The following is a 48,420-nucleotide window of genomic DNA, read 5'->3' as shown; positions in this document are numbered from 1 at the left end:
GTAGCCCAGGACCGTCTCCCCAGCCCCGCAGGGGCTGAAGGCCGTAGCCCAGGACCGTCTCCCCAGCCCCGCAGGGGCTGAAGGCCGTAGCCCAGGGCCAGCCACGCGGTACGCGTGGCGCAGCCCTGGGATCAAGAACGCCCACATTCCAGCCCCGCAAGGGGCGGCAGAGACTGTTTTTCAGCGCAGCCTAAGACGTCATGAGTAAGGTGCTCATGAGACCATCAGGATTGAAGGGAGCTCGCCTGCATTCTCTAGATGGGAGACCTTGCGGCCGCAACAGTGGCGTGGTCAGGAGAGCACACGACAGCGGCAGCCCTCTGCCTGGGGCCTGGTGTATTCCGACCCTCACCGCGTCAGGAACACGGAGCCGATTTGAGTCCAGCCCATATATACTCCCACGTAGATGCTCAGGGCGATGGCGAACAGGTCACCCGCGACAACGGCGCGGCCTTTCCACGATTGGAGCGACCAGCGGAAATAGCCCATGTCGCGGCGGGTGACGCGCCAGAGCATCACGAGGCCGATCACGGGAAAGACCAGCGACAGGAACGCGGTGAAGATCAGCATCTGGTAAAAGGGGTTGATGCGCAGAAGCAGAAGGAGCGTCGAGGGGATAAAGAACAGCACGAGGCCGACCCGCATCGGTTTCGAATCGAGCTTGATCGGCAGATTGAAGATGTCGAGGAGCGCGTAGCATCCGCACACCCACCACCCGATGCCGGAGGTCCATGCGGCGATAAACAGCCCGGCGAGGAAGAACGTTGTGCTGAAGCGCCCGGCGAACGGTTCAAGGAGGATCGACATGTCCATGTCGTTGCGGGGCACGATCCCGAAGGGATGCAGCACGGCCGCGGCGGTAGCCATGAGCGGCAGTGCGACCACGCCCGCCGCCAGGATGCCCCACCCGTAGTCGAGCCGCGCGCGGTGGAGAATGTTGACCTTTCCCTGAAGCCGGTCCGAAAACCATCCGCGCTCGATCATAGTGTAAGGGTAGATAATGATGAGCCAGGCGTTGATGATGCTGCCCGCATTGGACGACATGAGGTTTTCCCAGCCCTTGCCGGGGGCGTTGGGCACGAGACCGGCCGCGGCGTCTTTCCAGTTGATGCCCGCCATGAACGCCGAGCCGAAAAAACACACGATCAGGACGATAAGGCCGGCGGTGAACACGTACTCGACCCGTTTGTATGCCCCCGTGAGCAGAAAGACCAGGCCGGCGCCCGCCGCCAATGCGCCGGCTACCTCGATGGGCACGCCCGGCGCGAAGCCCGTGATCACCAGGGCGCATGCGCTCCACTGGTTGTACGAGCCGAACGTCGCGCACACCACCACGGCGAGAAACATGTAAATGGTAAATGCCGGATGCACGTCTTTGAACATGCACATGGGCGTGCGCCCGAATTGCAGGAAATAACGCGCGGACATGTCGATCAGCGCCCACGCGGCGATGCCGAGCACGAAATAGGTCCACCACAACTTGTATTCAAACAACGCGCCCATATTGGTGGCGACGGTGATGTCGCCCGTGCCGATGTAGAACGATGCAATGACCGAGCCCGTGCCCAGAAGCAGAATGGACCGCCAGCCCAGGGGCGCCGCTTTCAGGCTCCAGGGGGCTGCCGTCTCATGCGTGGTTTTCCGCTGCTCGGCCATCAGGGCTCCTGCTCCACCCAGGCGGGCCTGTCGTTTGTCGGGGTTACAGGTTCGTTGGGACGTCTCCACGCGCCCGGCGCCGCAAACCGGCGAATCACCAGTACGAACACGAGGCAAAACGCCAGCGCGACGCCCACCGGGAGATACAACGCCCACTTACCAGGATTGACCGCTGCCCCTCGCACGGTCTGCATTGAATACGCAATTTCCTGTTCACCGGCTCCGCCTTCTTGTGCGATGCGCAGCGACAAGGGATATAGTTGGAGGGGAAATCCGTCCAGGGCGGTGATCTTGGTGATCGCCGTGCGGGCGGTTTCGTTGGCAGGCACGGTGACAGTGCGCGTCAGCGCGCCCGACGGAATCGACGCCGCACCCGCATAGCCGAAGTGAGCCTTGAACGCCACCGGCACCACAAGTTCGACGGTGTGCGCGACCGGGTGCGGCGCCGGGTTCTCGAATACGATAAGGATATTGATGTCGCACTTCTGCCACGTCCAGTCGGGCGCATAAACCGTAAAGCCGGTTTCGTTGACCTTCCCGGATTGCACCAGGGCCGCCGCAGGGCATGTCATCCACAGCAGGAAGGCTATCGTTGCGATGGTCCCGCGCATTACCGCAGGCGCTCCTCTTCGTGTTCGGGTTCCAAGACGTGCCTCGTTCCCCCGAGTGATTAAAGCAGAGCATGGCAGGCGTTTCAATCGCCGCGACGCACATTGACAACCTTCCGCCAGTCTCCTGCTCTGAATCGTCACTTGCTTCCCACCCGCTGTTGTGCCATTGTTCGTACGGTGTTTCATGGCGGAGAATTTCGATTATAGGGAAGTTTCCGATGAAGACCGTGGTAACTTTCGGGGAAATCATGATGCGCCTGGCGACGCCTGCCCACGAGCGCTTCATACAGAACCGGCAGTTTGAGGTGACGTTCGCGGGCGGCGAGGCCAACGTGGCGGCGTCTCTGGCCCAGTTTGGCGTCCCCACGCAGTTCGTGACGCGCCTGCCCGCCAACGAGCTCGGCGACGCCTGCCTCAATTTCCTGCGGCAATACGGCATAGGCGTGGACCACGTTGTTCGCGGCGGCGAACGCCTGGGCCTGTATTTCCTCGAGACGGGCGCCGTCCAGCGGGCGAGCAAGGTCATCTACGACCGCGCGAAATCCGCCATTGCGACAATCCCCGCCGGCGCCATTGATTGGAAGAGGGTGTTTGCCGGCGCACAATGGTTCCACTGGACCGGCATCACCCCCGCCATCTCGGAAGAGGCCGCGCGCGAGTGTCTCAATGCCGCAAAGACCGCTCGCGAGATGGGCCTCACCGTTTCCTGCGACCTCAATTACCGGGCCAAACTCTGGAAATGGGGCAAACAGGCGGGTGAGGTCATGCCCGGCCTCGTCTCGCTTTGCGACGCGGCGGTCGGCAACGAGGAAGACGCCGAGAAGGTCTTCGGCATCCAGGCCACGGGCGCTGACGTAACTGCCGGAAAAGTGGATGCGGCCTCGTACCGCCAAGTATGCGAGAAGCTCGCCGGGCGGTTCCCCAATCTCAAGATGGTGGCCATCACGCTGCGGGGCTCATTGTCAGCGAGCCACAACACGTGGAGCGGCGTGCTCTATCACGAAGGCGCGTTCTACGAGGGCCCGGCGTTCGATATTGTGCCCATTGTAGACCGCGTCGGGGGGGGCGACAGCTTCTGCGGCGGGCTCATCTACGGCCTGCTCACCTATGGCGAACCCCAGAAAGCGATTGATTTCGCCGTGGCGGCCTCGTGCCTGAAACACTCGATCCACGGCGACTTCAACCTGGTGCGCGTCGCGGAGGTCGAGAAGCTCATGGGGGGCGATGCCTCGGGCCGCGTATCCCGCTGACCTATCCAAACACGGAGAATGGGGAACTGCGCGTCTAAGGGCGGACGTGTCTCCCTCCCTGCCCCGCCGTCGTCGTGTAACGCCCCCTTTGATAGGAGGCTCCGGCGTTCACGCCGCGGCGGGGTTGACAAGCCTCCCCAGAAACAGCAGGGCGCCTGTCTCATTATCGCGTATCAGGAACAAGAACGGGTGATCGGCTCGAAAAACGCGGGGCCGCCCCGCCTGTTTGGTTACCATCTCAACGGCCGTGGCGGCCGCGGCCTCCGTGCCTTCCTCATTCACCTCGACAAACGCCTTGTGCTTGACCTGGGAAATCCAAAGCTCGCCCTTCCGCCATCCCATGCCGGTAAAATCCGCTTTGCCGCTCGAGTCGAACGCATCCAGCATACCCAGAGCCTTGAAATGGCTCACGAGGTCGTACTCGGTTTCAAGCTTGTATTTGGGGAGAAAGAAACTGATCTCCTCACTGAACGCCTTGTCAAGCTCGCCGAGCCATTGCGCGAGACTCTGTGCGCTCAGCTGTTTCTCGAGCGCGGGCAGCCCGTCCACGTCGTCCGGCAACAGGATGATCATGGACATCTTCCCGCCTTTGTACGGGATGGAAGCGGCCTGAAACTTCTCCTTGTGCAGAATCCGGAGGCTGCATTTCTGATACATGAGCGGAACACTCACCTCTTTGCCGGGCGACACCATGAAGGGGGCGTTACGGGTATTGCTTTTCTCGAACTGACTCTCCCAGAGACTCTTGAAATAGATCGCGTTGAGCAGCACGCATACCGAGTTGGGGGATAGCTGCTCGAGGATCTTGTCGATCTTCCCCTCCGTCTTGTCGTTCACCCAGGCGTTGATCTTGTCTACCGAGCCGGCGAACAGTTCCGCATCGTAGCTGTTCTCGAGCAAGCTCTTGTATTCGGGGCTTACGCCGCCGCCGGTCAGACAAAGGCCGTTGGCGATGTCGAGCTTCTGCCCGGTTGCGCTGGCAGTCTCCAACAGTCTTCGGGTGAGGTCCTTCAAGGCGGGGTGCAGCGCCTCTTGGCTCTCGGGAAAATGCAGCGCCGCGGCCATCTCGAGGGCGGTATTGCCCCGCGCCCCGCCATAGGTCATCCCCAGCGCCAGCGAGATGCTATAGGGCGAAACGAACAAATTGCCCGGTTCTTCGCTGAGACGCCGGTAGAGGTCCACGGCGAACGCCGTGTTTCCCTGCACGACGGATTGGAGACCGGCCCCTTCCGACGGTTCGGCGGCCGCCGGTTCGCCATAAACCGCCGCGCTGATTGCACCAACCAGGATCGCTGACAACGTCCATTGCCTGTTTCTCATGATGCGCATCCTTCAGTTCATGCTGGTTCTTCCAATTCCTCTCGCCCGGACGGCGCCCATGACCCCTCGTGCATCGAACCGCCCTACTCAGACACCCGCACGTGCAGCACCCAGTCTTGTGCGTCCGGCTTCGCAAACACCGTGCGGACCGGTGATACTGCTACGGCTACCGGATGAACCGCTCCGTCTCTCGGGCTGTAGAAGCGCGCCGCCAGCTTCTTTCCTGCCGCTCCTGAAAGATCGAGGCTGAAACTCTCTCCCCGCCACGAGAACACCGCATACTCGCGTCCGGGATCCGCAAGACAATATACCGGGTCCGGCGCCTGCACCAGTTCATTGTGGGGAGCCATCGCATCCAAATTCAAAAGCTCCTCATTGAAGAACCGGCTGGCATACCCAAGCCAGTCCAGACGCTCGATCACCTTCTCTCGAACGCCGCCGCGCACGTTGGGGTCGTAGACCATGATGCCGGTCTGGGGCGTTTCCTGCTCCGCGTCGTTGTGAAACAGGATATGATGACCGGCGATAGCGCGCGACCAGATACTCAGGCGGGCGGCATCGCCCCGGTAGGGGGGCGCCTCAAGCGTGACGTTCGGCCGAACCGGCTCGCTCTGGAACGCCCGCACGGCCTCGCGGTTGGCGTCGCCCGAGGCGGCCCTGGCGTCGTCGTGCACGAGATTTACCCGGTCGCGCCGGTCCCCCCAATCCGCGTAAAGCCCCCCCCGCTTCTTAAAAAACTCCAGGAAATGATCGCCGCAATTGCCCTCCGAATACGAATGCTCGTCCATGAACACAAAGAAAACATTCCCGAACGGCTGCGTTTCGCGAATCAGCTTACCGGCGTATTGTTCCCAGACCCACTGGGTCTTCTTTCCCGGCAGCCAAGTGTCGTCCCAGGGTTCATCAAGCACTTCTTGGCCCGGCGAGTGGATGGTCTGCGCAACCGTGGTCATCGGCTTCGATTCGGTCAGGAAACCGCCGTTTTGGACGTTGAACGGATGGAAATGCCAGTCAGGCTGGGACGGCGTGTTGTGCTTGGGCCATCCGAAAAAGACCGTGACGCCCACCACAAGGCCGCGGTCGCGTGCACGGCGGCACAAGTCGCGCAGCCGCGGCCAGTAGTGCTTGTCCGGGTCGTCGCCTTCGTCAAAGCGCATGAGCTCCCAATGCGGTTTGCCGTCGGCGGCAAGCGCGCCATCCGCGTGCCGCGCCCACGGCGTCACGCCGGGATAGACGTACCCGTACCGCTCCTCCACGAGCGCGCCATCCTGCGTTTGCCGGGGAGGAACCAGCGCCCAGACGTGAACCGCCGTCAGCCCGCGCTCCGCACAGTCGTCCAGCCATCGCCGGTAGTCCAGGTTGAGGTCTTGCAGGACGCATTGCGTGCCGCTGTCGCCGATAAGCATCCGTGTCTTGCCGCCGTAGCGCACAAAGTGCCCGCCGGGACTCACCTCGAGCACGCCGGCCCCCGCCCCGTCCCCCGCATGGGCAGGAAACGGCAAGAGCGTCGAAAGACCTGTTACCACGACAAAGCATGCCGCGACAGCCCTGGAAACCAGGGCACGCCTGCGTCGAAAATACTCTCTGTGTTTTAGTAACGCTGTCACTGCAGAAGTCCCTTCTTGTCATGATGGGCTATCCGGCCAAGTGGTGCAAGGTCTGAAGCGGCATTGCACACGAACCGGCAGGGACGTTGCAGGCCTGCCGTGCCGAACATTGTCTGCGCCGCCGCCCATCCCATCAGCGCCAACAGAACCGTGCTGCACAAGAGACGTTGGATGGGTTTCCTCTCGAACCGTGCCCAGGCCGCTCCGGGTTTCATTCCAGATCTTTCTTCAAATACGGTTCCATGAACTTGCGCACGATGCGTATGGCGGACTTTCGCGGCAGCAAGCGTGCCAGGATAGCGGGCCCCGCATACGCCCACGGGCCAACGCGAGGTCTGCGTCCAAGATACCGCAGGGCCAGCGCGGCGACATCTTCGGGCCGGTCCGCCCGTGCCATGATCGTATTGGCACGGGCTTCCGACATGCCGTCCGCCACGAAGAACTCCGTGCGCGTAGTCGAGGGGCAGAGTGCGATAACGTCTATGCCCGCTTTTTCATATTCGCCGAAGAGGCCTTCCGCGAAAGCGATATCGAAGGCCTTGGTCGCCCCGTATACGGACTGGTAAGGCGCGGGTATAACGCCCAGGACCGAGCCGACCATGATGACCGCGCCTTTGCCGCGCTCCAGCATCTTCGGCACCAGAAGGCGGGTGAGAAGAGCCGGGCTGAGGCAGTTCAGGGTGACCATGTCCGTGATGCGGTTTGGGTCGCTGGATTCGAAACGCGTGGCGTAGCCAAATCCGGCATTATTGACCAGCAGGCCGACTTCGAGGTCCGCCACGGTCTCCGCCAGGCACTGTGCCGCCCCGGGAACCGCCAGGTCTTCCTTTACACAACGGCATGCGATGTGGTGTCTGGTTTCAAGGCCTTGAGCCAGCTCCTCGAGCAATCCCAGGCGGCGTGCAGTGAGAACGCAGTTCATGCCCTGCGCCGCGATGGTTTCGGCGAACGCTTTGCCGATGCCCGCGGATGCTCCCGTGATCAGCGCCCATCCGCCGTACCGTTTCAAATCGTTCATGCGAAAAACCTCTCCCTTGCTCGCTGCGAGAGCGCCCATCGGCTGCCGAAATCGCACGTAACAGCCGGGCGAAAACGACCGTATGATAGACAAAGGGCCGTGTTTTCGCCAAAGAGACGCCGGGGCCAGGATCCGGCCGGACATGGCGATCGTCGCCCCACCCTTCGGTCTTATCCGCCGTGTCGCTCGAAAGGGCGGGATCGAGGTAAAATATAGATTGTAGGACATGTGTCCGGCCGCAGTGCGAGGCCAGGAGGCGCATCATGCAAAGATCTGTGCGTGGGGGCATTGTGACGGCCCTGGTTCTATCTCTGTTGGCTCTGGGAGGAGCCGGATGCTACTACAACGCGAACGATGAAGACGGGACGCGGTTCTCCATCCACATCAACCTCTTGCCGGACGATGGAGAGCCCGGCGGCATGACAATCCATTTCGAAACCGATCTATGATCCGAGACCCGTGCGGCGAACCCGCCGTGCGCACCCGCTCCGTTCCGCCGGATTCAAAGACGAGACCGTGAGCCGCCGTACAGAACGCTGTCCGCAGTGATTGGCGCGCGATTTTCCCGTAGGGTATACTGCCGCAGCTTCGCGGAGGAGACATGAGACTCACGGACCAGCAAGAACGCCTTATCGCCCGCTATCTGCGCGAAATGGGCCAACACATGGCCGATGTTCCCGAACGTCCCCGCGAGCGGGCATTGGAAAAGGCCCGCGAGGAGATCCTGGGGGCTATTCCTTCATACGATGGGGCCGTTCCAGACGACGCCCAGATCGAGAGCGCCCTGCAGACCGTAGGCCCGGCTTCCCGCCACGCCCACCGGCTCGTAGAAGGCGCGGCACAGGACACCGCCAAACCCGCCGAAGAACGGCGTTGGCTGGGCGTGTGCGCCGCGATTTCCGAACAGACGGGAATCCCCCCGGTCCTTATCCGGTCGGGTGCGGTGCTGACTGGCCTGTTCACGGGACCCTTCGCGCTCATCGTATACATCGGCGCCTACGTGCTCTTGCGCCATTCCAACCGGACAGACAGACTTCCTATCGAGAAATGGGTCCTGGCCAAGTATGTTATAGGGGTCATCGTGGGCGCCCTGCTGCTGCGCTATCTGGCGTGGGGGCTCGTCAAACTTATCGGGTATGTTTACGGTATGGTGCTTCGGGAAGCTCTGAACCTGACCGGCCTGTGGAGCTGGCTCGACCGCAAGGATGGCGCTTTGCTTTTCTGGGCGCTGTTCTGTCTTGTGCCGTTAGCGGTCCTCGCCGGGCTGCCGGTGCCGCCTGCCTGGCGCAACACGCTGCGAAAACTGTGCGAGGCCGGTCTGGCTATCTACGCCGTAGCCTTGTGTTTTGGCGCCGGATGCGCCTTGGCGGGAGCGATTATCAATGCCTCCAGGCATATGCAAGACCCCACGATGATCGATTTTGGGACGCTCTTCTCGGCCATGTAGCCGCCTCGGGGCGTCTCGCGGCTGTCCAGTATGATGGCGGACAAATCATGGCGAAAAGGAATTCCACAGAGGACAAATTGACGGCGCTCCGGGCGCTGGAATCGGCGCCGCTGTCCGGTGAGGGCGAGAAGCTCCTGCGGGAAGCGCTCGCGAGCCGTAACCGGGAACTGGTTGCCAGAGGTGCAAGTGTCGCGCGCGAGCTTGAACTGAATCGGTTCTGCGGCGAAATGGCCGAGGCTTTCGCATACCTCATCGAGAATCCGGCCAAGGACAAAGGTTGTCTGGCCAAATGCGCGCTGGTCGAGACCCTGGACGCCCTCGAGTACGATGACGATGGCCTCTATGCCAGCGGTCTGCGGCACGTCCAGATGGAACCGGTGTGGGGCGGCCGGGAAGACACCGCCGCCGCGTTGCGCGTCAAATGCGCCATCGCGCTCGTGCGGCGAAACGTCCCGGGCATCCTGTTTCACGTGGCGGACCTATTGAACGACCCGCAACCTGAAGCGCGAAGAGGGGCCATTCGCGCCATCGCCTACGCCGGTGGGCAGGAAGCGGAGCTGATGCTTCGCGTATTCGCAGGGCGCATGACGGATGCCGCGGACCTCTCCGAGTGCCTCGCGGGCCTGATGGGGTGCCATGCGGAAAGGTCCCTGCCGTTTGTCGCGCGGTTTCTCGAACACGAAAACCCCGCCGTCGCGGAGAACGCTGCCATCGCCATGGGCTCTTCGCGCCAACACGAAGCGTTCGAAATACTGAAACGGCATTGGGAGCAGACGGTTATGCCCGAACGGCGCGATATGCTGCTGCTCCCGATCGCCCTCGTTCGAAGCGAGGATGCGCTGCGTTTTCTCCTCCGTATCGTGCGCGAAGCCAACGCGGCCGCCGCTGAACGCGCCCTCGAGGCGCTGGCAATTCTCCGGGACGACGAAGCCGCGCGAAACGCCGTTCAAGCAGCGGTACGGGAACGGGATGAATCCCGGGTCCGCAAGGCCTACGCGCGCCTGTTCGAGGACAATTAGCCGGAAAGGACGGCCATCGACCGGGCGGCAACGCGCAACTTACCCGATCCCTCGACCCGCGGGGCTTCTTCGGCTGAGTACAGGTCGCCAGGCGGCGCCGCGGCAGTGTTTACGCGCATCCACCAATCGCCGTTGGGAAGATCGAACACCACGTCCTCGGGCGAGGGATTGAACATGAGATAGAGCGGTGTGCCCTCATTCTCCGTAGCATTGATCCACCACCCCAATGCCGGCTCGGACGGATTCCAATCCTGGGCCTTGCCGTCCGGACGAAACCACCGTACGTCGGGGCCGGCGCCCTTCTTGGAGGGCTTTCCGGAATAGAACTCGGCGCGTTCGAACGCCACGTTCTCCTTCCGGAACTGGATGATGCCCTTGAAGAACCGGAAAAGGCCCGCGTTCTTCTCGAGCAGACGCCAGTCGTACCACGAGACCTCGTTGTCCTGGCAGTAGGCGTTGTTGTTGCCCTTCTGAGTGCGGCCGAACTCGTCGCCGCCGAGTATCATGGGCACGCCCAGCGAAGTGAACAGCGTAGCGATAAGATTCCGCTGCATTTGCAGGCGCAACGCCAGAATGTCGGCCTCATCCGTTTCACCTTCGACGCCGCAATTCCAGCTGAAATTGTGGTCCGTGCCGTCCCGGTTCTTTTCCCCATTCAGCTCATTGTGTTTCTTGTTGTAGGAAAAGAGGTCGCAGAGGGTGAATCCATCGTGGGATGTCACGAAATTGACGCTGTGAATGGGCAGGCGGCCGTCGTCCTGGTAAAGGTCGGGACTGCCCGTGATGCGCAACGCGAACGCGCCCTTCGAATCCGGCTCGTTGATCCAGTACCGGCGCACATCGTCCCGGAACTTCCCGTTAAGTTCCGACCACCGCTCGTCATTCCCGAAAGATCCGACCTGGTACGCGCCTCCGACGTCCCACGCTTCCGCGGTGAGTTTCACGTCGCGCAGCACGGGATCCTCGGCGATACGCTCGATGATCGGGGCATTTTCAATGATGTTTCCGCTCTGGTCGCGTCCCAGCACCGAGGCCAGATCGAACCGGAATCCGTCCACGCGCACCACGGTCGTCCAGTAGCGCAGGCAATCCCGAATCAGGTCGCGCACGAACGGATGGTTGCAGTTCATCGTGTTGCCGCAGCCTGTAAAATTCAAGCACCTGCCTTCCTCGTCCAACAAGTAGTAGATGGAGTGGTCGATTCCGCGGAAGCATAGGGTCGGTCCGTCCTCGTCGCCTTCCGCGGTATGATTGAAGACCACATCCAGGATAACCTCGAGCCCTGCTTCATGAAGGGCGGAAACCAACTCCCGGAATTCGCGCAGCTGTTCGCCTGTGCCGCCTTCGCTGCCAAAACGCCCGGCGGGCGCAAAAAACGCGATGGGCGCGTAGCCCCAGTAGTTCTTGAGCCGTTCGCTCGTTTTCGGATTCCTGCGTTTCAGATACTCTTCGCCGACTTCCTGCACGGGCATGAACTCGACCGCGGTGATGCCCAGCTCTTTCAAGTAGGGAATCTTCTCGATGAACCCGAGATACGTTCCCGGATTCTTCACGCCCGCGGACTCGTGAACCGTAAACCCCCTGATATGCGTCTCGTAAATCACCGTATGGGTTTTGCGCGTGCGAGGCCGAAGATACGGTTCCCAGTCGCGTTCGACATCCACGACCACGCATTTGGCCTCGGAATTCTGGACGCTCCCCACCACCATCCGCGCATAGGGATCCAGGACATACCGCCCGGGGTCGAACCGGTGTCCTTCCTTGGGCGCGTACGGCCCGTCGAGCCGGAACAGGTAATACGCCCCCGCATGCAGATTCTCGATGAAGATGCTCCATACGTCGCCGATACGGTTGCGCTCGGCGTCCAGTTCAAATTCGATCGCGGGGCGCGCATCGTCTTTATCTCCGAAAATCGCCAGCCATACACGCGTGGCGTGGCGGCTGACGATCGCGAAGTGCACTCCCAACTCCCCCACGGACGCTCCCAAGGGAATAGCGCGCCCCGGACGCGCCTTCAGCGCTCCAACATCCAATACGTTTGCCATAGAACCTTCCTAATGAGTAACGCCGCTAAACGGCGGAAACGCGTCCCCCAAAACCAGATTCCGCGGCGCCATGGCGCCGCGCTTGCGGCCACAAGGCCTTGCGGCCCAAACTGGTCCATCCCCTGCTGCGAAATCCGCCCAAGGCTTTCCGAGGCGCTCGACGCCTTTTCCTGCAAACCCGCGCGACGTGCCGGTGAACGCAACGGCCTCAGCGCCCTGGGCTGCCCGCCATTTGGTGTGATGTTTACCGAACCCCCGTGCACCGACAACCGTAACGCGACAACCCTGCAGCGAGGTCATCCGTCTTCCCCCTCATCCCGTTCCCAGGGATATTCGCTGTCGCGCTCGAGCTCCCAGACCGTCATGAAGGGCTCTTCCGCTTCCTCCTCATCCTCCCATCTCCGCAACACCCTGCGGTTGCGCCGGCGTTTGCGGATATATGCCACAACCACCAGCAGCGCCATGAATTGGAATACGCTGAATCCTGACACAACGGCCGAGATCACGGCAACTTTCCACAGGGACCCGCACCACTCGTCCCACAGCTCGTCGGGGGTCACGCCCGCCACCTCTGCGAGCGCCGCAGGGAAATCCTTCTCGCGCAGGGCATAGACCAGTTTCCAGAACGCATCCTCCCCCATCTTGTCGTACAAGTACGCGGTCATCGAAAGACTCTGGGCGTACAGATCGCCGAAAGGCCGCTCCCCCTCCAGTGAACCGAAACCCAGCATCAGGTCGTCGTAGGAATAGAGCCTGTCCGCCATGTACATCCGGGCAACATGGAGACTGCTGTTCCACCGGAATTCGCCCGAGATGTGCATGGCTATGCCCTCGTTCAACCAGCGGGGCAGATGCCTGAGCTCGGTGTTGCGCGCCAGCAATACATGGATCAGTTCGTGGCGCACCATTCCCGCGTAATAGCCCGGGTCCGACAATTGGGCCGGCGAGCGCAGAACGATGAGACCATCTTCGGAATGGGCCACCCCTCCAACCTCGGGAGGGGGCGAGAAACCCGCGAGGGCCGCGAATTCGTCCCCCGAAGCGCAAATGCGGACCACGACGGGCGCTTCTCCGGGCGCCAGGCGCCCACCCCACACAGCGACAACGTCCTCGAGGTTCTCCATGGTAGCCCAAGCGGCTCGTTCTTCGCCTTTGGGATACTCGACGCGAAACGGGCCCTCTTGCAGAACAGCCGAGTAACACGGGCGCGCCGGCGCGGCCATGATCGCGGCCATCAGCATAAGAACGGCCCATTTCACTGTGAATAGACTTCCATTTCGTTGGAAAGGGTCTCGCTGCGAACCGTTTCTATCGTCTTTGCCGCGTGTTCGAGCACCATCGCCACCCGCTCCCGGGATATGTCTGCTGAAGCCAATTCCCCGGTATCGACATAGAAAAGCCAGGCCCGCCGGGGAGCCGCACCCCTCAGACGGGACAACGCCTCGGCGTACAGACACAATTGCGCCTCGTACATGTGGCGCCGGCTCTCTCTCTGGAGACCCGTCTTATAGTCCAGAATCGTGTCTCCGTCGAGGATGGCGTCGATCACCCCCTCGACCAAGGCATCCCCCACGCGCAGAATGAATGGCGTCTCGCGCTGTATGTCAACCGCTTCCGTCACAAGTTTCCACGCATCGGATGCCATGAATCGGGCGGTGGCGCTCTCCAACGCCTCACACAACCGGTCCTCGAGACGGGCCGCCGGCATCTCACGCCTCAGAAACGATGCGACGTCCGGAGGTCCGGTCCGAAAATCCCATTTCTCGAAATACCGGTGCACCAGCGTTCCCCGAAGAAGCGGGTCCAATGCCCCGGGCTTCGGGACGCCCCCCGTTCCTGGTTCTTCATCGGAGGGATACATGCGATGCGCCAGCGTGGTGACGGCAAACGTGCGTTGAGTCGCGGGAATCACCGGCGCTTCATCCAGCCGCCGGGCCAGCACACTCCAATCCGGCGTCTCACGGGTACCTTCGTCCGCCGGGGCGACCGCCGCCGTTGCCGTCGTACGGCGAACTTCAGCGCTCCAGCCCGTGCCCGAGAGCTGCGTTCCGTCGCTCATACCTACAATACCCAATTCGCTCGCAAACGGTTCCATCAGGCTGTCGGCGGGCACCTTGCCGCGGCCGGCCGAGGTGACCGAACCGCCCAGCACGAGCCAATCGCGCGCCCGAGTCATCGCCACATAGAGAAGCCGCGCCCGCTCAGCCGCTTCCTTCGCTTTCTCGTCGCGCTTCATCACTTCGTAGATCTGAGGCTCGGCGGCGTTGCTCTTACTCGGCTCGTACGGCCGCGCAACCACGCCGTATTCACGGTTAAAGACGACTTTCGAAGCAGGCCCCGCGTTGACACCCCTCGACAGGTCCGGAAGTATCACTACCGGAAACTCCAGTCCCTTGGACTTGTGAATGCTCATGATAGTGACTTCGTCCGAACCTTCGGCCTGCAGCGCGGCCTCCCCCTCCTCGATCTCGGACGCCGCCACATCGTCAAGATACCGCACAAACGCGCTCAGCCGCGGACGCCGCGTCTTCGCGAACACTTCCGCAAGCTGCATCACTTTCCGGACATTGGACACCCGCTGGCCGCCCAGAAACAACCCCGCCAGCATGGCTTCGTACCCCGTGCGCTCCAACACATAGCGAACAAAATCCGGCAGCGGCCGCCCGCGTTCCGCCCGCAAGTCTTTGTAGAGGCGCCGGGCATGCTCGAGTTCTTCCGGTTGCGCAAAATCGGCAGGCGTTGCGCCCTCGACAAGCGCCGCCGTGACTCCGGAATCGCGGCAAATCACAAAAAGGGAGTCGTCGGTGAGGCCTACCATCGGACTGCGCAGAAACCCCGATACCGCAGGTTCGTGCCACGGGTCCACTATGGCTTCGAGAAGGTTGCGAACATCCAACACCTCCTGCCGCTCATAAAAGCCTCTACCCGCAATCACGTGAAAGGGTATATTGCGCTCGCTGAGCGCGCGCTCGTAGATGTGTACGTCGCTCAGAGCACGGAGAAGCATCGCGATGTCGCCAAACGTCACGCGCCGTGTCGAGTCGCTGCCCTTAGGCTGTACCCGCGCGTCCGTCTTTCCCGAACAGGCAGCCGCAATCCAATCGCCAATCATCGCAGCTTCACGCGCGCGCCTTTCCGAGGAGGTCTCCTTGTCCTCCGCGCGTTCAGGAATCACAAAGTGCACGCGGCATTCATTCACGGGCGCCCGATGTGCCTCGGCGGGTACGTACTGGGACTCGACCGCCTCCAGGAGTCCGGTACGCGTAAACAAGTCATTTACAAATTCGACAATCTCCGGCACCGTGCGGAAATTCCGGTGCAGGCCAATAGTTTTCCGGCGCTCCTTGGCGGTCTCGAAGACTTCCACCTCAGCGCCCCGGAACCGGTAAATGGATTGTTTCGCGTCGCCAACGATGAACAACTCGGGAGGGCTTGCCGTGCCGCACAGCAGCCGGGCGATGTCGTACTGCTCCCGGTCGGTGTCCTGAAACTCGTCGATAAGCAAATGGTCGATGCCGCGGGCGATACGCTCGCAGACGCCGGGCTGGCTGCGCAGCATATCGAGTGCCATGAGGATCATATCGGTGAAATCTAACGCGTTCCTGGAAGCCTTGGCCGCCCGGTACCGGTCGTGAACCGCCCGGAAACAGACCACGGCGTCTCGCGTCAGCTCCGCGCTTCGTTGCTCGACCTCCGGGTCGCGAGGAGGTGTCAGGCAGTCCAGCAACAGCTTCTTGAATTCATCCTGCGCTTCCTTCAATTCGTCAAAGGCCGCGTCCGTGGGCCAATTCGCCTTTCGGGCACCGGGGACTTTCCATTCGAGGTACGCCCTGATTGCCTGCTCGATCCTGGCCGGTTCGCGCAGCGCGGCTATCTGCGCGATAAGACGGAGCGACTGTTCGCGAAGCTGTTCGCGCCCATCGCCCGGCTTGGTGCATAGCCCTCCGAATCCCTCGAATGTGCGCTGAAACCTCCGAACCGCGGCCGAGCGGCCCACCCCCAGCAGGCAATCCCGGCAGGCCTGTTCGACGTGTTTGCGCCAGTAGGCCAGGATCCGTTCCGGCGACGCGAAATCCTTCTCCGACAGGAGACGGCCTGCCGTTACAGGGTTACGCAGGAATGCCGCGAGCATCGCTTTGAGCTGGTAGATCCCATAGTGGGCGGCCAGGCGCAGGGTTTCCTCGTGAGGTTGTTCAAGGAGATCCTCGACGGCCGCCTCGATGACCTCCTCCCGCAGCAAATGACTCTCAGCCCCGTCGAGGACGGTGAAGTCCGGGTCCAGCGGCGGGTCCATGCGGTACTCGAGAGCATGTTGGCGGAGCAATCCGGCACAAAAGGCGTGGATGGTGCTCATGCGCGCTGTTTCAACCGAGCGCGCCAGTTCGCGCCAGCGCTTCATCTCTTCTCGCGGCCCGCTGTTCTCCCGTTCACGGCATTCGCTGCGCAGACGATCTTTCATCTCCGCCGCCGCCTTTTCCGTGAAGGTAATCGCCACGATTCGTTCAAGAGGCACGTTGCGTTCACGCACGAGGTGCAACACGCGTTCAACCAACACGGCGGTCTTGCCCGACCCGGCCGAGGCCGTGACGCACAGGTCTTCGCCCGTCGTCTGAATGGCTTCCCGCTGGGCGTCCGTCCAGTTCATCCGGCATTCTCCAGCTTGCGCTCGATCCGCGAAGAATCAATGCGGCACATCCGCCGTGCGTCGCAATACGCGCATACGTCGGGTTGCGGCGTCGGCGGAAACCACCCGCCGCGAATCCCCCTGAGGGCAGCGGTCACCCCGCTGAGAAACCCCTCTTTCGCGTGCTCCCAGGTTGTCCGGCCATCTTCGCGAATACGCTGCTTATCCCGAGTGCCTACTTTGAGCAACAGGCCTTCTACGCACGTGGCGCCGGGCGCGATGACCTTTTCCAGGGCAAGCGCATAAACCACGAGCTGCAACGAGACGCCCTGTTTCACAAACTCCGCTTTCGGCAATGAACCCGTCTTGTAGTCGATCACGCGGAACCCTCCGTCCCCTGCGTCGATGCGGTCAATGCGTCCGCACATCCGCAAAAGACCGGCCTCCGTTTGAATGGGCAAAGGCTGATACGGGCAGTTCTCTTGACCAAAAACCGCTTCGAACTGCGACGGGCGCCACGCGGATTCTTCCTCGCGCTCGATTTCGAGATACTGCTGCAGGCGCTCGTGCAGGGACAGCCGCTCCGCTGCAGCAATGCCCTCGGGGACTGTGATCATGCGCCCTTTCCGCTCATCGAAAACCGACTCGACCAGCGCGCGCATCGTTTCCGCCGCCTCGCGCGGCGGAATCCCCCCCAGCGGCACGCCCTCGTAGCGTCTGTGAAACTCTTCCAGCACCCGGTGAACCACGATTCCCAGCTCGATCCGGTCGAAAGACGTGTCCGGCCGTTCGACCTGCATGAGACGCAACATCCGCAAAGCAAAAAACTTGAACGGGCACGTGCGGTAGATCTCCAGTTCCGTTGCGCTGAAAACATGGTCCTCGCCGTACGTCGCGGCAGCGATTTCCTTATTCCGGACTTCGGCAAGCACACCGTCAGAAGCATCGAACGGCGCGGAACTGTACCGGCGTTTCTCGATGTCCGCGCCGCGCGTCACGCAAACAAACCGGGCCGCAAGGAGCTCGGGCAGCTTCGATTTCGTCGCGAACACGTTGTTCAGCGCGTCGCGCGTGGAGGCGGCATCGGATAGGGGCGGATAATACTGGCCCGCGCGCAGGGGCGCCCGTTCGATGTTCTCCCCCGGGAACAGGCGCAGCACGTCATTGAGAAAAGGGCTCCGTAACAGGGGCTTGCCTTCCGGAGTCGCCGTCCGCCAGAGCAGCCATATTTTTTCGCGTGGCGCCTCTAATACGTGGTGGAACCAGGTGAGGTCCCGCTCAACGCGGAATTCCTGAAGTTCGAGGGGAATGTCCAGCGCCCGCAGTTCCTTGACATCGTCCTCAGAATACACCGCGTTCACACCCGGCGCGGTCGGCGTCACGCCTTCGTTTACCCCGCCGAAAAACACGTACTGGAACCGCAACCCTCGAAGGCTCTGCATGTCGAGGCACCGTACCCCTTGCCTCTCCCGTGGCGTTGGGGTGACATGGAAGCCGTGCGAAGCGCAGGCCTGCCGCAGAAATCGTGCAAAGTCCGCGCGCGACAACTCTTCCTCGCCGCCAAACATGCTGCCGCTGAGGCGTCCCAGCATCTCTTCGAACGATTCGAGCGCGGCGGTTTCCCGCGCCCGCACCGATTCTGAAGCACACGCCCGCACCGCCGCACCGAGCTGCATCGCCCCGGCGAATTCGGCAGCCGCCCGGCTGAACTCCCGAATAGTGGACGTTACCGGAACCCCGGAGAGCGCGCCCGCGAAACGTCGAACGCGTGCAATGGCCGCGTCAACGGCCTCGACAGCGCGAGGGTTGCGCCGCTTGTATTGCGCGGTCTCGCGGTCGCGCTCACCCGAATCCCGCACGAGATCCTCGCGCAGCCGCTGCAACCGTTGTTGCCAGTGCGCACTTCCGGCCACAATCCCCGCGAGCCGGCAAACCACCGGAATGGCCCCCGCAAGCGTCTGCTCAGCCCCGTCCGTGTCCATCCAGGGGGAGATGAGCAGTTCGACAATCTCGCCATGCCGCCAAGCGGCCGAGGCATCCAAAGCGTCCAGCACAAACGCGCATACCGAACTTGCCGCGAGCCGTTCTCCCCCGTAGAGGCGGAGCGGTATCTGAAACTCGCGCGCCATCGACCGCAGCGTATCCCAGACCTCGCCCATCTCCCGGTATACAATGGCTATCTCCGCTGGGGGCGTCCCATCGAGGATCAACGTCTTGATAGCCCGACCGACCGTTTCGACTTCTTCGGTCACGCCCGAGCAAGGCACAACCTCGAGGTTACGGGTCAAGCCATTTACCGGAGGCGTTTCGCCGCGCCACAGAAGATATGAGGACGCGTGTTCGCTGTATGTAACGGGGGGACGCGACGCCAGGCACTCTGGCCGCGTGCCCAAGAGCTTCTCAATCCGCGCCACCGTCCGCCGTTGAAGCTCGTACAGGTCGGCGGCCCCGGGAGACATGTCCGCGCGCATCGCAAACACCATACGGCCTACCCGCTTTCCGAGCGCCGTGATGAGCCGGAACTCGGATTCGGTGAAATCGTCGAACCCATCGAACGCTACGAGGTCCACGCCGTTCAGCAGCGGCACGGCCCGGCCCGCCTCGAGAACAAGATGGGCCTGCCAATAGACGCCGATGAGGTCGTAGGCACAGTGTTCGATGAGGGCGGCTTGATAGGCCTGGTACGCCAGAGCGACAACCGAATCCAGGGGGCTCGGGTGCGGCCTGCGTTGAATGCGCTCAATGAATTCCTCCGGCTCGATGGCGGCCTGTTTCAGATTCTCGATTACCCGCAGGAGATGATGAAGAAAACCCTCGGTCTGGCTGCCGGGGCCGGCCGCCTCGAGTTTCCCCGCTCTGCGAAGACTGCTCAAAGCCCCCTGCAACATCAGCCGCCGCTCGAGTTCGCTCAACCCCACCGATTGGGGCTCGGCGTCCTGCACGATAGTTTCGGCAAACGACTGGAGCGTGAGAACGGGTCTCCCCCACGCTCCAGGCACGTCCGCCGCGAGCAACAATTCTTCTTGACGCTTCCGGGCGGATTGGTGGGTGGGCGTCAGCAGGAGCGCGTGTCCAAGGTGCTGGCGAAGTATGCGATCCAGTTTCTCTGTGCGCGCTGAAGACTGTGTTCCTGCGAGCACTTCGACGATCGCCATGTTTACAGCTCCTCGTAGTCTTTGATCTCGTAATGGTAGCCCTGTTCCGTGAGAAACAGCTGGCGTTTCACGCTGAAATCCTGGTCGCAGGTATCCCGGGAAACCAGCGAATAGAAATGCGCGATCGAACCATCTTCTTTGGGCCGCAGGATCCGGCCCAGGCGCTGTGCTTCCTCCTGCCGCGAGCCGAACGTCCCCGACACCTGAACCGCCACGTTGGCGTCGGGCAGGTCAATGGCGAAGTTGGCCACTTTCGACACGACCAGGAGCTTCTGCTCGCCCTTCCTGAAGGCTTCATACAACGCTTCGCGCTTCTTGTTCGCCGTTTGCCCGGTGATGAGGGGCGCCTTCATGGTCTTCGCGAGCGCCCGCAACTGGTCCAAATACTGCCCGATAATAAGGATGTTGTCTCCCCGGTGCCGCTCCACGAGGGTCCGGCAGATGCTCGCCTTGATCGGGTTCGTCGAGGCTATCCGAAACTTGCCGCGTTTATCGGAGACCGCGTACCGGTACCGCTCGTCATCGGGAAGGGGGATGCGCACTTCGGTGCATGCCGCCGCGGCGATCCACCCTTGCTTCTCGAGAACTTTCCAGGGCACATCGTATTTCTTGGGCCCTATCAGGCTGAACACGTCGTCCTCGCGGGCGTCCTCGCGCACCAGCGTAGCAGTAAGCCCGAGCCGGCGCCGCGCCTGCAAGGTAGCCGTCGCCCGAAACACCGGCGCGGGCAGCAGGTGCACCTCATCGTATATCACCAGCCCCCAATTGCCTTGGTCAAACAGGCCGAAGTGCTCGAATTCCCCCTCCTTCGAGCGGCGATACGTCAGCACCTGGTACGTCGCCATGGTTACGGGACGGATTTCCTTCGCTTCGCCGCTGTACTCCCCGATCTGCTCTTTTTCGAGCGTGGTCTTGTCGAGCAGTTCGCCAATCCACTGGCGCAGTGCGACGGTGTTAGTTGTCAAGACAAGCGTCTGGGTTTGCAGGCGGTGCATGGCTCCGATGCCCACGACCGTCTTTCCCGCGCCACAGGGCAGCACGATGGCGCCGCTCCCCCCGCGGTTCGACCCGCCCGCGTAGAACGCGTCCACGGCCTCGACCTGGTACTTCCGAAGCGAGAAGTCCTTGCCACCGAGGGTCCTGTCGCGCAACTCGAATTGCAGTGGCGCTCCTTCAACATAGCCCGCGAGATCTTCGACCGGGAATCCGAGTTTGATCAGTGCGCATTTCAGGTTGCCGCGTTCCAGCGGCTTCACAACCAAGCGGCGTCCGTTCTCGACGCCCTCGATGAATTGCTGTAACGATTTCTGCCGTTTCAACTGCAAGACCAGCAGCGCGTCGCTTGACTCGAGCACCAGCATGCCGTCTTCGCGTCTGCAGAGTCTCAGGCGGCCGTATCGTGACACCGTGTCGCGGATCTCGAACAGGATATTCTCGGGCACCTCGTACTTGCTGTATTCCTTGAGGTGGGCGATCATCTCGTCGGCGGACATGCCGGCGGCGGCGGCGTTCCAAAGGGAGAGCGGGGTTACGCGGTACGTATGGATATGCTCGGGAGACTTGATGAGTTCAGCAAACGGGGCGACCGCGTCCCGGGCGTCCTCGAAGCGGGGACCGTCCGTCTCAAGCAGAATGGAACGGTCGGATTGCACGATAAGTGGCTTAGCGCGTTGGGCTTCCATGTGCCTTTCCGGTCCCGGACACGCGGGTGCTACCTTTCACGAGTGCCGTCCCCCTCAAGGGAAACCTTCGAAAACCATCCGCGCAGCACGTTTGCGGCGCACGTATTCGGGTGATTGTACCAAAAGGAGAGGCAAGAAGGTACCCGAATCCGCGCACCCGAATCCGCGCATTCGTTCCCCGCAGTGCTTTACACCAGATTACTCGAACGCTTTGGGAGAGCCCAGGACCTGCGCCATCACGATCCCGCGGCGTACATCGTCCAGATTCGAGAACAGTTCCATGGCGGGATGGGTGGTCCTCTTTCGCGAACGCGGCTCTTGCGCGGCGGCCCCGGGCGCCTGCCGGCGGAGCTGTTGCGCCCGCTGAATCATCGCCGCGCGCTGCGTCCGGGCTTCTTCCAACTGTTTCAGGCGTTGCGCCATTAGCTGCTCATGGCGCGCTTGCAGCGAAAGGGGCGTGGGTGCAGGCTCGACCCGGGGCTGTGGCTCGACTCGCCGCCGACTGGGTGGCGGGGGCGGAGGCGGCGTTGCGGTCTGCTGAACCGGACGCTGAACCGGCGGCTGGACCGGACGCCGCACCGTTACCGGCTGTTGGCGCTGAACCGGAGGCGCCGTCCGGGGCTGAGCCGTGCGCACCTGGGGCGATTCGCGCCGGGCATCCGCCGCGGGCTTGTCAGGCGTCCCGTACAACAGACGCCGCGTTGCTTCCGGCAAATCTTCCGGACGAACAGGCGTGCGGCTCTTCTTGCGCTCCTGGGCCTTGCGTTGCTCCTGGATCTTCCCGATCACGCTGGCAACGATCACGATAACAATGACAATCAGACTTCCCAGTTCGTTCATCCGATGACCTCTCTCACGTTCGGCTCGAATCAGACCGCCTGGTCAGGAACGGAGGCCGTCGGCTCCCGGCCCCCGCCGCGGACGGTTCACTCAGGTCTGCTTGTCGTCCTTCTTGCCTTCCATACCGGAGATGGACTGGCGCATATCCGTATCCGCCATGATGTTCCTCATGCGATAGTAGTCCATGATGCCGAGGTTGCCCGTCCGGAACGCTTCCGCGATAGCCTTGGGCACTTCCGCCTCTGCCTGCACCACGCGGGCCCGCATCTCGACCACCTGCGCGCGCATTTCCTGTTCGCGCGCCTGCGCCATGGCCCGGCGTTCTTCGGCGCGGGCCTGGGCGATGTTCTTGTCGGCCTCAGCCTGCATCGTCTGCAGTTGGGCGCCGATGTTCTGGCCAACGTCTACGTCGGCAATATCGATCGACAGAATCTCGAAGGCCGTGCCCGCGTCCAGGCCGCGCGCCAACACCACTTTTGAGATCGAGTCGGGGTTCTCGAGAACCTTCTTGTGCGACTCGGCCGAACCGATGGTAGTCACGATGCCTTCGCCGACGCGCGCGATGATGGTCTCCTCGGTCGCGCCGCCGATCAAGGTGTTGATGTTCGTGCGCACCGTCACGCGCGCCTTGGTTTTCAACTCAATCCCGTCCATGGCGACGGCCGCGACGGTGGGGGTGCCTTTGGTGGGGTCAGGGCAATCGATCACCTTCGGCTTGACCGAGGTCTGCACCGCGTCGAGCACGTCGCGTCCCGCCAAATCGATGGCCGTGGCCTTCTGAAAACTCAATTGAATGTTGGCCTTGTTCGCGGCAATAAGCGCCTGAACGACGCGCACGATGTTGCCGCCCGCGAGATAGTGCGTTTCGAGGTCGTTCGTCGAGATCCCGAGCCCCGCCTTGACCGCCATGATCCGGCTGTCAACGATAACCGACGCATTCACCTTGCGAAGCCACATTCCCAAGAGGCTTGGAACACTCACGTGCGCCCCCGACGCGAACGCCCGTATCCACAGCCCGATAAACTTGACGAAAATGGCGAAAAAGATCAGCGCGATGACCCCCAGGAATATCGCCGCACCCCACATTATTATCGATGTTGGCATGATACGCCCCCTCTTCTTAGACCAGAACCCGGCCCATACACAGCTCTCCAACCCCTTCTATCATGAAATCGCTCAAAAGTCACGCGCTCGCGGTCTCCTCCGCTTGCTCCACCGGCTCAACAACAATCCGGTTTCCGTGAACCTCGATGACCCGAACTACGGCGTCGCGGTCGATAAACGAGCCTTCCGAAACGGCCTGCAAACGCTCCGTGCCGAACTCGACGGTTCCGACAGGGCGCAGGGGCGTCACGACTTTGCCGACTTTGCCGATCAATCCGGTGTCGCTCTTCTCATTGACCCAGCCCTCCTCGGCCTTCTGCGTGTTGCCGAGAATCAGGAGCTTGCCAAACGGCGACCGCGGCAACAGGTACATTCCGAGAATGACGCTGGCGATGGTACCCAGAAACTCGAGCATCAGGATGGGAAGCCAGTAATCGGGATAGTGGTAACATCCGAGAACGGTACTCCCGATAATCATGAGACCTCCGGCCGAACCGCATATCCCCCCCGGAACGACAAACTCCACCGTGATGAGCGTCGCGCCCGCTACAAACAAAATCAGTACCCACCAGATCATTGGACGCCGCCCTCAGGGACCACCTCGAGCAGCGCAATGAGTTGGTTGATTTCCACCCGGATGCCCTGGATGATCTTCATCTTGTCCGTCGGATCCTTAGGGTCGAATTCCGCAATATCCTCAAATGTGCCCATAAGACTATCCGAAGCCCCGAACAGCGTCCGCGACTCCGCCAGCAGTTTGTTGAACCGCCGCGCAAACGGAACGCAACTGTAGTACCCTGCGCCCACTTGCTGGATACTTCGGCTTTGCTCGTCCAGTTGCCGTAACATATGAATGATCAGCTGCCGCTTATCCATGGACTCTTCTTCTCCTCGGGCGCATTATCCTCTTCCCGTTTGAGCGGCTCAACCACGTACCGGTTGCCTTCCGCCTGGGTAATCACAATGGGGGTATCCGGTTTGATGAATTCCCCGCGGCTGACCACGTGCAGGTTCCTGTCGCCAAACCGCCCCCGGCCCGCCGGACGCAGCATGGTGAGCGCCACGCCCTCAAGTCCAATAGCCGCATCTTCTTCCTGATCGGTCTGGGCCACGTAGCCCGCCTCGGCCAGCTGTTGATCCGCGAGCACCAAACGGCCGTAAATAGGCGTATACGGCAGAATCTTCCACGTCACTGCCACGAACACCAGAAACAGGGCCATGGACAGCGCGAGCGAATACGCTGCTTCCTCGAGGCGCTCATAATCCCAACTATACTGGGGCAACTGCCAGTCATTGAGAACGAATGACAGCACGAACCCCGCCAGCACACAAAGGATACCCGCCACCCCCGCGATGCCGAAACCCGGGATAACGAAAATCTCGAGGAGAATCAGCCCCACCCCAATGACGACGAGACCGATGTCAATCCAGTCCGCCAGTCCGAGCACTGCCCTCGAGCCAAAGAACAGGACAAGGCACGTGATCCCGACGATACCCGGAACGCCGAATCCGGGCGTCTTCATTTCCACGTACAACCCGCCCACGCCAAGAAGAAGAAGGATGCTGCTGACCGTGGGGTTCGTCAACCACCGGAAAATGATTTCTGACCACGTCATCTCATACTCGAAACGCTGATACTCGTTCAGCTTGAAAAACGACAGCACGTGCTCGAGATCATCAAACGTGTCGGGTATAAGCCCGTACTCTTTGGCCTCCGACGCTTTCAACGTGAGGAGCTTGCCCCGCGCGACCACGAGCTTCCCCTCAGGAGGATAGTTTTCGAGAACATCTCCCGGCCCCCCGTACTTCTCGACGTCGTCCTGTGATGGGGTCGCGTCTGGGGCTTGTTGCCCGGCCGGCCCGGCATCTTTCTCTTCGTTGCCGGCATCGGTGCCGGCGCCTGTGGCCTTGCGCATAAATTCTTTGGCGGCGTCTTTTACACCTTCCGGCAAGGGCATTTGTTCGTCGATCGTGTCGATGAAATCATCGAGCGCGTCTTCCTTTTGGCTTGTCCGTGAACGCGTGTCCTCATCCACCGCTTTGACAATAACCTTGCCGTCAATCTTGAACGCCCGCAGCTCGATGTCCTTGTCCACCATCGCCATGGCAATGTCGGGATTGTGCCCGTTTGCCTCGGCGAGAGCGCCGAACTTTGCCCGCAGAAAAGAAACCGTCTTCTCGTCGCCAGGCAGAGGCCCTTCCGGGGTGATGAGAATGGGCGAGGCGGCCCCGATCGTCCCGCCCGGCGTCATAACAATGTGTTTGCACGCGAACGCCACCAGCGCTCCCGCGGAAGTCGCGCTGAACCCGTCGGTTACATAGGCGATTGTGGGGCAGAATTTGCCAGCATGCTGGATGGATTTGGTTATCTCGAGGCCCGTATCGACGCGCCCCCCGGGGGTCTCGATGATGAATACCGCCCCCTCGGCGCCCTCGGCGTAGTCGGCGACGCGCTCAACAAAGACGGCCATCGCTTCGTCCACCTCGCCGTCGAGTGTGCATATGACGACGTACCGGTTGTCACGCTCCCCTCCGGAAGGCGCTTCTTCTTGCGCAATGGCAAGAGGATAGAGTGCTCCGAGGGCGAGCACGATGGCGATCCGTCTAAACATTCTTGCCCCACCTCTTTCGGCCGCAGCCGTGCATCCCTCTCAGGGGACGTGCAAGCCGCCAAGGCGTCTATTCCCTACTACACTGGGCCTCCACCACTTATTCTAGGCGTATGCCCTGCGACGATCAATCCACCAGCGCCAACCCAATCTCATTGTTGAGTTCAAAACCCCGCTCGGTGGGCTGAAGCCGGCCGCCGTGTTCTTGGAGAAGGCCTCGAGCCACCAACTCTTTCAAAACGAACCCAAAATCCTCTTCGAGGCTCCGCCCGAAACGCTCCGAATACTCTTGATACCCCAGGCCCTCCCGCAGCCGGAAATGTTGAATCAGGGTCTCTATGCGCACCTCGCGGTCAGATAACCGTACCACCTCTGCCTTTTGACCGGGCCTTTTCACATAGGCTCCGGGCGACACCTCGTTCATCGTACGGGTACCATCGATGAAAGAATAAGCGCCCGGACCAAACCCAGCATACTCCCCGTTGCGCCAATAGTAGAGATTGTGGCGGCATTCATACCCCGGACGCGCGAAATTGGACACTTCGTACCGCTCATAGTCCCTCAACAGTTCGCGGCTGCGACGGTAACATTCGAGGGCTAAGTCCTCGTCTATGGCTTCGTGAGCCCGCGCCCCGAACGGCGTCCCCGATTCGTAAGTCAGCCCGTAACAGGAAACGTGCGGCGGAGAAAAGCCCGCGCATTCGGCCAGGGTGGGTTCCCAGGAAGACACCGGCGGGACCCCGGAAATCAGGTCCATGCTCCAGTTGCCAAACCGCTCCGCGACAATCCTGCAGGCCGCGCGCGCCGCCTCCGCGTTGTGCCTTCGCCCGAGATACCGCAGTGACGCGTCGTCAAAACTCTGAACCCCGAGGCTCACACGGTTGACGCCCGCGGCCCGCCACGCATCAGCAAGGGACTCCGTGACATCGTCCGGGTTGGCCTCGACCGTAATCTCGGGGTCGGGAAGCTCGAAGCGGCGCCGAACTGCCTGCAGAATGCGCTCGAGCTGGCCCGGCAGCAGCAGGGATGGGGTTCCCCCGCCCAGGAACACCGTCTCAGCCCTGTCGCGCGCGTCAAACGCCTCGATCTCGACCACGAGAGCGTCAACAAACGCTTCCGGCGGTGTTCCGTCTATGCGCACACGGTTGAAATCGCAGTAGGGACACAACGTGCGGCAATAGGGCACGTGGATATATATGCCGATCACAAACAAACCGCTCCCCGGCACCCTCGCACTTGAGCAAGAAACCGCGGCGTCCGCCGCGGTTTACATCTCGGACATGAGTTTGTCGAAATGCTCCACAGTCATGGCCGGGCAACTCATGAAGGTGATTCCTGTTGCCTTCGAGAGTTTTACAGAAGCTTTCATGGCCTCCTGAGTCCCCGGCAGGTCAACGATGAACACCAAATCGTACGGCCCGAGAAGCGCGTACATATCCTTGACCTTCCCGCCGAAACTTTCAAAGAGAGCTACCGCTTCTTTTGTTCGTTCAGCGGTGACTTCGCGCACCGACTCGGCGCTGTACTCGCCAAACATGAAGAACGTCGTCATGTCCGCCTCCCTTCTGTATTTGCCTTCTCACGAGAACCGCAACCCGACTTCGACCATTATACTCTTATCCTCGATGAGAATGAGCTTCCGGAACCTCAGTAATCCCCAGTTTGGGCCGAACGGCATGTTCTGCCGAAAGACCGCATCGAACACCGCGGACGGCCGTGCGGCGATTGCGGTTCACGAGACGAATCGGCCTCAACGATACGCTTCTCCGGTCTGTCTAACTCTGGCCCGCCGAGCTGTTTTCAATGCTTTACGGCGCTTGTAACCGGAAGGAGGACGTACGAGGGACGTTCGGCATCGTGGAAAATCGTGTTTGTCGCCGATATCAAATGAGTATGGCGATAGAAAGGCTCCCCCGTGTTGGGATTAACATCAAAACGGTCGAAGTTGCTGCTCGAAACAGCAATTCGAATGCGATGCCCTGTGTTAAAAGCGATGCAGGTCTCCCAAAGGTCTATTGTGAACTCGTAGGCCTTGTTGGGAGTCAGAAACTCTTCTTTGCGCATGGTATTGCGGTGACGCGCCCGCACAATCCCGTCACATACAATCATGGACCGTCCGTCCGGGTAGACGTCACACAGCTTCGCGGTGAAATCCGTGTCGACCGCGGAACTGGATGCCCAAAGCTTCACGAGAATGGTGCCGGTGACCTCGATAGGCGCATCCAGAGCCGGCGTGGTGAACAGGATAACGTCCGGCCGGGACTCGACGGGGCGCTGGTCGTATGGGCCACGGGTCCCGGAAAGGTTGGCGCCGCCGAGTGTAGGAACGGGATTTGCCGGGTCGAATACATACGTATTGGGTTTCTCGCCAGGACCCGGGGCAACGGTGTCGAGCGTGCCGCCCTCGTGGAAGTAGTACCGCACTGGCGTGCTGGGCACCGGCCAGTCGTCGGCAAAACGCCACGTGTTACCGGGCCCGTCCGGGGCATCCACGTCACCAAGAACGTAATAGCAGACGGCTGGCTCATTCGTGACGGCGTTCGGTGCATCCTTCAGCCAATGACTAAACCAAGCGCCTTCGCTGTTGGATGACATGTGAGCATGTGGATGCGTCCTGTTCTCCGGCCATACGAAACCGCCATCCCCTTTCCCGTGGCCATACGGTCCTATGATGAGTCTCTGCTTGCCTGCCGCGCCAGGTTTGCCGTTGTGCTGAATATTCACGAAATTGTTGATGGTCCCACGCAGGAAGATGTCATACCAACCGCCCCTGTTCAGGATAGGCCAATTGACCAGGTGGTGGCGCGTCTCGAAATTGACATAGGCCCAGAAGTCGTCGCTGTAGAGCGGCTGCTTCATGAGCTGCTCACGCAGATAATCGAACGCAGCCTCCCCACGGCCCGCCATCCAGCCCTCTGCCAACCGTTTACGGAACGCGCCCTGGTGGAAGAGGCCCTGACTGTACAGGTCGGAGGCCGCTACGACCACATATTGGCAGGTGAGACCCGGCGGCACACTTCCTGCCAACATGTTTTGGGTGATGCCCAGAGCCGAGCCGCCTGTTGTGGCAATTCTGCCATTGCACCACGGCTGCTGAAGAATCCACTGCACCGTCTCGTAGCCGTCCTTGTTTTCTCCCCACCCGTCGTCCATGAAACCGTGGAATACGCCCTCGGACCCATGGGTGCCGCGGCAATCCTGTACGACCGCGGCAAAGCCCGCATCCGTCAATTCGAGACCGCGATGATTCTCGTTCTTATCGTACGTGGTCCGTACGAGGACCACCGGCCATGGGCCCGGCCCCTGCGGCAGGTAGACGTCGGTTGCGAGGCGCGCGCCATCTTTCATGGCGAGCATATGGGTCGTCTTGGCCGAAATCGCGGCAGGTTCAAGCGCGAAATCAATACCTTGCACATCCGCGCGGGCGTCAATCTGTACGATACCCGGCTTCGCTGCGTCCCCGTTGAGAGGGGCCCTGCCGGTATATGTGACATCGTCGTAGAGTTCGTTGACATAGCCCACGGAGCGAGTGAAAACAAGGACCTTTTCGAGTCCGGCTGTCGCGCTGTCCACCTCGAATCGGTAACGGCCCGCGGAATCGGTGTGGACCGATGACTCCACAGGAACCGCCCGAGAAGCGTCGTCTGGTCGAAGGCTGACGCTCCGAACCGCCCCGACTTCCGCGTCAAAGATCGGTTGGCCCGTCTTCTCGTCAGTGACCGTCCCGGTCAGCGTAACGCGGGCAGCGTAGGCTGAGCAGGCAACAAGAGCGGATACAAACGCAGCCGCCGCGAGAAATCTCGTCAAGCTGTTGTTCACACCTGCGCTGCGTTGCGCAGCGGACATATGTGCAGATCGAACGCAGGGGCTGCCTGTTTCTCCCTCGTGAGTGACATTGATATGCATGGGTTTTGCGCGCTCCTTCGGCCGCGTGAGCGGCATCTTAGCACAGCTCCTCTCCATACGCTGATTTGCAGGGAGAAGACTCTACGTGGGTCCCTTGCGTTGAGGGGCCCGCCGCAGTTTGCTAAAATCACCCTTTGCTCTGAGACAAAGGGGCACAATGCTCAGCCAGGAACAACGCGAGAGGTACGAGCGGAATATTCTGGTCCCCGGTATCGGCGAGAGCGGCCAACGGCGTCTGCTGGACGCCGGCGTCTGCATCGTCGGGCTGGGCGGCCTTGGGAGCGCCGCGGCTCTGTATCTGGCTGCCGCAGGACTTGGACGCCTGGGACTTGTCGATCCGGACGTCCTGGAATTGTCTAACCTGCAGCGCCAGGTAGTGCACACAACCGCCCGGCTTGGCATGAACAAGGCCGAGTCAGCCGCAATGACGCTGCGCGCGCTCAATCCCGACTGTGGATTGCAGGTTATGCCGGTTCGTATCACGAAAGACAACGCGCCCGGACTCTTGACCGCGTACGATGTGGTTGTTGAGGCTACGGACAGTTTTTCGGCGAAGTTTCTTGTCAACGACGTGTGCCTCGAATATGGGAAGCCTTTCGCGACCGCAGGCATTCTCGCCTTGTCGGGGCAGATGATGTTCGTCGTGCCCGGGCGGACCCCGTGCTTGCGGTGCGCCGTGTCGGACGAGCCACTGGGCGTGCCCACCACCAATGAACAGGGCGTTTTGGGCGCTGTTCCGGGCGTGCTGGGCAGTCTCGAGGCCTTGGCTGTGGTGCGATACCTGGCAGGATTGTGGAAACCCCAATCCGACGGGGCCGGTGCCGTACATAGTATCGACGGCGAAAACCTCCGATGGCGGACCACCCGGCTTCCCCGAAACACGAAGTGCTGCTGCGCACCTTCATGGAGTTCTACATGACCGAAAACAAGCTTATCGTCGCGGGACGGACTATTCGTTCCCGTTTGTTCGTTGGCACCGGGAAATTCCCCTCGAGCACCGCATTGAAAGCGTGCCTCGATGCATGCGACGCTGAAATCGTGACCGTTGCTCTGCGGCGGGTCGACTTGAGTAAACCCGGCGATGACAGCATTTTGACCGTCATCGACCGCGAACGCCACCTGCTTCTGCCCAACACATCCGGAGCGAGGGACGCCGCCGAAGCGGTGCGGCTCGCAAAACTCGCCCGGGCAGCGGGCCTTGAACCTTGGGTGAAACTTGAGCTTACGCCCGAACCCCGGTATTTGCTGCCGGACCCCATCGAGACCCTCAAGGCCACTGAACTCCTTGTAAAAGAAGGTTTTACGGTGCTTCCATACATCCAGGCAGACCCCGTATTGGCAAAAAAACTCGAAGAGGCCGGAGCGGCTACGGTCATGCCTCTGGGGGCGCCGATCGGGAGTAACCGGGGTTTGCGCACGTACGACATGATCCGCATCATCATCGAACAGGCTACCGTGCCGGTGGTGGTTGACGCGGGCCTGGGGGCCCCGTCCCACGCGGCCGCCGCCATGGAGATGGGCGCCGACGCCGTGTTGGTCAACACCGCCCTGGCCGATGCCGCCGACCACGCGGCCATGGCCCGCGCATTTGCCATGGCTACGGAAGCAGGCCGAGCCGCCTACTTGGCAGGATTGGGGCCCGAACGCACCAGTGCGGAAGCAACCTCTCCGTTGACCGGCTTCCTGCGCACTGAAGGATGAGTTCTCCTGTGCGGCGGGGCGCTCGGCAAACGATGCTGGCCGGCGCGCCTTATCTAATCCCTTAACAATACGTTACAGGCCAAACGCGCTTTCTCAAGGAGCTTGCGGAAAAGACCACCTTTCCGCGCCCAGGACCGCAACCCCACGATCAGTTTGCGCTGGACGCGGTAGCGCGTCAGCTTCGAACCCTTGGGAGGGCGGACGTTTTCCCCCGCCTCTTCGAGAGGTTTCCAAAGCGACTCGATCGGGTAGCCGATGGCCGCGAGGTCATTCGGGTTAATGGATGCGATCACTTCGCGCATCAAGCTCATCTTATCAGGACTGTGCGCCAGCTCGGATACCCACTTCTTGATCGAGCCGGTCTGAGGCCGTGCGTGCTGCGCCACTCCGATAGGGTCGCCAAGTCCCTCGCGCTTGCCCCCGCTGTCATTCCCGCCGTAATCGATGGTCTCCCGCTCGAAGGGAACCCCGATATACTCATACATCTTGCCCATCCATGTCTCGGGATCCTTGACCAAGTCCTCATAGCGCACGTGGAAATGACCGACCGCATCCTGGCGCAGAAACTCCGCCATGGCAGGCACGTAGCGGTTCAAAATCGGGTTATAGTTCTGGGCTTGGGCGTAGTCGCCGTCGAAAAAGGAATTCGCGTAGGAGGAAAATGTGGCCAGGGGGTGCCGCGTCAAAACCACGTATTTCGCATCGGGAAACACCTTCATCAGAAAGGGCAGAATCAACGCATAGGCCGGAGTCTTGTCAAGACAGATTTCTTTCCCGCTGGATGCCAGCAACCGGCCGTAAAGCACATCGCAATAGGCCCGGCACGCGTCCCAGTAGTCCTGCTCCCCCTCCGGGAGTTTCTGGACAAACAGCTTCTGCGCCTCTGCCGCCAACACGTGGTCGTAGGCCGCCTTATCGACATTAGCCCACAGCCCCAGATGGGCCAGCGGCGTAAGCAGGTGGGGCTCCGGCCCACCGAGAATCTTGGAGTGCGATTCGAGCATCCGCTCGAGCATGGTACTGCCCGAACGGGGAGCGCTGATTACAAAAAGAAGCGGCACACGCATCTAACTACAAGCCTCCACATCTTTGCCAACTGCGGAACAAGACTCTAGTGTCCGGAGACAGCATTGTCAAACCCCCGGCGCAAACCGGACTCCCTTCAGGAACAGGAAAAGGGCAAGCCGGCGCCGTATTGCGTAGGAATCCGTGGACAAAGAGCTTAGAGCCAGGGACCGTGCTGTTCAAATGCAGGGCGCTTGTCGTGTTTTGGCGTGCTCGAGCTTTTCGTACGTTGATTCGCTGCACGGCATTTTGCTAGGCTTGTTGCGTTGCGCAGGAGTGCTCACGGCGGATTGCCTTCTGTAACTCTTTCACCAGCCCGCCTTTCCAACGCGCTATACACTCCAGCGCTGCCTGCGTATGACACGGTTCATTTTTCGAGAGCCTATGGAGATTGGTTAATGTCGGACTCTACGGAGCGGCTGCTCCTCAGCGGGAACGCTGCCGTCGCCCGCGCAGCCCTTGATTGCGGCGTTCGCTTCGGTGCCGGTTACCCGGGCACCCCATCGACTGAAATACTCGAAGAGTTCTCCGCATTGGGCGGTCATGCCGAGTGGGCCCCCAACGAGAAGGTGGCCCTAGAGGTCGCAATCGGCGCCGCCTTCGGAGGAGCCGCGGCCCTGGTCACGATGAAGCACGTAGGCCTCAACGTGGCGGCCGACCCTTTCTTTACCGTCGCGTACACCGGTGTGCCGGGCGCGCTTGTGATAGTCTCCGCCGACGATCCGGGCATGCACAGCAGCCAAAACGAGCAGGATAACAGGCACTACGCCAGAGCCGCGGGCATCCCGATGCTTGAACCTTCGGATTCCCAGGAAGCGTACACGTTGGCCCGCGAAGCGTTTCAGCTCTCACACCGGCATCAGATTCCGGTCATGTTGCGCATGACTACGCGCACCTCCCATTCCCAAACGGCAGTAAGGCGCTCGGCCCCCGTTACCATTACGCAACCGGCATCCTACCAACGTGATATCAAGGCGCGCGTGATGATTCCCGGCTATGCGCGGCCCGCTCACCGCAAGCTCCGTGCAAAACTGGCCGCCATTGAACAAGAAAACGAAACGTCTTCGCTGAATTACGTCGTGGAAGGCGACGGTTCGTTGGGCATTATTGCTTCCGGCATATCCTACATGCACGCACGGGAAGCCGCGCCCGAAGCATCTTTTCTCAAACTCACGACCACGTATCCACTGCCGTTCACCTTGATTCGCAAGTTCGCCGCAAGCGTAGACCGCTGTATCGTCATCGAAGAGGGCGACCCGTATCTTGTCGAGAGCATTCGTGCCAACGGCATCCCTGTCGAGGGCAAGGAGCAGGGATATCGCTTCGGAGAACTCAACGTCGGATTGGTGAGAGGCATTCTTGCTCAAGAGCCGGCCCCTGCTCCCGCCGCGCCGAAAAGCAAACCGCCGCAACTCTGCCCGGGCTGCCCCCATCGCACCGTGTTCGCTACACTTGCGCGGCAGAACTGCATCGTTACCGGCGACATAGGCTGCTACACCCTGGGGGTATTGCCGCCCTTCGAAGCGATGGATACCTGCATCTGCATGGGCGCCAGCATCGGCGTCGGACTCGGCCTCCGCCACGTGCTGCCACCCGAAGAGGCAAGGCGGGTCGTCAGCGTCATTGGCGACAGCACCTTCGTCCACAGCGGCATCACGGGGCTGGTCGAGATGGCCTACAATCCGCCGCCAACCGGACACCTGCTCCTGATCGTCGATAATGGCACTACGGCCATGACCGGCCTCCAGGAACATCCCGGAACGGGACGAGCGCTTGACCATTCGCCCTCCGCGAAGTTATCGTTTGAAGGGCTGGCAAAAGCCATTGGGATTAGCCGGGTCTATGTGATTGATCCGACCCAGGACATGAAGGCGTTCGCGGACCTCGTCCGCGAGTGCCTTGACAGCGGTGAGTTGGCGGTTATCATAGCGCGCAGGCCCTGCCTTCTCTCCGAAAAGAAACTGGCGGCTACCGAGCGCGCGGCAATTTCCGAAAAATGCACAACCTGAAACCCGTTACAAACGTCATTATCGCCGGGCTGGGCGGCCAGGGCGTCGTGAAAGCCTCGGACATCTTGACCGGTGCCGTGTTCGCCGCGGGCAACGACGTCAAGAAGAGCGAAATCCACGGCATGAGCCAACGGGGCGGTTCCGTGGCCAGCGATGTACGGTTCGGAGAAAAAGTCCTCAGTCCAATGGTGCCGCCCGGAGAAGCCGACTACATTCTTGTTCTCACGGAGGACGAGGCCGATGCCGTCGAGGACCAGCTCAAGGAAGGCGGCATCCTGCTGACCCCCGAGAACTTGCCTGGCTACATCGATGAAGATGCCGATGAAGATGAAGACAAGGAAACCCGGCTCCGGTTGCGCAGCATGAACGTAGCTTTGCTTGGAGCGCTCAGCTCGTTTCTGGACGTGCCGGACGACCGGTGGCGCGAGGCCATGCACGCCAATCTTCCTCAAAGAACATGGGAATTCAATGAGAAGATGTTCCTATTGGGCCGCGAACTCGTGCAGGTGTAACGGCCCGCCGGAGCGGGCCGCGGTGAGGATGGGTCGCTTGGGATCGGCTTAGCACTTAAAGAGACAGGGGGAAAACGTATGAAGACCGAAAAATATGTATGCGGAGGCGGGTTTCACCCGGCGAGCGCACCGGATTACTTGCCGGAACGCCAGTTGCGGGAACTGCAGCTGGCACGGCTGAAGTTCATCGTAAAACGCTCGTATGAAAACGTCCCATTCCACCGGCAGCGGATGGAACAGAAGGGCGTCACCCCCGACGATATCAAGTCCATCGAAGACATTGCCAAACTTCATTTCACCATGAAAGACGACCTGCGCGACGCGTATCCGTTTGGGCTTTTCGCGAGTCCTATGGAAGACGTGGTGCGGCTGCATGCCTCCAGCGGCACCACCGGCAAGCCCACCGTCGTGGCTTACACCCAGGAAGACATTGATGTATGGGCCAGCGTCGTAGTGCGCTCCCTGGCGTGTTGCGGATGCCGCCGGGGCGACATCGTCCAGAACGCCTACGGGTACGGCCTGTTCACCGGCGGTCTCGGGCTCCATTACGGGGCCGAAGCCATGGGCGCCTCGGTTATTCCTATTTCCGGCGGGAACACCGACCGCCAGATCATGATCATGAAAGATTTTGGCTCGAACGTGATTACGTGCACCCCCAGTTACTTCATCCATCTGGCCGAACGCGCTCAGGAAATGGGCATCGACCTGCGCAAGCTGCCCATTCGCGTCGGAATACTCGGCGCCGAACCATGGAGCGAGGGGCTGCGAAAACACGCCGAGGAAAGCGGCGGCATCAAGGCCTACGACATCTACGGCCTGTCCGAAATCATCGGCCCGGGCGTCGCCTGCGAGTGTGCCATGCAGGAAGGGCTGCACATTTTCGAGGACCACTTCTATCCTGAGATCATCAACCCCGAGACCGGCGAACTCATGCCCCCGGGAAAGGAAGGCGAACTCGTGCTGACCACGCTCAGCAAGAGCGCCATGCCCCTGCTGCGCTACCGCACGCGCGACATGACCTGCTTGATCCCGGAACAGTGCGGGTGCGGGCGCACCGTCTGCCGCATGGATCGCATCGGCCGCCGCAGCGACGACATGTTCATCATTCGCGGCGTTAACGTGTATCCGTCACAGGTCGAAGCGGCGATTCTCACCATCAAAGGTACGGTGCCCCATTACCAGATCGTCCTCACACGCGACAAAGGCCTTGACCAGATGGAAGTCCGGTTTGAGGTCACCCCCGAGATGTTCGGCGACACCGTGGGCTCGGTCGAGACGGTGCAGCGCAAACTCTGTCAGGCCATTGAAAACACCGTCGGCGTCCGGGCCAAGGTCACCTTGGTCGAACCGCATTCCATCGAGCGCAGCCAGGGCAAGGCCAAGCGCGTTATCGACAAACGGGAAGGCTGAAAACGAATGCCGGATACGCTCCGGCGTATGAGGAGACTGTCGCTATGAAGATCACGCAACTATCCTTGTTCCTCGAAAACAAGCCGGCACACCTCAAGGTCCCCTGCCGGGCCCTGGCCGACGCCGGCATTTCCATCATGACCCTCTCCCTTGCCGATACCGAGCAGTTCGGAATCCTTCGCATGATCGTGCGCGATTGGAAGAAAGCCAAGGACGTACTCGAAAAGGCCGGATGTGTGGTCAACACCACCGAGGTAGTCGCCGTCGAGGTCGAAGACCGGCCCGGCGGTCTCGCCGACCTCCTCGATGTCATCGATAAAGCCGATATCAACATCGAGTACATGTATGCCTTCACATTCGGACGCGAAGGCAAGGCCATCATGGTCTTCCGATTCGAAGACCCCGACAGTGCGGTCGCAAAACTCCAGACCGCGGGCGTCGGCGTCGTCGAAAGCGTCTCCCTCTATTCGCGCGGCAAATAACAACGGCCAGTCAACCGCCCCCGCGCACAGCAATGCCCGCGGGGGCGTTTTTTGCGAGGCCAGGATGTTTTTCCCGGCTTCTCCTTCCCCAAACCCCGGAGGGCGCCGCCAGACGCGCCTGACCAGTCCGGCGCAACATACTTTCCCTCAACGCGGTCTTATCCGCACACCCTCAGCAGTAGTGGCCGTGGAGGCGAGAATCACGACATCATCACTGAAACTGTCTTTGGTGCTGGTGACGTTGTTCAGGCGCTCGGCGCCCTTGGTCATCAACGTGCAACGCGGACCGAACGCAATGGGGTTCAGAGGCGATTCCCTGCAGACAATCGCGTCGCCGAGCCGGTACGCCACCAGGAGCGACCCGCTCTTCTCGTTCAGGAGCGCGATCGGCCGCGTGCCGTCATCATCGACGCGGTACAGCTCGTCCCACACTCCCGACGGTCTTCGGACCAACAGGCCGATCACTACATACCCGTCCGTATCGTAGCTGGTCTTTACGGCGGCATAGAGCGTACCATCCGAGGCGACGGCGCAATTCAGATGGTCGTCCGCCATTCCTCTGCCTACGGGCAATCCCGAGGCGGCAGCGGGCGTTTCGTCGCCGGACCACGCTCCGGGGGTAGCGTCTCCGGGGTGGAACCGAAAACCGAACTGTCTCGTGTTCTGGTTTGACCAGAGCACACCCGCGCCCCCGCTCGGAAAGGCGGCAACGGCGCAAATATCGTCGTCACCCACCCCGTTTGCCAGCGCGAGGGGCGCGCTCCAGCTCGAGTAAGGCGGCTCGCTCCATCGCACGTTGATCGCGGATTCCCCGTCCGAAGCCAGCCACATGCGCCCCGAAGAATCGACATCGATGGTGGCGGTTTCCACGCCGGCGTCCAGCGTGAAGCTCACCGGCGCCGGGCATTTCGGCCAGAGATGATAGGTCTTTGCGGCCGGGCTGTACTCGAGCGAAACCAGTTCACACCGGGCATTCCCAAGCAATAATACATGCGCCAACCCGCCTACCCGCCTGGCGTCTGCGTGGGTATCGGTCGAATCCGACAGATGCAGCATGGAGGACCACCGCGTATCGTCCAAACGCCACAAATTCGTACCCGCGGCGTTGGGAAACACAGCCCACCAACAGCCATCATGAAGCCAGAGCTTGGACTGCGGCTTCTCCCCCGTATCTGCCGTGATTTCAGAGCCCTGCAGAGGGACAACGTCAAATGGTGGTTCCGCCTTCTGCTCCCCGGCATCGGCGGCAGACCACGCCACAAATCCGAACAACAGCGCGAACAGCAAGTATTTCTTTAGTGGCATACTGTTCTTTCCCACAGACCAGCCACCCCATCGAAGACCGTCGGGGGGCCAAACGCCTTCCCTCTCCCGCCGCCGCAGTATACCGCAAAAACAAGCGACGGCCGGACTTGTCAGACGGGCCGGACATGGACCGGATAATCCCGCGGACCAGCACGCCGGTGCGACACCAGGACGCTGGCTGCGTCCACCCAGTACACTCCCACGTTTTCGGGAATCCCGCGTTCTTGACATTCGGGCATGCCATATGGTGTTCTACTGCTCCGCCTTATAAACCAGGAATCATTGGCAGCAGACCGCCCTGCCTGCTGTGGAAACAATTCAAGACCGGCGGGGGAATAGGGCACGCCCCCATGGATTCGCTTATGTCACACGTCATTCCGAAACGCATTTGGGACCCCAAAGCCGAGACCATGCCGCGCAAAGATTTGGAAACACTGCAGCTTGCGCGCCTTCGCCAGACCGTTGCGCGTGTCGCGAACGTCCCTTTCTACAAGGACGCGTTCGCCAAACGGGGCATCGGCCCCGAGAGCATCAAGACGCTGGACGACGTCCGCCGGCTGCCGTTCACGACCAAAGAGGACCTGCGGCAGCATTATCCTCTGGGGTTTCTGGCCGTGCCACGCAGCGATGTGGCCCGGTACCATGGGTCTTCCGGCACAACCGGCAAACCCACCTTCGTAGCCTACACGGCGGGGGACCTCAGCACCTGGGCCGATCTGTGCGCGCGGTTTCTGGTTGCGGGGGGATTGCAGCCCCACCACACCGTGCATATCGCCTTCGGTTACGGCCTGTTCACGGGAGGGTTCGGCCTGCACTACGGTATCGAACGAGTGGGCGCCGCGATCGTCCCGGCTTCCTCCGGCAACACGCCGCGGCAGATCCTGCTCATACGAGATCTCAACGCAGAGGTGCTCATCAGCACGCCGAGCTATGCGCTGCAAATTGCGGAAGTGGCCCGTGAACAAGGCATGTCCCCGGCGGACCTGCCGCTCCAGTACGCCCATTTCGGCGGCGAACCCTGGACCGAGGACATGCGGACCCAGATCGAGGCCCAGTTGGGGCTCGAAGCGTACAACAATTACGGATTGAGCGAGGTGATCGGGCCCGGCGTCAGCGGAGAATGCCATCTCCGCGCGGGAATGCACATACAGGAAGACCATTTCATCGTCGAGTGCGTCGACCCCGATACCCTCGAACCTATCACCGACGGCAGCTACGGAGAACTGATCTTCACGTCCCTCACCAAAGAAGCGTTTCCGGTGCTCCGCTACCGGACACGCGACATCGCCGCCCTTGACCCCTGCCCGTGCGACTGCGGCCGGACCAGCATTCGCATGAGCCGCATTGTCGGCCGCACGGATGACATGCTCATCATTCGTGGCGTGAACGTCTTCCCGTCACAGATTGAAGAAGCCCTCCTGAGGGTCGAAGGTACCGCCCCCCACTACGAAATCGTCATCGAACGCCCAGGGGCTCTTGACGAAGTGACCATACGAGTCGAAATCCGTCCCGAGCTGTTTTCGGACAAGATGAGCGAGATGCAAGTCCTTAAAGAACGGATAGTTAGAGAGATCGCGTCAGTCACGGGCGTTCGCGCCCGCGTTGAGCTGGTCAGCCCGCAAACCCTCCAACGGTCCCCCGGCAAAGCCAAGCGCGTAATTGATATGAGAAAAGCGTGACTTTTTCGCTTTGTTGGTGTATAACAATCCGCAGGAAGGGAGTATCCCGGGCGGCGCACTGTGTCGCCGCTGTTGGGGGGGATACGCCAAGCGGAAGGTGAACCAGAACAGAGGGGGAGGGAATCATGCGAATCGTTATTTGCACACTTATCGTGTGTGCCCTGCTAGGCAGTGCCTATGCGGAGTTGCAGAATGTCCAGGTGTACGGACGCATCGATATTCGCGCACGTTATTACAAGAGCTCGTTCAACAATGCCGCGGTATACGGCGGCGGACCGGCGCTCGAGGTGCGTATTCCGGCCGCGTTCCTGCCCGGCCGGGCCATTGGCGACGCGCTCGGCGTCCGTAGTCTCTTCGATTACGACAACGCGCGCTCCGATTGGACGTTCACGGAATTGGTGACGACCTTGGGCGTCAAGGCTGATTTCACCAACAACGTGAATGGCGTCATCGAATTCTACGACTTCGCGTGGTGGGGTGAAGACTTCCGCAGCAACTACATCACCGGTGCGGACGGCCCCGCCGATACCTCGGACGACGTCGAATTGCTCCAGTCCTACATCGAAATGAATGAGATTGGCGGTCTGCCGCTGCGTGCGCGCATCGGCCGCCAGCGCATGCGGTTCGATGAAGGCTGGCTGCTCAGCGACAGGGCCACGCCAACCCTGCGCATTTCGTGGGATGGCATCTCCCTGAATTACACCACCGACCAGTTTGAAGTCGACGCCTTCGCCACCAAGCTCGCGGAAGGCGGACCCATCGAACAGGATGAGGACGTTGACTTCTACGGTGTGCGCGCCGCTTACACGGGTCTGGAGAACATCGATTTCGCCCTGTGGTGGTACTGGCTGCGCGACGCACGGCGGTTGTCGGACACAAACCTTGGCTTCTTCGGCGAATGGATTGAAGACTGGTTCGGTGTCGACGACTACGACCCCACCAACCTGCACACGGTGGGCGGGCGCGCATGGGGCAACTGGGGCGCGTTGGATTACGACCTGAAACTGGCCTATCAGTTCGGTGACGCGGACGCCTTGGGCTTCCGGTTCAAGCCATATTTCTACGGCGACAACGAAGCGGAATGGGATCAATGGGCCGGCGAACTGGAAATCGGGTACACCTTTGATATCGCATGGAAACCTCGGCCATATGTGCTCGGGGTATACATGGGAGGCGAAGACGAACGCGACATCAGTTTCTGGGAATGGCTGAACCCGTTCGACAAACCCAACGCGAGCGCATCGTTCAATCGCTTGTTCTCCGAAACAAATTACGCCCCGGCCATAAACGACAACGGCTGCCTGACCAACTTCTCGGAACTGGCGCTCGGCGTCGACTTCAAACCGCTTGAGAAGGTTTCCGTCAAGACCCAGATCGGGCGTTACTGGGCCAACGAAACCTTTGATTGGCCGGCATACTTCACCCTCGGCAACTATCGCGTGCTGATCGCTCCAAACCTGAGCTTCTGGACTATGGAGTCCGGCGACAATATCGGGTGGGAATGGCTGAATGTCATCAATTACGCCTACAGCGAAAATCTCACCATCATGCTGTTCTACTCCCACTTCTTCAACGATTCGGATCACGGGTTGGACGGCAACTATCTGTACTCCAACGGAAACGTTTTCATGGGCGGTACCGACGACGCCGATGCAGACTACGTATTCTTGTGGTTCATCTTGACGTTCTGACGCCCCGCAAACACGATTCAGAGGCCGGGCTGGACTTCGCGTCCGCCCGGCTTTTACATTTGGCGGCTATGTGCAAACGACACACACCCCGGTTTCCGGGCCTGGTCCCCGCCTGCGGTGTCCGTGCGGTTCTCGGTCTCCTGCTGCTTGTTGCGCCGCGTGCTGTGCCCGCCCCGGTGGCGCTATTTCTCGAAGGTGAGCATGCCCCAACAGGGGCCATATGGCTCGATGCTCTCGACGTTGCCCACGCGCGGCAAGACTGGGGCCAGCCCAGGGCAGGCCGGTCCGTAGGGCAAAACGAGATGCGACTGGGCGGCACGCGCTATCTTCACGGCTTGGGGACCCACGCCTTCAGCGAATGCCACATCGAGCTCCACGGGGGAACCAACCGGTTCGTGGCCATGGTTGGCATTGATGACGAGGCCGGGCCAAACGGGTCGGCCATCTTCGAGCTGTGGGCGGATGATTCGCTCCGTTGGAGAAGCCCCGTCCTACGGGGCGGCGACACACCCCTTCTCGCCGACGTGAAACTCGAATCGGCCAGCCGCCTGACGCTTATCGTGGACCCGACCGAAGACGGCATCCACCTCGACCACGCAAACTGGGCGGGCGCTCTGTTGTTCCTCGACCCGAACGCCTCGGAACCGCCGCGAATTGTGGCCCCCCCGCCCGTGGAAACTCCAGAAATCGCCTGCCGCCAGCCCCAAGCGCCCGAAATCAACGCGCCCCGCGTATTGGGCGCAACTCCCGGCCGGCCGTTTCTGTTTCGGATTCCATGCGGCGGGGAGTTGCCCATCTCCGCGACAGCCCGTGGTCTGCCCCCGGGGCTAACGGTGAATGCGGACACCGGGATTATCACCGGCGTCCTCGAGAAGGCCGGCCTTTGGACCCTCAAGTTACGCGCCCGAAACAAGCATGGCGGAAGCCGCCAAACCATGCTGCTTGTCGCCGCGCCGTATTCCCTCGCTTTGACCCCGCCCATGGGCTGGAATTCCTGGAACGCATGGGGCGAAACGGTGGACGATGCGAAAGTCCGAGCAGCCGCTGACGCCCTCCTCGCATCACGCCTTGCCGACTACGGGTTCCAGTACGTGTGCATCGATGATGGATGGGCTGGTGGACGCCAAGCCAACGGCGCCATCATTCCCAACGACAAGTTCCCGGACATGCCCGGCCTCGTCCGATACCTCCACAACGCGGGGCTGAAAGCGGGCATCTACGCATCCCCGGGCCGCACAACCTGCGCCGGATACGAAGGCAGCTATGAACATGAATTTCAGGATGCCCGGACCTTCGCTGCGTGGGGAATGGACCTCCTCAAATATGATTGGTGCTCCTACAGCGGCGTGGCCGATGGCCAAGGTCCGGAGATGTTTATGCGCCCCTATCGTCTCATGCGCCAAGCCATTGATGACGGCGGCCGTGATATGGTCTACGCCATTTGCCAGTACGGCGAAGCAAACGTCTGGCAATGGGCGGCCCACCCGGATATTCAGGGCAATCTTTGGCGCACAAGCCGGGACATTGACGATACCTGGCCCGGCATGCTCCACAACGCCCTGGCAGCCGCCGAACCCGCCCGGTTCGCGCGGCCCGGCCACTGGAACGATGCCGATATGATGGTCCTAGGCAAACTTGGGTGGGGGAAGGAACTGCGCAACACACAACTCAACGAGCGGGAACAGCAGACGCACGTCACCCTCTGGGCCTTGCTCCCCTCCCCCATGTTCCTCGGGTGCGACGTGAGCCAATTGGACTCTTTCACCCTGGCGCTTCTCAAGAACCCCGAGGTGATCGCGATTCATCAAGACCCACTCGGAGCGCCCGTTCGGCGCGTGCTCCCGGCGAATGACCCATCAACCGAGGTCTGGATTCGCCCCCTGTGGGACGGGACCCGTGCCGTGGGCCTCTTCAATTTCGACCCAAGGACGGGGCCCCGGCGCGTATACGTATCGTGGGCCGGCGCCGGACTCCCCCCAGGCCCTCATCCGGTCCGCGACCTGTGGCGCAGGAAAGATTTGGGCGAGTACACGGAAGCTTTCGCCCTGAATGTGCCCGCTCGGGGATGCGTCTTACTCAAGATAGGCGTGCCCATGAAAGACGCCGCCGCGATGGCAGTGCTGCGGCGTCGATACGAAGGCTCTTGTCCGGCGGGAGGACCTACCTGTCCAGCGCTGCGTTAGTCACCAACTGCACGTCTTCAGCCCCGGTTGACCCATTGCCGTCCACGTCCGTATCCATCCCCGGAGGCGCCGAACCCGGCTCAAGCACTTCATTGATGACCAGCTGTATATCCCGGGCATTGACCGCGCCGCTGCTGTCGATGTCAGGCGACGCCGCTCCGAGAAACTGATAGGTCTCCCCGCCCGTAAAATTGCCGTTTCCCGAGCCAGCCCCGCCCAACGGGTACTCGACCTCGTAAAGGACCGCAACAATGGTGTTGTTGTCCACAAGGTTGATGCCCACGGTTCCCCGTCCCCTGCCGAACGCCACCGTCACAATCCAGTCCTTGCCATCGGCGTCGCCTTGTGCAACGCCCGAAAGTGACGACCCGGTCACCCCCGATTCCACGATGACAAAGTCGCTGCTGTCCACTCCCACCACGCCGTCGCTGAAACTCACCTTGAAACGCACCGTCGTCTCGCTTGTTGGAGAATCATCCAATCGGGTAATACCCGTGCATACCGGTGCTCCGAAACCCCGAAGCGTGATTGATTTCGTTGGATTTCCTGGATCATCCGAATAGACCCGCAACGTGGCCGAGCGCGTCCCCAGCTGGAACGGGCTGAATACCACGCTAAGAGGAAGGCTGCCGCCCGGAACAATCGGATCATTCGCGGGGGCATTCTTCAGCGCAAAACTAACATAATCACCCGCGCAAATGCAGAAATTGACCGCCATCGCCACAGTGCCGGTATTTGTGATCGTCACCGTTTGGGGAGGCGACCATTCCCCCGAACGCGAAAATGCCCCAAAATCGATGGTGGTTCTGCTGACAACCAACTTCGGGGTAGCCCGCGAGACAGCAATGGTGAGAAGCGCTTCATCCAATACCGGGCCATCCGTGGAACCGGAGGTTGTCTCCGCGCCCTTCCCGCCATCCTCCCAATAAACATATCGCACACCGGCGCCGTAACCGCTGAACGTGCCGGTTTTCTGCTCCCACGTGCCGCTGGTGGTGAACTCGCCTGAATCGTATGAAACTACGGGGTCTCCATTCTCCGTTTTGCGCAATTCTACATGTAAGTAAGCCTTATCCGCGTAATTGGGTATGAAATGAGTCGAAAACCCGCGGAACCACTCTGAAAACGTGATCTTGGGCACGGCGTCCAACTCCGTCGCAGTGTACCCGAGGGCCAACAGGCTAACGGTCTGGCTTCGCGTACACCAATCGTCGTCCGTGAAGAACACGGCGCAGCCATCGCGGCCACCCCCAAGAACGCCGGACGGTTGCGGGTCGGGGCCTGCGCTCCAGCCGGGCCCGCTCGTGCTCCAGCCGCTCAGGTCCCCGGTCTCGGCGCTTGGATTCACCAGCAGGTTCTGACCCAACGCCGACAGGGAAATCAGGCAAAGCATCAGGAGCGTCCCCAACAGATAGCCGTTCAATCGAAATGTGTATTCTACTTTCATCAGCTTCATGGCCTTTCCCAAGCAGACCTCCAAAATACCGCCCCACTAACTGAAGCACGTAATGCCCTTATATCTTACTCTCCCGGACGCAGAGCGTCACCATCTCCTTCCGCACTTCTCCTCATTCTATCAAAAAGAGCCGCCGTCCGGGTATTTCGCCGCCCACATCCCAAATCTCTATCAATTATACACTTCCACCCGCTTGCGTGTTGCTTCGGGAAGAAATATTTCTACCCGCGGCAACAGAATGCGAAAAACAAGCAAACTGCTAAGAAGGGGAAACTCCCGCGATTGGAGGCCGCTCTCACACGTGCGAAATCTGACATCCCGGCCTTACCCCAGTTTCCAAGGCTCTCGGTACTCGTAATGGAGCAAGTCATTGGCTTGCGGGTGATTCGTAACGCGTTCAACGGCGGGGTCCCATTCGAGCCGGGTTCCCACCTCTAGCGAGATATTGCCCAACAACGCGAGAGTGGTGGATTTGTGCCCCTCTTCGATGGTGCAATTGGGGTCGTTGCGAGACTTCACGCAGTCCAGAAAATTGCGGATATGTTGGGCAGTCGGGTCGCCGACCGAGCCCTTCTCCTCCACCGGCGCCATCCGCCTCTCGCGGTCCTGGAACTGCCCGCCGAATTCAGGGACGACCACGAAATTCGCGCCCTCATAATAGAGGGTCCCGACGGTCCCGCGAAACTCGACCATCCCCGAACGAAGAATCGGATTGCTGCTGGTCTCGTACTGGCTGAAGTGGACCATTCGTTTCGAGGGGAACTCGAAGATAGCTTCCATGGTATCCGGAATGGTTCGCGCGTCATTGAGCAGGTACCGGCCGCCCATGGCGCAGATGGACGTCGGCACCTCTTCGCCAAGAGCCATGCGAAAAGCGTCAAAGTAATGCACCCCCCAGTTGGCTAGCTGCGACGAGAAATCCTTATGCCAGCGGAATTTATACGGAGCGATAGCGGGATTGAACGGTCGGTACGCCCTCGGCCCCAGCCACATGTCCCAGTCCAGCCCGGCAGGCGGCTCGCTGTCCGGAGGACTTCCGATGCCGTCCGGCCACATGTTGCTCACACGGCAGCAACGTCCCACAACAACCGGACCGATCTTGCCGGATTGCACGAAGTCGCGGACCTTCATGAGCGTCTCGCAGGAGCGCCGTTGAATGCCGACCTGCACAACGCGCCTGGTCCGCCGTGCCGCCTCGACCATTCGGCGCCCCTCGTAGATGGTGATCGAAAGCGGTTTCTCGACGTACACATCGAGCCCGGCCTCGCATGCATGAATCATCTGCAGGGCGTGCCAGTGGTCCGGCGTCGCGATAACTACCGCGTCGAGTTTCTCAGTCTCGAGCATCTTCCGGTAGTCGCCGTAAAGCGCGACCTTGTTCGGGACTTTCGCCGCCCATTCTTCGATCGTCGGACGGTATACGTCGCAGAGCGCCGTGACTTCGACGTCGCCGAACGGCGTCGTACGTTCGAGCAACTGCCCCCCGCGGTTGGCGACGCCGATGAAGCCCAGCCGAATGCGCTCGTTGGCGCCCACGGCGCGCGAGGAGACCAGAGCGGAAACCGCCCCGGCCGCCGCCAGAGTACCCGTTTGCACAAACCGTCTGCGACTCACCTTTGACGCCATCTTCAGACTCCTCCTTCCTGGACGTTCCTGGATTGGCCGCCCATCGAGACCATTATGTAGGGTCCGGGGGGCTCGGCTTCCGAAACACCAAGTGCCGGCTGATCCCAAAGTTGATCGCCATCCCCGCCGCAATGCCCACCAGCGCCGCCAGTTGAGGGACGCGTTCCATTATAGCCCACTGGTGTATAAACAGCAGTGTCACTGCGTAATTAATCAGCGCCCCGAGGCTGCTCGCCCCCGCAAAACCCAGGAACTGGCGCGCAATTGACCCGTCCCGCGCATACGAAAAAGTGAAGCGGCGGTTCAAGCCAAAATTGAACACCATCGCCGTCAGAATGGCCGCGGCTACGCAAATGTTCAACGGAACGCGCACGAGGTGCAGAAGCGTCAGTACCGCCAGGTTGACAAGCGTCCCCATCCCGCCCACGACCGCGAACTGCATGAAGTGCGCCCATCCACCGTACCGGTAGATGAACAGGCGCCGCAGATGTTGAAGGTACCGCAGTTGCTCGGCAAACGTGAGTTTGCTCTCCCCCAGCTTGCGGTCTGAAAAGCGGATCGGTACCTCCTTGATAAACTCGCACCGCGCCTTCACAATCAGCTCGAGTCCAATCTTGTATCCAATGGGATTGAGGTCCTGCGCGGCCTCGAAGGTCGCGCGCCGCAAAGCGAAAAAGCCGCTCAGCGGGTCTTGGGCCCGGGTAAACGGGCGCGCCAGCAGTGTGGCCACGCGGCTGTTCAGCCAACGGAACAGGCCCCAGCTCTCGTCGGTGGAACCATCTTCCACATATCGCGACCCGATGGCAAAATCATAGTCTTGGGAAAGGGCCTCAAGGAGTTCCGGGATGGCTTCCGGCGGATGGCTCAGGTCCGCATCCATGCAAACCAGTATATCGTTCTTTGCCAGCCGCATCCCGTCCAGAACCGCCGGGCTCAACCCGCGATTCTCCTTGCGGACCACCAGACGGACCCATGGTTTTTCGAGGCCGTGGACCACTGCCTCAATACCGTCATTGCTGTCGTCGTCCATGATCAGCAGCTCAAGGTCCAGGTGGCGCTCATCGCGCACGCGGGAGACACGGTCCACCAACAAGGGGATGTTATCCGCTTCCATGTAGGTCGGCACCACGACCGACACCGAAGGGAACGGAGCAGACTGTGCGCTCGCTGTCATGCTGCCGGCATCTCCACCTTCAAACTGGCGCGAGCCATAAGCCCCCATCATACAACCCCTGAGAATACCTTGCTTTGCGGGAGTCTACGCCCTTTGTTGAGATCGCGTCAAATGCCCGGTGCATGCGGCGCGGTTGAATCTGCCTCTCGAAAGCATTAGAGTTCATTGTCCGTCCCCAATATAAAGGTCTGCGATGTGACTGGATGGCAGGATGAAGCGATTCTTGCAGGTTTT

General features: G+C 61.1%; 38 protein-coding genes (1 of these 38 only partly in view). 14 read left to right on the top strand and 24 right to left on the bottom strand.

Annotated elements, in window-relative coordinates:
• Positions 1 to 348: 348 nt before the first annotated feature.
• Together PLJ71_02515 and PLJ71_02510 are read right to left on the bottom strand one after the other, a co-directional pair.
• Entirely contained in the window at positions 349 to 1,656 is a 1,308-nt protein-coding gene (locus tag PLJ71_02515; protein HQM47528.1) for a divalent metal cation transporter, read from the bottom strand.
• Entirely contained in the window at positions 1,656 to 2,267 is a 612-nt protein-coding gene (locus PLJ71_02510) for a hypothetical protein (GenBank protein ID HQM47527.1), read from the bottom strand. Before PLJ71_02510 ends, PLJ71_02515 begins: the two co-directional genes overlap by 1 nt.
• Before the next feature lie 218 nt (positions 2,268 to 2,485).
• Between PLJ71_02510 and PLJ71_02505 the strand changes: the two genes are divergently transcribed.
• A complete protein-coding gene (locus tag PLJ71_02505) occupies positions 2,486 to 3,517 on the top strand; it encodes a sugar kinase (GenBank protein ID HQM47526.1) in 1,032 nt (343 codons plus the stop codon).
• Between the two features lie 108 nt (positions 3,518 to 3,625).
• Here the strand turns inward: PLJ71_02505 and PLJ71_02500 are convergent, their stop codons facing one another.
• The 4 genes from PLJ71_02500 to PLJ71_02485 all read right to left on the bottom strand — a co-directional run bounded on the left by PLJ71_02500 (position 3,626) and on the right by PLJ71_02485 (position 7,462).
• Entirely contained in the window at positions 3,626 to 4,837 is a 1,212-nt protein-coding gene (locus tag PLJ71_02500; protein ID HQM47525.1) for a serpin family protein, read from the bottom strand.
• A gap of 83 nt (positions 4,838 to 4,920) precedes the next feature.
• Positions 4,921 to 6,444: a putative collagen-binding domain-containing protein gene (locus PLJ71_02495; protein ID HQM47524.1), complete on the bottom strand. Its 1,524-nt coding sequence runs from the start codon at positions 6,442 to 6,444 to the stop codon at positions 4,921 to 4,923.
• Complete coding sequence (locus PLJ71_02490; GenBank protein HQM47523.1) at positions 6,441 to 6,659, bottom strand: hypothetical protein; 219 nt, start codon at positions 6,657 to 6,659, stop codon at positions 6,441 to 6,443. The genes PLJ71_02495 and PLJ71_02490 overlap by 4 nt, the downstream gene beginning before the upstream one ends.
• Positions 6,656 to 7,462: an SDR family NAD(P)-dependent oxidoreductase gene (locus PLJ71_02485; protein HQM47522.1), complete on the bottom strand. Its 807-nt coding sequence runs from the start codon at positions 7,460 to 7,462 to the stop codon at positions 6,656 to 6,658. The genes PLJ71_02490 and PLJ71_02485 overlap by 4 nt, the downstream gene beginning before the upstream one ends.
• A 263-nt stretch (positions 7,463 to 7,725) precedes the next feature.
• Here PLJ71_02485 and PLJ71_02480 point away from each other — a divergent pair, with 263 nt between their 5' ends.
• The 3 genes from PLJ71_02480 (at position 7,726) to PLJ71_02470 (ending at position 9,928) form a co-directional block, all read left to right on the top strand.
• Entirely contained in the window at positions 7,726 to 7,911 is a 186-nt protein-coding gene (locus PLJ71_02480; protein ID HQM47521.1) for a hypothetical protein, read from the top strand.
• 152 nt (positions 7,912 to 8,063) lie between these two features.
• Positions 8,064 to 8,909 (top strand): PspC domain-containing protein, encoded by an 846-nt coding sequence (locus PLJ71_02475; protein HQM47520.1) that lies wholly within the window; start codon positions 8,064 to 8,066, stop codon positions 8,907 to 8,909.
• A gap of 47 nt (positions 8,910 to 8,956) precedes the next feature.
• Entirely contained in the window at positions 8,957 to 9,928 is a 972-nt protein-coding gene (locus PLJ71_02470; GenBank protein ID HQM47519.1) for a hypothetical protein, read from the top strand.
• Here the strand turns inward: PLJ71_02470 and PLJ71_02465 are convergent.
• The 13 genes from PLJ71_02465 to PLJ71_02405 all read right to left on the bottom strand — a co-directional run bounded on the left by PLJ71_02465 (position 9,925) and on the right by PLJ71_02405 (position 29,794).
• Entirely contained in the window at positions 9,925 to 11,973 is a 2,049-nt protein-coding gene (locus PLJ71_02465) for an isoamylase (protein ID HQM47518.1), read from the bottom strand. The genes PLJ71_02470 and PLJ71_02465 overlap by 4 nt on opposite strands.
• 296 nt (positions 11,974 to 12,269) lie before the next feature.
• The gene (locus PLJ71_02460) at positions 12,270 to 13,232 is read right to left on the bottom strand and encodes a peptidase MA family metallohydrolase (protein HQM47517.1); all 963 of its coding nucleotides are present in this window, start codon (positions 13,230 to 13,232) and stop codon (positions 12,270 to 12,272) included.
• Entirely contained in the window at positions 13,229 to 16,618 is a 3,390-nt protein-coding gene (locus PLJ71_02455; protein ID HQM47516.1) for a UvrD-helicase domain-containing protein, read from the bottom strand. The genes PLJ71_02460 and PLJ71_02455 overlap by 4 nt, the downstream gene beginning before the upstream one ends.
• Complete coding sequence (locus tag PLJ71_02450) at positions 16,615 to 19,752, bottom strand: PD-(D/E)XK nuclease family protein (protein HQM47515.1); 3,138 nt, start codon at positions 19,750 to 19,752, stop codon at positions 16,615 to 16,617. The genes PLJ71_02455 and PLJ71_02450 overlap by 4 nt, the downstream gene beginning before the upstream one ends.
• A gap of 2 nt (positions 19,753 to 19,754) precedes the next feature.
• On the bottom strand, positions 19,755 to 21,434 hold the full coding sequence (locus tag PLJ71_02445) for a helicase-associated domain-containing protein (GenBank protein ID HQM47514.1): 1,680 nt from the start codon (positions 21,432 to 21,434) through the stop codon (positions 19,755 to 19,757).
• Between the two features lie 198 nt (positions 21,435 to 21,632).
• A complete protein-coding gene (locus PLJ71_02440) occupies positions 21,633 to 22,274 on the bottom strand; it encodes a hypothetical protein (GenBank protein HQM47513.1) in 642 nt (213 codons plus the stop codon).
• 90 nt (positions 22,275 to 22,364) lie between these two features.
• The gene (floA, locus tag PLJ71_02435) at positions 22,365 to 23,378 is read right to left on the bottom strand and encodes a flotillin-like protein FloA (GenBank protein ID HQM47512.1); all 1,014 of its coding nucleotides are present in this window, start codon (positions 23,376 to 23,378) and stop codon (positions 22,365 to 22,367) included.
• A 79-nt stretch (positions 23,379 to 23,457) separates the two neighbouring features.
• On the bottom strand, positions 23,458 to 23,955 hold the full coding sequence (locus PLJ71_02430; protein HQM47511.1) for an NfeD family protein: 498 nt from the start codon (positions 23,953 to 23,955) through the stop codon (positions 23,458 to 23,460).
• The gene (locus PLJ71_02425; GenBank protein ID HQM47510.1) at positions 23,952 to 24,254 is read right to left on the bottom strand and encodes a hypothetical protein; all 303 of its coding nucleotides are present in this window, start codon (positions 24,252 to 24,254) and stop codon (positions 23,952 to 23,954) included. The genes PLJ71_02430 and PLJ71_02425 overlap by 4 nt, the downstream gene beginning before the upstream one ends.
• Entirely contained in the window at positions 24,236 to 25,990 is a 1,755-nt protein-coding gene (locus PLJ71_02420) for an NfeD family protein (protein ID HQM47509.1), read from the bottom strand. Before PLJ71_02420 ends, PLJ71_02425 begins: the two co-directional genes overlap by 19 nt.
• A gap of 124 nt (positions 25,991 to 26,114) precedes the next feature.
• Positions 26,115 to 27,194 (bottom strand): radical SAM family heme chaperone HemW, encoded by a 1,080-nt coding sequence (gene hemW, locus PLJ71_02415; protein ID HQM47508.1) that lies wholly within the window; start codon positions 27,192 to 27,194, stop codon positions 26,115 to 26,117.
• Positions 27,195 to 27,254: 60 nt separating this feature from the next.
• Positions 27,255 to 27,539 (bottom strand): GYD domain-containing protein, encoded by a 285-nt coding sequence (locus PLJ71_02410; protein ID HQM47507.1) that lies wholly within the window; start codon positions 27,537 to 27,539, stop codon positions 27,255 to 27,257.
• A gap of 248 nt (positions 27,540 to 27,787) precedes the next feature.
• On the bottom strand, positions 27,788 to 29,794 hold the full coding sequence (locus tag PLJ71_02405) for a CocE/NonD family hydrolase (protein ID HQM47506.1): 2,007 nt from the start codon (positions 29,792 to 29,794) through the stop codon (positions 27,788 to 27,790).
• A 256-nt stretch (positions 29,795 to 30,050) separates the two neighbouring features.
• On the opposite strand from PLJ71_02405, the gene PLJ71_02400 reads away from it, so the two are divergent.
• Entirely contained in the window at positions 30,051 to 30,812 is a 762-nt protein-coding gene (locus tag PLJ71_02400) for a HesA/MoeB/ThiF family protein (protein HQM47505.1), read from the top strand.
• Positions 30,809 to 31,594, top strand: a complete 786-nt coding sequence (locus tag PLJ71_02395) for a thiazole synthase (GenBank protein ID HQM47504.1) — start codon at positions 30,809 to 30,811, stop codon at positions 31,592 to 31,594. The genes PLJ71_02400 and PLJ71_02395 overlap by 4 nt, the downstream gene beginning before the upstream one ends.
• 53 nt (positions 31,595 to 31,647) lie before the next feature.
• On the opposite strand, the gene PLJ71_02390 is transcribed toward PLJ71_02395, so the two are convergent.
• Positions 31,648 to 32,661, bottom strand: coding sequence for a sulfotransferase (locus PLJ71_02390; GenBank protein HQM47503.1), 1,014 nt, complete (start codon positions 32,659 to 32,661; stop codon positions 31,648 to 31,650).
• Positions 32,662 to 33,057: 396 nt separating this feature from the next.
• On the opposite strand from PLJ71_02390, the gene PLJ71_02385 reads away from it, so the two are divergent.
• The 4 genes from PLJ71_02385 (at position 33,058) to PLJ71_02370 (ending at position 37,072) form a co-directional block, all read left to right on the top strand.
• The gene (locus tag PLJ71_02385) at positions 33,058 to 34,668 is read left to right on the top strand and encodes a thiamine pyrophosphate-dependent enzyme (GenBank protein HQM47502.1); all 1,611 of its coding nucleotides are present in this window, start codon (positions 33,058 to 33,060) and stop codon (positions 34,666 to 34,668) included.
• Positions 34,656 to 35,180, top strand: a complete 525-nt coding sequence (locus tag PLJ71_02380; protein ID HQM47501.1) for a 2-oxoacid:acceptor oxidoreductase family protein — start codon at positions 34,656 to 34,658, stop codon at positions 35,178 to 35,180. The genes PLJ71_02385 and PLJ71_02380 overlap by 13 nt, the downstream gene beginning before the upstream one ends.
• Positions 35,181 to 35,258: 78 nt before the next feature.
• Positions 35,259 to 36,590 carry a phenylacetate--CoA ligase gene (locus tag PLJ71_02375; GenBank protein HQM47500.1) on the top strand — a complete coding sequence of 444 codons (1,332 nt, stop codon included), beginning with the start codon at positions 35,259 to 35,261 and terminating at the stop codon, positions 36,588 to 36,590.
• 44 nt (positions 36,591 to 36,634) lie between these two features.
• Positions 36,635 to 37,072, top strand: a complete 438-nt coding sequence (locus PLJ71_02370) for an ACT domain-containing protein (protein HQM47499.1) — start codon at positions 36,635 to 36,637, stop codon at positions 37,070 to 37,072.
• Positions 37,073 to 37,219: 147 nt separating this feature from the next.
• Here PLJ71_02370 and PLJ71_02365 read toward each other — a convergent pair whose 3' ends face one another.
• Positions 37,220 to 38,377 carry a T9SS C-terminal target domain-containing protein gene (locus PLJ71_02365; protein HQM47498.1) on the bottom strand — a complete coding sequence of 386 codons (1,158 nt, stop codon included), beginning with the start codon at positions 38,375 to 38,377 and terminating at the stop codon, positions 37,220 to 37,222.
• Positions 38,378 to 38,739: 362 nt separating this feature from the next.
• Here PLJ71_02365 and PLJ71_02360 point away from each other — a divergent pair, with 362 nt between their 5' ends.
• The 3 genes from PLJ71_02360 to PLJ71_02350 all read left to right on the top strand — a co-directional run bounded on the left by PLJ71_02360 (position 38,740) and on the right by PLJ71_02350 (position 43,930).
• Entirely contained in the window at positions 38,740 to 40,056 is a 1,317-nt protein-coding gene (locus PLJ71_02360; GenBank protein ID HQM47497.1) for a phenylacetate--CoA ligase, read from the top strand.
• Between the two features lie 125 nt (positions 40,057 to 40,181).
• Complete coding sequence (locus PLJ71_02355; GenBank protein ID HQM47496.1) at positions 40,182 to 41,747, top strand: alginate export family protein; 1,566 nt, start codon at positions 40,182 to 40,184, stop codon at positions 41,745 to 41,747.
• A 68-nt stretch (positions 41,748 to 41,815) separates the two neighbouring features.
• On the top strand, positions 41,816 to 43,930 hold the full coding sequence (locus tag PLJ71_02350; protein ID HQM47495.1) for an NPCBM/NEW2 domain-containing protein: 2,115 nt from the start codon (positions 41,816 to 41,818) through the stop codon (positions 43,928 to 43,930).
• Here the strand turns inward: PLJ71_02350 and PLJ71_02345 are convergent.
• From PLJ71_02345 to PLJ71_02335, 3 genes are all read right to left on the bottom strand, one after another.
• Positions 43,908 to 45,386 carry a choice-of-anchor D domain-containing protein gene (locus PLJ71_02345; GenBank protein ID HQM47494.1) on the bottom strand — a complete coding sequence of 493 codons (1,479 nt, stop codon included), beginning with the start codon at positions 45,384 to 45,386 and terminating at the stop codon, positions 43,908 to 43,910. The genes PLJ71_02350 and PLJ71_02345 overlap by 23 nt on opposite strands.
• A 324-nt stretch (positions 45,387 to 45,710) precedes the next feature.
• A complete protein-coding gene (locus tag PLJ71_02340; protein HQM47493.1) occupies positions 45,711 to 47,012 on the bottom strand; it encodes a Gfo/Idh/MocA family oxidoreductase in 1,302 nt (433 codons plus the stop codon).
• Positions 47,013 to 47,064: 52 nt separating this feature from the next.
• Positions 47,065 to 48,186 carry a glycosyltransferase family 2 protein gene (locus tag PLJ71_02335; protein ID HQM47492.1) on the bottom strand — a complete coding sequence of 374 codons (1,122 nt, stop codon included), beginning with the start codon at positions 48,184 to 48,186 and terminating at the stop codon, positions 47,065 to 47,067.
• 211 nt (positions 48,187 to 48,397) lie between these two features.
• Here PLJ71_02335 and PLJ71_02330 point away from each other — a divergent pair, with 211 nt between their 5' ends.
• On the top strand, positions 48,398 to 48,420 hold the 5' end (the start) of the coding sequence (locus PLJ71_02330; GenBank protein HQM47491.1) for a hypothetical protein. 208 nt of this gene lie beyond the right edge of the window; only the first 23 of its 231 coding nucleotides appear in the window; the start codon lies at positions 48,398 to 48,400; the stop codon falls past the right edge of the window.

The organism is Candidatus Hydrogenedentota bacterium, from assembly GCA_035416745.1.
Classification (GTDB): Bacteria; Hydrogenedentota; Hydrogenedentia; order Hydrogenedentales; family SLHB01; genus UBA2224.
Note: the sequence above shows the minus strand (reverse complement) of the source record. Positions and strands in the feature narration are given on the sequence as shown.

Excerpts from the sequence above, each read along its gene's own strand:
- PLJ71_02455 (HQM47516.1), bottom strand. The coding sequence starts at position 16,618 with ATGAACTGGACGGACGCCCAGCGGGAAGCCATTCAGACGACGGGCGAA.
- PLJ71_02335 (HQM47492.1), bottom strand. The coding sequence starts at position 48,186 with ATGACAGCGAGCGCACAGTCTGCTCCGTTCCCTTCGGTGTCGGTCGTG.
- PLJ71_02440 (HQM47513.1), bottom strand. The coding sequence starts at position 22,274 with ATGAACGAACTGGGAAGTCTGATTGTCATTGTTATCGTGATCGTTGCC.
- PLJ71_02400 (HQM47505.1), top strand. The coding sequence starts at position 30,051 with ATGCTCAGCCAGGAACAACGCGAGAGGTACGAGCGGAATATTCTGGTC.
- PLJ71_02420 (HQM47509.1), bottom strand. The coding sequence starts at position 25,990 with ATGTTTAGACGGATCGCCATCGTGCTCGCCCTCGGAGCACTCTATCCT.
- PLJ71_02395 (HQM47504.1), top strand. The coding sequence starts at position 30,809 with ATGACCGAAAACAAGCTTATCGTCGCGGGACGGACTATTCGTTCCCGT.
- PLJ71_02350 (HQM47495.1), top strand. The coding sequence starts at position 41,816 with ATGTGCAAACGACACACACCCCGGTTTCCGGGCCTGGTCCCCGCCTGC.
- PLJ71_02510 (HQM47527.1), bottom strand. The coding sequence starts at position 2,267 with ATGCGCGGGACCATCGCAACGATAGCCTTCCTGCTGTGGATGACATGC.
- PLJ71_02360 (HQM47497.1), top strand. The coding sequence starts at position 38,740 with ATGTCACACGTCATTCCGAAACGCATTTGGGACCCCAAAGCCGAGACC.
- PLJ71_02385 (HQM47502.1), top strand. The coding sequence starts at position 33,058 with ATGTCGGACTCTACGGAGCGGCTGCTCCTCAGCGGGAACGCTGCCGTC.
- PLJ71_02380 (HQM47501.1), top strand. The coding sequence starts at position 34,656 with ATGCACAACCTGAAACCCGTTACAAACGTCATTATCGCCGGGCTGGGC.
- PLJ71_02450 (HQM47515.1), bottom strand. The coding sequence starts at position 19,752 with ATGGCGATCGTCGAAGTGCTCGCAGGAACACAGTCTTCAGCGCGCACA.
- PLJ71_02375 (HQM47500.1), top strand. The coding sequence starts at position 35,259 with ATGAAGACCGAAAAATATGTATGCGGAGGCGGGTTTCACCCGGCGAGC.
- PLJ71_02425 (HQM47510.1), bottom strand. The coding sequence starts at position 24,254 with ATGGATAAGCGGCAGCTGATCATTCATATGTTACGGCAACTGGACGAG.
- PLJ71_02480 (HQM47521.1), top strand. The coding sequence starts at position 7,726 with ATGCAAAGATCTGTGCGTGGGGGCATTGTGACGGCCCTGGTTCTATCT.
- PLJ71_02475 (HQM47520.1), top strand. The coding sequence starts at position 8,064 with ATGAGACTCACGGACCAGCAAGAACGCCTTATCGCCCGCTATCTGCGC.
- PLJ71_02390 (HQM47503.1), bottom strand. The coding sequence starts at position 32,661 with ATGCGTGTGCCGCTTCTTTTTGTAATCAGCGCTCCCCGTTCGGGCAGT.
- PLJ71_02500 (HQM47525.1), bottom strand. The coding sequence starts at position 4,837 with ATGAGAAACAGGCAATGGACGTTGTCAGCGATCCTGGTTGGTGCAATC.
- PLJ71_02465 (HQM47518.1), bottom strand. The coding sequence starts at position 11,973 with ATGGCAAACGTATTGGATGTTGGAGCGCTGAAGGCGCGTCCGGGGCGC.
- PLJ71_02505 (HQM47526.1), top strand. The coding sequence starts at position 2,486 with ATGAAGACCGTGGTAACTTTCGGGGAAATCATGATGCGCCTGGCGACG.
- PLJ71_02345 (HQM47494.1), bottom strand. The coding sequence starts at position 45,386 with ATGAAGCTGATGAAAGTAGAATACACATTTCGATTGAACGGCTATCTG.
- PLJ71_02370 (HQM47499.1), top strand. The coding sequence starts at position 36,635 with ATGAAGATCACGCAACTATCCTTGTTCCTCGAAAACAAGCCGGCACAC.
- PLJ71_02490 (HQM47523.1), bottom strand. The coding sequence starts at position 6,659 with ATGAAACCCGGAGCGGCCTGGGCACGGTTCGAGAGGAAACCCATCCAA.
- PLJ71_02430 (HQM47511.1), bottom strand. The coding sequence starts at position 23,955 with ATGATCTGGTGGGTACTGATTTTGTTTGTAGCGGGCGCGACGCTCATC.
- PLJ71_02355 (HQM47496.1), top strand. The coding sequence starts at position 40,182 with ATGCGAATCGTTATTTGCACACTTATCGTGTGTGCCCTGCTAGGCAGT.
- PLJ71_02515 (HQM47528.1), bottom strand. The coding sequence starts at position 1,656 with ATGGCCGAGCAGCGGAAAACCACGCATGAGACGGCAGCCCCCTGGAGC.
- PLJ71_02445 (HQM47514.1), bottom strand. The coding sequence starts at position 21,434 with ATGGAAGCCCAACGCGCTAAGCCACTTATCGTGCAATCCGACCGTTCC.
- floA (HQM47512.1), bottom strand. The coding sequence starts at position 23,378 with ATGCCAACATCGATAATAATGTGGGGTGCGGCGATATTCCTGGGGGTC.
- PLJ71_02410 (HQM47507.1), bottom strand. The coding sequence starts at position 27,539 with ATGACGACGTTCTTCATGTTTGGCGAGTACAGCGCCGAGTCGGTGCGC.
- PLJ71_02365 (HQM47498.1), bottom strand. The coding sequence starts at position 38,377 with ATGCCACTAAAGAAATACTTGCTGTTCGCGCTGTTGTTCGGATTTGTG.
- PLJ71_02470 (HQM47519.1), top strand. The coding sequence starts at position 8,957 with ATGGCGAAAAGGAATTCCACAGAGGACAAATTGACGGCGCTCCGGGCG.
- PLJ71_02485 (HQM47522.1), bottom strand. The coding sequence starts at position 7,462 with ATGAACGATTTGAAACGGTACGGCGGATGGGCGCTGATCACGGGAGCA.
- PLJ71_02340 (HQM47493.1), bottom strand. The coding sequence starts at position 47,012 with ATGGCGTCAAAGGTGAGTCGCAGACGGTTTGTGCAAACGGGTACTCTG.